Origin of the sequence: Psychrobacter sp. Ps2, from assembly GCF_022129405.1 — a bacterium.
Taxonomy (GTDB): domain Bacteria; phylum Pseudomonadota; class Gammaproteobacteria; order Pseudomonadales; family Moraxellaceae; genus Psychrobacter.
The window spans coordinates 40,070-86,822 of record NZ_JADQAM010000028.1 but is presented as its reverse complement, the minus strand read 5'-3'; the positions used below and the strand labels follow the sequence as shown (position 1 = coordinate 86,822).

Below are 46,753 nucleotides of genomic sequence, written 5' to 3'. Positions count from 1 at the left end.
ATCGTAGCGCCAATGGTAGTGTGGTTCGCCCATGTGAGAGTAGGTCATCGTCAGCTCTCTATTCTGAAATATCCCCCAACATTAGCTTGTCGGGGGATTTTCTTTGTGTCTATCTTTTATTCCTAATGATCTACGCAGAAAATCCTATTTAAAGGTGAGCAAGGAGTAACGACTGTCTGGGAGACAGTCGTCCGTAGCGCAAGACGGAAGGCTATGCCGGTAGATAGCTCTTGCTTTGCCTTAACGGTGCTCTTCTCGTTCGTCAGCTCTCTATCCTTGAAAAGCTCCTTGATACTGACGTATCAAGGGGCTTTTCTTTGTGCGCGGTTTGGTAATAAAGCTTAGTGCAAGAAAGTTTAGTGCTAGATGTTTCGGTCAAAACGCAAACCTTCCTACGAATCAGCTTGATATGATATTATTTATTCACTTCTAGAATCTACAATCTCTCATTTATTTTGGAGCACATTATGGGAGTTTCACTCTACTATACTGCTGAACGTTCTACTCTCTTGACTCAACAGGAGCAAGAGAAAGTTGCGTCAATAGTCGATGAATATAATGAAAACTTCAAGCATGCAGATGATGCAGAGACTTTCGATCTCTATGCATATGATGATAGTGAGTCAGAGGTCATATTAGCAGGAGCTACAAAGCTACCTGCTAGTATGGATGTAAAAGATCTTATGTATACCTTAGAGCATTGGCTACAATGTTTGACTGAGATTCGTCTTGCGGTAACTGATGCAGAATGGCATGTACATCTAGATGATAACGATGCTGTGTGGGTAGATGATAAGTGGCAAATGGAAAAGTAGCGCTTCATCGCTATTATTATTTATCTAAATGCTTATATCAGTTTCTATATATTCATATGATATTTACAAAAAAAGCTCTCAACTGCGTAGCAGGCTGAGAGCTTTTTTATGAGGAATTATTTTATTCTGCTTACTTTTTACTATTATCTATATAGACAATTCAAGTATTAAGATTATATTTATAATATGAATATATCCTTTATAATATGCTCAAAATGATTTGACTTCTATCATTATAGCTGCTAATTTTAAACTGTTCTTTTATTACAGGTATGTAAAAAATATATCTAAATCTTGTAGCCAATTTAATCCAGGATGAATCAAATTGTCTGCTCGTAATACCTTACTCCTATTCTCATAATTATCAAAAGGAATTGATAATGAAGTTAGCTCCTCTTTTTTCAATTGGTGCTTTAGCCGCTATTAGTCTTCTTGGCTGTTCTAACCAATCTGCTGATACGACTGATGGCTCATCAGCGACTTCTCAAGAAACTACCGTGCTACGGTTTTCGCATTTTTGGCCAGCAACCTCATCTATCAGTAAAGAAGTCTTTGAGCCTTGGGCTAAACAGATAGAAACAGATTCTGACGGCCGCCTAAAGGTTGAGCTGTATCCATCGGCGGGCCTTGCTAAAGCAGACGTTACTTACGAATCTGCTGCTAAAGGTACGATCGATATCGGTTCACAAGCGCATGGTTATACCAACGGTCGCTTTCCTTTGACTCAGATTACTGAACTTCCAGGTTTATCAAATTCAGCAACCCAAATGGGCTGTATGCTACAGACCTTATATGATGACGGTACTTTAGCAGGTGAATACGAAGACTCACATTTATTATTTATGTACGGGGCTGGACCTGGGGCGCTTCATACAACTGATAAGCTAATTCGAACACCTGAAGACATGAAAGGTATGCGTATTCGCCGTCCTTCAGCTGTTGCTGGCGATATTATTGAAAGCGCTGGTGCTTCGCCAGTAGGTTTACCTGCTAATGATATGTATACCTCGTTACAGCGCGGCGTTGTTGATGGTTTGAGTTTCCCTTGGGAAGCAGTAACAGCATTTAAAATTGATGAGATTACCAAGTATCATACCAATATTCCTTTCTATAGCTCAGCGCTTATGGTCACGATGAATAAGGACAAATATGACAACTTACCTGATGATCTAAAACAAGTTTTGGATAAAAACTCAGGGATGGCATTAGCTAATAAGGTCGGTGAAGTGTTTGATAAACATGACCAAATGGCAATTCAAGCTGCTAAAGATAAAGGTGATGAAATTATCGAAATTCCTGATCCATTAAATGATCCAGACTGGAAAGGGCCACTTGAAAGAGGAACACAAAAATATCTAAAGGATGTTAATGCTTTGGGTTTGGATGCTGATAGTGTCTATGAAAAAGCAAAAGCTGCCAGTGCTGCCTGTAAGGTCTAACCTAATTGGAGGTGTCACATGGCATTTTTAGTCAAGCTCAGCGTTTTAATCTCTAGATTATGCCAGTTTATCGGTGGGGTGAGTCTCATCATCATTGTCCTAACCACCATGCTCGACGTCGTCGCACGCTACATATTCAAACTCACCGGCGGTGAGTTTGGCTTTACCGTCAAAGGCAGTGTAGAGATCGTCTCCTACTTTATGCTATTTGCATTACTCGCTGCCTTTGCCGCGTTTGTCGAACGCTCACAAATCATCGTCGACGTCTTCACCCAGAAAATGCCACAGTCTATCAAAGGCTACCTTATGGGTATCTTTATGATGGGCTTCTTTATTATCGGCATCGTCTTCTCATGGGGGCTCTACGAGAGCGCCATTGACGCCTTAGAGTATGGCAAAGTCACCCAAGACCTTCGAATATCCATGATGCCTATCTATATGGTTAGTGCATTCTTAAGCATCCTAATCGCCATTCGCTCATTGATCGAATCCATCAACATCTTTAAGACAGGCGAATTCTTTGACGCCGAGGAGACAGGCGCATGAGTCCAGAAATTATCGGTGCGATTGGCCTAGTGGTCATGATCCTGCTTGTCGTCTTACGCGTACCTGTTGCACTTGCCATGTTAGGGGTAGGCTTAGTCGGTTTTGGTGCGGTCACCGCGCCTAGTGGTGCTCTGCAAATGCTCAAAGACATCCCAGTCGATGTCTTAGCAAAGTATGACTTTAGTGCCATTCCCTTATTTATTCTTATGGGCGTGTTTGCGACTCACTCAGGCATGGCAGGTAAACTCTTTGAAGCCACCCGAACCATATTTGGCGGGGTAAGGGGGAGTCTTGGTATTGCAGGTATTGGTTCATCCGGTATCTTTGCCTCTATCTCAGGTTCATCACTCGCCACTGCCTCTACCATGACCAAAGTGGCGTTACCGCAAATGGAGAAGTACGGCTATCAGCCAGGCTTTGCCTGCGGTATCTTAGCCGCTGGTGGTACGCTTGGTATTATGATTCCGCCCAGTATTGCTCTACTGGTCTATGCCATCTTAACCCAGCAGTCAGTAGGTGACATGTTCATCGCTGGGTTCCTACCTGGTATGCTCGGTATGGTGATGTACTCACTTACCGTCATGGTGATGGTACGCTGGAAACCGCATTTAGCAAAACGTGGTGAGAAAACGTCTTGGAAAGCCAAGCTACTGTCACTGACGGGTCTGATCCCATTTAGTTTTATCTTTATTGTGATTATCGCTGGTATCTTCTTTGGGTTATTTACCCCAACAGAAGGCGCCGCAGTAGGGGCGTTTGTCTCTTGGGCTTATGCCTTTGCTAAAGGCATGCGTTTAGATGGTTTAAAGCAGTCATTAATTGAGACACTAGCGCTCTCTGCAGTGGTGTTCTTTATGCTCTTAGGCGCTGAGGCACTAGGGTACTTTATCTCGGTATCGCGTTTGTCTTATTCGTTGGCGTCATGGATTGGTGGGTTAGCTGTCAGTCCGATGGTTGTGCTGATCTGTATCTTATTCATGTATTTCCTGTTGGGATTATTCATGGATGCGCTCGCGATGCTGGTAATCACCATTCCCGTGGTATATCCCATCATTCTAGCGTTAGGGTTTGACCCAGTCTGGTTTGGCATCATTGCGGTATTGACGGTAGAGCTTGGTTTGATTACGCCGCCAATGGGGATGAATATCTTTGTGATTAAGGCAATGGCACCGCATATTAAGCTGAGTGATATGTTCCGCGGGGTGGCACCATTCATTGTCTCTGATGTGATTCGTTTGGTTATTTTGGTGATGTTCCCTGCCATCTCGCTTGTGCTGTTGGGGTAGGTTTAACCTAAACCTTCATGTGTAACGTTATTGTATGAAGCCATATTGCTAATACAGCAGTGTGGCTTTTTTATTGGCTGATTCTTTGACTAAGAGTTAAGAGAAGGACATCTTACAAACTTACAGTCTGTGACGCTGCATGATGATAACTTTTCTTAGTGTTATAAAGGCTTATGAATGTAGTAAACTGGTTTCCATTCATTTTCCTATATAACTTTATAAGTAGAGATAGTCATGGCTGTCGATTTTAGTAATACGCTCATCGTCGCAATTTCTGCGACGGCACTTTTTGATTTGACGGAGTCAGAAAACTATTTGCTACAATTGCTAGAGCAACGACCTGCAAGTGCTATAAAAGAGTTTAGGGAGTACATGACCGAACGTGAAAATGATCCTTTGAATATTGGTGCAGGTTATCCGCTGATTAAAGCGTTACTAAACCTAAATAAATATTGTGATAATAACGATGGACGAGATTCAGACATTGAAACACCATTGGTCGAAGTTGTTATCGTGTCAAAAAGTAGTCCAGACACTGGTATTCAGGTACTTAATGCAATTCTAGAACATGACATTAATATCTCCCGTTCTGCTTTTATTTCAGGTAGCCCTGTTGCGCCTTATATCAAAGACTTTAACGTTGATCTGTTTTTGACTACCAATCGTGATGATGCTCAGCAAGTTGCGGATGCCAATATCTGTGCCTGTGCCATACTAGACGCTACGCCTGTGAATACTTATGAGCTGGATACTGAGCAGCTGCGCATTGCCTTTGACGGGGACGCGGTGCTTTTTGATGATTCAGGTGAACTGCTATACAAACAAAAAGGGCTACGAGCCTTTCATGATCGTGAAGTACAAATGCGTGATTTACCGATTGAAAAAGGTCCTTACGCTGAATTATTGATTAAATTATCAAATCTGCAAGAGCGCCTACCTGCTGATCTAAAATACTCGCCAATAAAAATTGCGCTTGTGACCGCGCGTAATGCACCAGCTGACTTGCGTGCTATTAAGACATTGCGAGAGTGGGGCGTGAATGTTGATATGGCGTTTTTTTTGGGAGGACTAGAGAAAACAGCGGTACTCAGAACATTTGCGCCGCATATCTTCTTTGATGATTCAATCAAGCATATCGATGCGGCACGTCGCTTTATTCCTACGGCCTTGGTTCCTTATCATTCGACGTCATTATTGCATGGTGATAACTATCTCACTGCGGATGAAGATGCATCACTATTATCGTTCAAACCTGCTGTACGCCCACTATTTGCTGTAAATCATTAAATAGGCATAAAAAATTTAGATAATAAGGATAGGATGGTATATGAATTGGCAGCAGTTGCTTCACTTAATTGTCGTACGAATAAAGCAGGTCATCGGACTATATGCTTTTGTACTTATACCGATGTGGGGTATGTTTTTTCTAAATGAAGTGGCCTTATTTGGACTGTGGAATATCTTTGGTATTGTACCGCGTGCTTTAGATGTGGGTAGTATGATAGGGGTATTTGCTTCATGGACCATGCATGGCAATTTGTCGCATTTGACTGGCAATACGGTGACGCTATTACAGATTTTGTTTTTGTTTGGACTGTTTGAGAAGAATGCTTATCGCACGGTAATTAAACTGGTGGTCGCCTCAGGACTGGTCACTTGGGTTATCGGGTCGCCATCTTCTATCCATATCGGCGCATCAGGGCTTTGTTTTGCAATGTTAGGTTATATGATAGGCGGAGCTATATTTGCGCGGCGTTGGGGTTATCTGATTGCTTGTATTGTTATGGGGACTGGTTATTGGCTGACCATTAAGCAAGGATTGATGCCGCAACAAGGTATCTCATTTGCGGCACATTTTGGTGGCTTGTGCGCTGGGCTATTGCTAGGAGCTAATTCAAAGCATACTTATTCAGCCGCTTCTCAACGCTATTAAAAGCAACTGGATGTCAGTATTTAATGAACCAGCATAATCATAACCGTACTAAGCGTTATAGGATCAGACGATTTCATCAGTACAGATTTTGATAAATAAAGGATCGTCTGTAGTCAGCTCTCGCCACGCAGTGGTCTGTTTAACATGTTCATTCACCGTCAGTGTGTTACCTTTTTCTGGTATCACGTAGTCTGCTCGGGCAGGTGTAGTACAATCTATTACCTGTAAAATCTTCTGCACGCTTCTGCGTCTTTCAAACAAATACAAATTAACTAAATGCATATCTGGATTGTCAGCATGCATGCTAGCATTGCCCGTATCTGCCGCAATAAAGCGCAAGACTTGTGGTTTAACATAAGACCATGGGCGAAACCATTCCGTGCTTTCTGCTGTTTTGACAACTTCTACGCCTTCTGGCAGATCTCGCACTTGTTGACCATACCAGCTGTATTCCTGGTTTATCTGGAATGCAAACATCCCAATAGCAGCAAATAAGGGAATCAGCCATTTAGGTGCACGTTTGCCTGCCAGTTTGCTGAGGTGAGTTATGATAAGTGCTAGTCCAGCCATACCAAATGCGGCAGCGATGGTAGCGATAAACTCAAAAAGCATAAAATTTTCCTTAATGCGTTAGATGTGTCTAATTGAACCTCTTAGATAAAGTAAAAATCTAAAATTTAGTTATTATAGCTATAGGATAAAAAAATCACCCACAAGCAGCTACTGCCTGTGAGTGATATATAGTAACAGAAGATATATCCTCAGTTGTGAGCTTAGTGGTCGACCGCACCGCCAGCGCCACGTGGAGAACGTACGCTCTCAACCAGCTCTTGAATATGTGCTGGTGGTGGCGCAGTAGCATAAGATACAGCGAATGCTACGATGAAGTTAAGCAATGCACCAACTGCACCAAATGATAGTGGTGAGATACCAAATAACCAGTACTCTTCAGTATCAGGGAAGTTCGCTGTACCACTGATGAAGAACCAACCTTTGAACATAAAGATATAGACAAGAACGACTATTAAACCAGTCAACATACCTGCAATAGCGCCAAGATTGTTGATGCGTTTAGAGAAAATACCCATCATTAACACAGGGAACAATGAAGAGGCAGCAATACCGAAGGCCAGTGCTACGACCTGTGCGGCAAACCCTGGCGGATTCATACCTAAGTAAGTTGCTACTACAATCGCCACACCCATAGTGATACGAGCATATTTTAGCTCTTGTTTATCAGTGATATTTGGGTTTAAGTTACGTTTGATCAAGTCATGACTGATGGCTGATGAAATTGCGAGCAGTAGGCCTGCAGCGGTTGATAGTGCTGCTGCCAAACCACCTGCAGCAATCAGACCAATAACCCATGGTGGAAGCTGTGCAATTTCTGGATTCGCTAGAACTAAGATATCAGCGTTAACATCAAGCTCGTTACCTGCCCATCCAGCGTTAGCAAAACGACCATCAAGCTCTGCATCATGTGCAATACGAGCGGTTTCTACCGCTGCAGTTGCTGCAGCAACATCGCCACCGTCAGTTTGAGCAGTATTGAGGGCGATCTGAGCAGCACCTAACCCACTATCACTGTACAACTGAATACGACCATCATTGTTTAGATCGTTATACTTGATAAGACCTGTTTCTTCCCATGTCATCATCCAGTCTGGACGTTGATCATATTCTAGAGGCGCTTCTGCAACCCCTTGTGGGTAAACGGTGTCAATTAGGTTTAGACGAGCCATAGCACCTACTGCTGGAGCAGTAAAGTATAGTAGCGAGATAAATACCAGTGTCCAACCTGCTGTCCAACGTGCATCAGCCACTTTAGGTACAGTGAAAAAACGAATGATAACGTGTGGTAGACCTGCTGTACCGATCATTAGCGTCAAGGTAAATAGCACCATGTTTAGCTTGTTAGGAACATCGGCCGTATAAGAGGCAAATCCTAAGTCAGTCACAACTTGGTTAAGCTTAGTCAAAATAGGGACACCTGACTCGACATGGTTTGAAAACAAACCAAGGCCTGGAATCGGGTTACCGGTCAACTCAAGTGAAATAAAGACAGCAGGAATAGTATAGGCAATCATCAGAACCACATACTGTGCAACCTGCGTATAGGTAATCCCTTTCATACCACCAAGTACGGCATAGAAGAAGACAACAATAGCCGCAATGATAAGACCAGTACTACTCTCAACTTCTAAGAAGCGCGAGAATGCAACACCAGCACCGGTCATCTGACCGATAACGTAAGTGGTCGATGCGGTAATCAAACAGACCACAGCAATCATAGCAGCCGTTTTTGAGTAAAAACGATCGCCGATAAAATCAGGAACCGTGAACTTACCGAACTTACGTAAATAAGGCGCTAAAAGCATCGCTAGCAGAACGTAACCGCCAGTCCAACCCATCAAATAGGTAGAAGCGCCATAACCACTAGCAGCAATAAGACCTGCCATTGAGATAAATGACGCCGCACTCATCCAGTCAGCAGCTGTTGCCATACCGTTAACGACCGGATGGACACCACCACCAGCAACATAAAATTCACTGGTTGAACCAGCACGAGCCCAAATCGCGATACCGAAATAGAGAGCGAAGGATAGACCCACAAAAATAAGATTAATTACAAATTGACTCATGGGGCTATTCCTCGTCTACGCCATATTGTTTGTCTAACTTATTCATACGCCAAGCGTAAAAGAAAATTAGGATGATAAATATACCAATGGATCCTTGCTGAGCAAACCAAAAGCCCAGATCAGTACCACCGATTTTGATACCAGCTAACAATGGACGAAACAAGATACCAAAGCCATATGAGCATAGCGCCCAAACAACCAAGCTGCCGAGAATGAGACGAATATTGGCGCGCCAATATCCAGATGGATCGTTGTGGTTTTCCATAGGACAACTCCTTTTGTCTTACCTAAAAAATATCAACCATATAAAAAGAACTGCGATTATTTCTTACCACGAAAAGTATAAAAAATAGTCAGGTACTGCTTTATATAGTGAAAACGATGATGCGTGATAGTACGTTTAATGCTCGGTAATTCTCTACTTCAAATAAAAGTAGTTAACTATTTAAGCATCGTATTGACCTAAACCATCGAATGGCAAAAATAACGTTTCTTGAGGAAGACAGAAGGGTGGACTATCCAGTGTCTTTTTAACAATCTCGTCTTCCTGACAAGAGTTTTAATCTTTTTAACACGCTAACCTGTTGTGCTTCTTGTACTGATTAATAGCTTCGATAACCATAAAACAGTCTAAACGGATATAGAATTTATATTAGCACGGTTTAATAAAGATAATTGCAAACTACTGCGCATAAATAATAAGTAAATTACTAAAAATTAGTTTGCTTAACCTTCATTGAAAAACCCGACGTTACGGAAATGGTACGGCAACCGAGTAATTTATACGATTAAATTATCACTTAATCTATTCTATATAAGATGAAACATAAGCATTATTTATTTTAAAAATAACTATATAAAGTCGATAAGTAAACGTGATGGTCGCATGTTGCTCAATATCTATATCATGCACGTGTCTTTTTGGTATCAGGTATTTTGCACAGAGGCTTATATAGTCCATGGCAATCAAAATATGATATCGATATAAAATTTAAGTAACGCGTATAAAGAATGAATAAGGAGCCCATATGAACGAAGGGATAGTAGGTTGGTTTAATAACATCGTAAATTATGGTGTCGGTATTATCTGGGGTAACAATGACTGGCTAATTGCTAGTAACCCTTGGTATGGACTACTGATGTTCTTACTAATTGGTGCAGGTCTTTACTTCACCGTCGTGACACGTTTTATTCAGTTCCGTCATTTTGGTCATATGTGGAAGTTGCTACGCGTGTCCAACCAAGGACGCAAAGATGGTGGTATCAGCTCATTTGAAGCATTGATGACGTCGTTGGCCGCGCGTGTTGGTACTGGTAACTTGGCAGGTGTGGCAATTGCAATCTATCTAGGTGGACCAGGTGCTGTATTCTGGATGTGGATGACGGCACTGGTCGGTATGTCGACTAGCTTTATCGAGTCAACCTTAGCACAGGCATATAAAGTACCGCACAACGATAATGTGTACCGCGGTGGCCCTGCTTATTACATCGAAAAAGGTCTAGGCAAGCGCTGGCTAGCCGTGTTTTTCTCATTATGTTTGTTAGTGGCCTTTGGTTTGGCATTCAATGGCGTACAGTCCAACACCATCGCTCAAGCGACCAATGAAGCCTTTGGTGTGCCAACGTGGATGACAGGTTTGGTATTGGTAGTACTGGTAGCGCCAGTGGTATTCGGTGGTTTGCGTTCAGTAGCTCGTATCGCGGGTAAAATCGTACCAGTGATGGCTATCTTGTACATCTTGCTAGCGCTATTCATTATCGTGACTAACTTCAGTCAATTCCCAGCAGCGATCGCGTTGATTGTAAAATCAGCATTTGGCTTTGAGCAGGCAGCAGGCGGTGTCATCGGTTATGGTATTGCACAGGCGATGATTAATGGTATCAAACGCGGCTTGTTCTCTAACGAAGCAGGTATGGGTTCAGCACCGAATGCTGCAGCAACGGCAAAGAGTCATCCTGATCACCCAGCAGTACAAGGTTTTATGCAGATGCTAGGTGTATTTATGGATACCCTTATCATTTGTACCGCGACGGCGTCGATCATTATCTTGTCTGGCGTGGTCGACCCTAATGTCGAGCAAGAAGGTATTCAGTTAACCCAGCTAGCCTTATCACAGTATGTGGGTGACCTAGGTGTGGTGTTCGTGGCGATTGCGATTTTCTTCTTCTCATTTACGTCTATCATCGCCAACTATAGCTACGGTGAGTCAAATCTTGAATTTATCTCTGGTGCCAAAAACGCCAAAGTGATGATTATGGTTTTCCGCTTCCTAGTGTTAGGTATGGTATTTATTGGGTCTGTTGCTAGCCTACCTGCTATATGGAACTTCGCTGACTTGTCTATGGGTCTGATGGCCTTGGTCAACTTAGTGGCAATCTTGCTGTTGTCTCCTGTAGCGCTAAGAATACTACGTGACTATGAGCGTCAGGTAAAAGAGGGTAAAACAGGCGATCAGATTAAGTTTGATCCTGATAACTTTGTAAAACTTAGAGATGAAGCCAACCGTGATGCTTGGACAGATTAAGCAGAATTGATTGGTAAAACTAGCTTGTTCTAAGCATTAAAAAACCGCCCGAATCTTATGCAGAGAAGGGCGGTTTTTATTGGAGTACAGTTTTAATGATATTAACTGTACCAGCTCAAATCAGAATTATCCTGATTTACATGTTTGGATAGTTTGGACCACCGCCACCTTCTGGTGTTACCCAAGTGATGTTCTGTGAAGGATCTTTGATATCACAGGTCTTACAATGTACACAGTTCTGCGCATTGATAACAAACTTAGCACCCTCAGCATCTTTAACCACTTCGTATACACCCGCTGGGCAGTATAAACGTGCAGGCTCAGCATACAACGGTAAGTTGATTGAAATAGGTACCGTTGGATCAGTAAGTTTTAGATGCGTTGGCTGATCTTCTGCATGGTTGGTGTTAGAGATAAATACTGATGACAATTTATCAAATACTAGCTTACCATCAGGCTTAAGATAAGTTGGTTGATAAGCATGATTAGCACGCTCCAACTGATCGTAATCTGGGATGTTGTCATGCAAAGTGAATGGCATTTTACCTTTTAGCAAGTTGTGCTCGATAAAGGTGAAAGCGCCGCCCATGAACAGACCCATACGGTGAATCGCAGGTGAAAAGTTGCGCGACTCATAGTTATCTTGATACAACCATGACTCTTTGTACATTGTACTATAAGCAACCACTTCATCATGCTGACGTTCAGCTTGTAGCGCCTCAAAGATAGCTTCGGCTGCGAGCATGCCTGACTTCATCGAGGTATGCGTACCTTTGATTTTTGCTGGGTTTAAGAAACCAGCATCATCACCTACCAACACACCACCTGGGAAGGTGAACTTCGGTAATGAGTTTAGACCACCTTTGGTCAACGCACGTGCGCCGTACGAAATGCGTTTACCGCCTTCTAGAACGTTTTTGATAACAGGGTGCGTCTTTAGGCGCTGCATTTCATCGAATGGAGACATGTAAGGGTTGTGGTAAGACAAATCAGCCACAAGACCAAAGCTTACTTGGTTGTTTTCATCAAAGTATAACCACCAGCCGCCAGTAGAGCCAGTTTCAGTCAATGGCCAGCCAAGACCATGCATGACAACACCTTGCTCATGCTTTTCAGGCTCAACTTCCCATAGCTCTTTCAGACCGATACCGTAATGCTGAGGATCAGAATCTTTATCTAGATCAAAACGGCTGATTAAGCGTTTGCCTAAATGCCCACGGCTACCCTCAGCAAAAATAGTGTATTTGGCAAGAAGCTCATAACCAGGCTCAAAGCTTGGCTTGGCTTCACCATTGGCGGCCACACCCATATCACCAGTTAATACACCTCTGACCGAACCGTCGTCGTTGTATAAGATGTCATCGGCAGGGAAGCCTGGGAACATCATAACTTCAAGCTCTTCTGCCTGTACGGCCAACCAACGAACAACGTTACCTAGCGAGACAATATAGTTGCCATCGTTGTGCATCGGACCTGGAATCAAAGAGTCAGGCACTTTAGTTGAGCGTGTAGCAGAGTTCAAATAATAGAAACGATCTTCTGTCGCTGGCACGTTAAGCGGTGCGCCTTTTTCTTTCCAGTCAGGGATTAGCTCATTTAGAGCGCGTGGCTCAATGACTGCACCAGACAACGTATGGGCACCAAACTCAGAGCCTTTTTCGACCACACAAACCATAAACTCATCATTACCAGCTTCAATAGCGAGCTGGCGCAAACGGATGGCAGCAGACAGACCTGCAGGTCCACCACCAACGATGATGACATCGAACTCCATTGATTCGCGTTCGACTTCAGGTTCCGCGGCAACTGGCGCTACGACTGGTTCTGCTTTATCTAGCGTTGCGGTCTCTGTCGCTACTGGTGCGTCAGCATTCACAGTATTACCATCGATAACTGGCGTTTGATTGTCTTGCTCTTGCATACCTACTCCTAAACTTTTAGTGGCTTATCTCAGGGCATCATTAGCTTAACAACTGAATAATAGACTTGCGGCGCTAACGTCACTCAGACATATGGCTGCCCGATAAAACTGTCTTTGCGGCATCAATTGACCCGTTATGGTTAATACTGATTTATCTAAGGATATCAACGCATAACGTAAGATGTGTCATCAATACAACACCCACTTGACCATTTCAATAAAAAATCGTTACTCATTATAAAAGAAAAGTCCTACAAACACGATACGCATTTATGAGTATCGATGCTAAGGTAATGTTAAGAAAATGAGGTTGTTATAACGATAAAGTTTCATCATACCTGAAACTAAAATTTATAGTAATAATAGATAAGCCAAACTTTGAATACTAAATAAAGGGATTAATAATGAATAACGATAATAATAGCACTGAAGACAGCCATAAGAGAATAGCGGAAGCACCGACCAGTAAGACTTCTAGCCCAGGCAGCTTAGATAATTTAGATGCACTAAGCCAGTATATTAAGTCTACGAAAGGCACTCGCGAAGGGCGTGCGATACCACCACTTGAAAAATGGCATCCTGAAGATATTGCTGATATGGATTTGACTATCAAGGCAAACGGAGAGTGGTGGCATGAAGGCGGGCAAATGACCCGTGAGTCACTGGTCAGCTTGTTTGCCACGATACTATGGAAAGAAGAAAATAATGGCATTACTGAGTACTTTTTAAAGACCCCTGTACAGAAAATCCGTATCCAAGTAGAAGATGCACCACTGCTTATCAATGATGTTGGTATTGTCCATGAAGATGATATGAGTTGGTTGGAGTTTACAACGACGACAGGAGATGTGGTTCGCTTAGACGATGAGCATTCGATTGTATTAAAGGCATATAATTCTAATAAGATCAATTCTAATGACAGCGACTTTAGTGAAAGCGACTTTAATAACAGTGATAAAGCGAATCAATTGAGTACCGCTGACGATGTTGCAGATTCTCAGGAATTAGCATCTACAGAACAGGTACGCCCATACATGATGGTCAGAAATGGCTTAACCGCACTTATCGGCCGCAATACTTTTTATCACCTGACTGAAATTGGAGTATTATCAGAAGACAATGGTAATACAATATTAACATTACAGAGTGGTGGCCAATCTTACTCATTATCGATGCCTACTGATTAGGTATTATGTTTATCTATTAATTGCTGTATGCCGATGAGTGCTATAATTTTATAATGTCGCCTGATTCTATTGGTCTGAAAAATTCCTATCGTATAAAGGTAGTCGATGAAGAGCTGAAGTAGAGTAACGTCATATATGCAACATATATAGCGCATTTAATAGGGTAATGAAATTGATGAATAATATGATAATGGCATTAGCATAAAGATGGATATCAAAAATCAGACAGTCGAAAAACTCAGACCGTGTGTCGATATATCTGTTGACCAAAGTCCCAAAGCTATTGATCTAGTAGATGTCAATAAACATGCTGGTAATACAGTTGTAAGCGATAAAAACCGTAGCGCGCCCATTGGCGTGTTTGATTCTGGTGTTGGCGGTTTGTCTGTTTATTTGCATTTAGCACAGCAGCTGCCTACTGAGCGTTATGTATATTATGCCGATACACTAAATGTGCCTTATGGCAATCGCGACAGCGAAGATATTGAAGCACTAACACTAAAAGCCGTAGAGTGGTTACATAAGCAAGGCTGTAAACTAATAGTTATTGCGTGTAACAGCGCCTCAGCATATGCGCTAGATACTGCCCGACGCTGTTATCCACATATACCTATTGTGGGTCTTGTCCCTGCATTAAAGCCTGCGGTATTGGCGAGTAAGAGTGGTCATGTAGCGGTGCTGGCAACCAAAGCGACGTTGAATGGCACCTTATTAAATGATGTTATTATCAATTTTGCTCAACCTAATAACACAGTAGTCACTAAGTATTTTGATCCGCAACTGGTGCCTTGGGTAGAAGCAGGTATGTCAGAACAAGACGAGACAGCCGAAAGATTACGTCAACAGATACGAGTATTTGCTAATGAAGGTGTTGATCAGTTAGTGTTAGGATGTACGCATTATCCGTTTTTTAAGACATTTTTATTGGATGAGATTGCACAGCAGCAGCTGTCAATACAAGTTATTGATTCTGGTCAAGCGATTGCTGAACGGGTTAGACAGCTATTGATTGCAAACAACTTGTCTGCATCATTGATGAGTGAAAAACGAGAGAATCTGTCACAAAAAACCAGTAAGAAAAATACCATTACTAGACTGCCATTAACTTTTCACGCCACTAAATATAGTGATAGACTATGCGCTTTAGTTGAGCGCTTACTCGGTACAGAAATGGCATTGCAATACTACTCTCACTAGTTATTATCAAAGCTAGTGATATCAATACGCTGTATGCAACGCTGACTCAGTTAAAATAAATTGAGTGCATCTTTTCAAGCTAAGAGTATGCTAGGCTGAGTAAGACAAGATTTTTGTGTTCTATTTCACACCCTATCCTTTTTATGTCACGACCTACGCTTAGAGGTAATTGTGCCGAATCGTCGCTATCATATTCATATTATATGCGCTGACAATGACCAGTTGTTGGTTCTAGACAGCTTAGCGATATTTTTTCAGGCGCGCGCATTTCTGACCTATGATGTTTCTAGTAAATTATCTAAAGCCTCTTTTTATGGGCGCCAGTGTATTGACTCTTGTGATTACGCAGTCATGATCGTTGGCGACAGCTACGGGACTGTGCAAAAAAACGGCGTCAGCCAGATGCATTTGAGTTATCTAAATGCCAAAGCGAAGCTTAAGCCGCTAATTGTGTTGGTCAAAAACCACTCTCCAGACGCTGTTATCAGTCGACAACTTCAAGAGTTTATTAAGTTAGTCACCAAGCAAGATAACCAGCTACATTACTATGATACGGAAGAAGATATTGAGCCATTGCTAGTACAGGCTCATTATAATGCAGTCGCCAATAATAAAATGATAGGTGGCTGGGTCAGAGCGAATGACGAAGAGAATACGACTAGTAAAAAGGTCATGTATGAGAAGCCAGTCGATATATTACCTAGTACTACCGAGGTAGAGAACAACAGTCCTGATGACGAAGACTTTATATCGGATAAGGTTAGTGAGCCAATTGAGTTAACAGAGTTTTTTGAGATTCAATATAGTGCTCAGGCTTATGAGGGTGGCAATCTAACGGACGTAACCCGATCGCTAACCCTCTCGTGGCACGAGATACTCATGACACTCATGAGAATACCGTCTACTTTTTCGAGCTATGGCTTGCAAAATGCTATTAATCGTTTGATTACCGCTAAAGCGGAAGTAGACATCAAAAAAGAGATGCCAAACGTTCATGCTGTCTCACGCTGCCAAATCTCTCAAGCTGATATCAATAATTTGCAACGTAAGCTAGTCGGTGCAAACTGGATACAACTAATGACTTATGGCACGCGGGTATCACAAGAGCTTTGGAAACTTACCTTCTACGCAAAATACCTACTGCAAAATCATACCTCAAATACAAACAAACAAGACGAGTAATTATTCGCTAGCGTACTCAATAATAGCCATCTAAAACGTTCACTTAGGCATCACGACTACGTTTTGTAATACAAAGCATACGTGCGATGCTTGTGAATCTTCTTCAGACCCGTAATAATAAAGTCAGTCAGTTAACAAGATTAACAAGATTAACAACGTTAACTATTTTAGAATGACAACTATAATATTAATAATTAGGGAGAGCGTACGATGAGCAATGCTAAAAATGACGAGTTAAAAAGAGAGATTGATGGTCTAGAAAAGTCTATGCATGATGCTGATCAGTTTCATACGTTAGAAGAGCAAGTAGCAGATATGAAACGTCGCGGTATAGATCCTAGCAAGGCCTACAAAGATTTAGACAGTAAAGCGGAAGATGAAGATTGGGGCGATGCGACTTGGAAAGAAAATGGTAAGTGGGAGCCAAAAACAGCTGCTGATCTAGATGACAAAGCTCGCGAAAATTGGAATGGCGACAATGGTCAACCTAAGCCACCACCTATTGTCTAGACAGGTATTTTGAGAAAATGAGATAAGTTCTATTAATAATTATCTATAAATAAAAAAGCCACGCTACTATTAGCGTGGCTTTTTTGATGCATTTAAATAGTATCACTTATCTTACTACTATGAGCCTTGGTCTATACGAACAAGCTTGATAGTGCCATCGGCATCAGTAACGCGGCGATAACGTGTATTGCCAGAAGTTGATGAGCTCACTGATGGTTGAGATGAGTAGCTACTAGGAGCGGTCGTTTGCTGCTGAATTAATTGTCCCATGCGATCGGCAGGTGCAGGATTCAGGGGTTTGCTGTTTGCAGGCTGGCCGTATTGAGTTTGACTCGGCGCTGCATTACCAATGATGGCGCGATAGAACTTCTGGCCTGCGCGTCCGTCAGCTGGGAAAATGCCGCGACTAGTCTGATATTGCTGGATAGCGGTACGAGTATTGTCTCCGATGATGCCATCTACACCGCCAATGTCATAACCTGCGTTTAGCAACGCTTGTTGAATGTCTTTGGCCTGCTGGCGGCTGATACCAGGATCATCTGTCGGCCACGCAGTGATAAAGTCTGTTTTGCTGCTGTCTTCGCGAGTGATTAGATCTGATAAGTGTGCGATAGCCAATGCGTAGTTTTCTGAGGCGTTATAAGAGTAGAAAGTGTCGAAATTTTTACCCACCAAGAAAGCAGGGCCTTCCATCCCAGCGGGTAATAATAAGCCTGCACTGCTCAAGTCGTACGGTAACGGACTGCCATTAGCCAACGTTAGACCTTGGTCGCGCCAGTGGCTTATCGATTTTTTGTCTTTACGATTAGAAGCGGCCCAGAACCCATCAGGTAGTTTGACTTCATAGCCCCAAGGCTCGCCAGTACGATAGCCGCGATTGTCCAAGAAGTTTGCGGTAGAAGCGAGTGCATCAGGGACGCTATTGACCAAATCACGACGTCCATCACCATCGAAATCTACGGCCAATTCTAAAAAAGTACTCGGCATAAACTGTGTCTGTCCAAAGGCACCTGCCCATGAGCCTGTCATATCGTTTGGTGCGATATCGCCATTTTGCACGATTTTTAGCGCATTGGCGTACTCACCTTGGAAATAGCTTTGACGACGATCGAAACAAGATAAGGTCGCTAAAGACTCAAATAATGGTTTTTTACCTAGCGTTTGACCAAAGTTTGATTCTACGCCCCAGACACCGAGCACGTGTTCAGCTTTTACGCCATAACGTGATTCGATTTGACGTAGGGTCGAGCCCCATTGACGCTTGGCTCGGATACCGTCCTCGACACGCTCTTTGTCTACCAATGCTGATAAGTAGTCCCAGACGTCTTTTTGAAACTCTGGTTGATAATTCAGTGACTGAATGACGCTAGGATCAGGCTGGCTTGGGCGATAGTTATTAAAGGTATAACCATCAACACCGCTAAACTTGCTAGAGTTTTTTAGATTGTCTAAGCACTGCTGAAACTCGCTATTGGATAAATCAGGTGCTGGTGGCTGCGCGGCTTGAGCAGTGGTAGCAAGGCTGATGCCGACAGCAACACTAAGCAGCGACAAAGTAGAAAAAGGAGTCAAACGCATGAAAATATCCTATAAACGTTAAAATAGTTATCGAAAGGCAAAAAATGATATTAACGTAGAGTAACCAATCTAAACAGTAAAGAAAAGCTGTCGCAGTACCAAGGTTATAAATGGTTACGATAAATTGACGCTGCCGTGAGATTACAAGAGGATTTTATAGAGCTGAAAATGCAAAGCGTTAAACAGTACTTTATCGCGAGGACTATCTTTAGGAGGTATAACCTGTTTATTCGGCTAGCACACTATCTAGCTCTTTTATAAAGCTATGAATCCGCGCCGCATTTTTGCCCAAATCGCTCTGTCCAACTCGTGACTTACTGCGGATATCAACTAAGCGCTCGCTATCGTTGTCAGTCACACGAATGATCACATCATCTTTAAAGCCAAACCAAGCAGTCGTGTCTGTTGCTTCGATGATGCCTTTGTCTGTATCAGTATTTACAAGCTCCCACCCTAAATTTTCTATGGCTTGTTTGGATGCCTTAACCAATTCAGGCTTTGACTGAGCATGGGTCAGTGTCTGCAAATCAGGATAGGCAGTACGTTGTTGTTCAGCCAATTCTGCGCCTGCGTACGCTACGGGATTTGGCGCATCTGCACGCAATGGCGCAATCGCGACAAACTCAGGCGGATGCACCAAATCGGTAGAAATATCGTGAATAGGTGGTACATTTTTGGCCGTATTCATCATGCCAAGCGGGACAGCGATTGCAGCGACAGCAAGTACGGCTGAGGCTAGTGCGCTTCCAAGACTGGCTGTATTACGTTTAAATAATATCTGTATAGCCAACAATACCAATGCTGCGATACCAGCAAATAACCCAAATTTAAACCCCGCAAATGCAGTGCCTAATTCTACAACGCCAAACTTATACAATGGGCCTGCCAGAGCAACTAACAGAATAGCAATTACACTCATTAGACCGACTATCATTTTCATTCATTTTCTCCGTTGCGATTTAGCAGCTTGTTAAAGGTTATATGAGTTTTTATTTATTGCTCAATAGCCAAACCTGTTCTGTGACGGTGATATCAGGTGCAGAACCTATAGAAGAAGGCACGCTTGCTAGCTCACCGATTTGGTAGTGAGCGCTATAATACTGCTCTAATTGTTCGCCATTAATAGAGAAGGGTGGTCCATTCTTTTTACGCTGATCGTAATTTAGCGTGAGTAAAAGCTGCGGTGTTATTTTATTGTTAGCACCATCAACTTTACTGGTATCGCTACTAAGTTTCCGCACTTGCTCACTATATTTCACACGCATATCGGCTGGCAGGGCGATTAATGCCGCTTTATCATATACTGCATCAATATAGCCAATATCTTTAGCGGTCAGTGCAAAGATATCAGCAACCCATAAAGTGATGATCTGTCCCGACAACTGGCCTTGATAGTATTTAATCGCTGGATTGTCTGCCTGTTGATAGACAGTAGGTTGGATGTTTTGCTCAGCAAAAAATTCTTGTACGGCTGTTTCGACTAACTCAACGCCCGCCACATCATAGCCTTGCGTCGCCAGCCAAACCATATCAATAGATTTACCACATAACGGAACGAAGACACGGCTACCAGTAGTTAGATTGAGGTGGTCGAAATATTTAATCAATAATGGATTGACCATAGATTGATTGAATCCAATGCGACCTTCTTGCCAACGTTTTTGCCAAAACTCAGGGTTCATGCTGTAATCCTCTATCTGCAAGTTTTTATATGAATATTTAGCTTTAGTAATATTGATTGGTCATATCAAAGACATAAATAGTAAAAAGCCAAACACCTATAGCATAAGTGTTTGGCTAGTATCTAACATTAGGCTAAGAAGCTTTTTCAATAAATAATTTTTTATTGGACTTAACTAACCATATATTTGCTAAATTCTTTGCGCAGTTTGGCAAGCTTTGGTGGTATGGCAAAGTTGCAGTAAGCTTGTCCTGGGTTTCTGTTGAAGAAATCTTGATGTGAGTCTTCTGCTTGATAGAACTCAACGGCAGGATGTACTTCCGTCACCACATTGACACCCATATTGCGTAATTTGTTAATAGTACGGTCAACGGTCGGTTTTTGACTGTCTTCAGTGTAAAAGACCACGCTGCGATACTGACTACCGATGTCATTGCCTTGACGATCCATCGTGGTGGGATCATGCGTGGCAAAGAAGACATCGAGGATTACTTCTAACGGGACGATAGACTCGTCAAATTCTACTTTGATGACTTCGACATGACCAGTTGTACCACTACAGACAGCTTCATAATTGGCAGAGACAGCATCGCCACCCATGTAGCCTGAGACGACAGATTGCACACCTTTTACCGATAAAAATACAGACTCGGTGCACCAGAAGCAGCCGCCACCTAATACGATCGTTTGCATAATTTTTTCCTATTATTATAAATATGGGTCAAGCGCTATATTTGGTAGTGATGCTCTCGTTTTTCAATGCTTCTTTCAAACGCTTCATTACCCCTGGCAGTATTTATTCAGCTTAGCAGGCAAGCCAGAGGCGATAAGTAACAAACAGTAATGTTATAATGGGCTTTTGCTATCTTACTCCTTTATCAACTGATAATGACAAGCAAAATTCACCAAGTAATTCTTAATTTCAGTTCTATTCTAAAAAACGAGTCGCCCCATGAGCCAATCCCAGCCTACTATCAAACATGACACCTTATTTGATAAACCGTTTACCACGCCACTGGATAAGGCCGCACGCTTTTCATTTGATGAGCAAGTGGTGGCTTGTTTTCCTGACATGATTCGCCGCAGTGTACCCGGTTATGGACAGGTACTAGCGATGCTACCCATATTTGCCCGTCGTCATTGTAAGTATCGCCAGCAGAGCGATAGTGGTCAACGCGTTAGTCGTGTTTATGACTTGGGCTGTTCATTGGGTGCCGCCAGTATGACGCTAGCGGGTGAGTTCGACCCACAAGACTTACAGATTAAAGCAATTGATATTTCGCCCGCGATGACGACCGAGGCGACCACGCTACTGAGTGAGAATTATCCTGAGCACGATATCGAAGTGATCACAGCAGATATCCGCGATATTGAGCTTGAGCCGTGCGATATGGTGATTTTGAACTTGACGTTACAATTTTTGCCAGCTGCCGATAGGGTCGCGGTATTAGAGAAGATTTATGCGGCATTAAGTGAAGGCGGCATATTGATACTGACTGAAAAAACCCATGCGTTTGATGAGCAGTATGATGCGTGGTTGGTAGAGCGTTATTACGACTTTAAACGTGCCAATGGCTACACCGAGATGGAAATCAGTGGCAAGCGTAATGCGTTAGAAAATGTCCTCATTACTGACACGTTAGATGAGCATCATGCACGGTTAGATCAGGTTGGTTTTGCGCGTCATCTGACGTGGTTTCAGTTTTTGAATTTTGTCTCTATTGTGGCGTTTAAATAGGATTTACTTTGGGAGCGAACAAGGTGTTCATATGATTCCGTCTATAGTTGAACAAAATATTCATCAAGTGTTAATAAAAAAAATGAGCGTACAATCATTTGAGCAATGGTTATATGAAGATGATGTATTAGAGTCTAGCAACCCTGATTTGTATCTTGAACTGATTTCATTTAATTATAGTTCTGAAGATAATTTTTATTACCGTTTTTATGATAGTTTTGCGCAATACGTCCATTTTTATAAATTTGAAGCTGATCGCATAAAAGGGTACTTAAACTCAATTATTGATAGAGATGGAAATTGTAGTAATGCGATTTGGGTGATGTATGAGTTATATTGTAAGGGTTATGGTTTTCTCGGCAAGCTAGGAATTATATACGGGTTCTGCCTAGTAGACTACGAAACTTCGGAATCTAACCATAATATAGATACTATCTTAGATAAGTTGTATCCCGAGATTATTGATGATGCTAAAAATGTACGGAACTGGTTAGAAGAAGGCAAAGTTGTTTTCAAAAGTCAGGACAATGGTTATGGTGTTTTTGAATACGACGATCTTCGTAGTGAAACGGAAATTCTGCAAGGAAATGCGTAGTTCACGAATTTCAAAGAGTTTACATATTAAAACTTATCTTTCTTTATTTTAACCCTTTTAATTTTATTCATTTGAATATTAATCAATACGGTAACCTGCTTTTATGCTCAACGACACTATCATCAACGCAGAACGCGAATTATATTTAACCCTGCTAGAGCTGGCACAGCAGCAGCCGAGCGCTTATGAATGGCTCAAGCAATTACCAACATGGCTAGGTGACATAAAAGACAAAGCCAACTATGCGCACGCGCCTGCCTACCAAGCGTCAGTCGCTCGTTTGCCAAACTTAGCTGTCAATAACGTCGATCTAAACAGCGATACATTGACGATTGAGGCAGATCTAAATGAGTCTCAGCGCAAACAAACAACAGCACTATTAAAGCAGTTGATGCCGTGGCGTAAAGGCCCATTTCAGATTGGCGGTCAAATCGGCGATGATGAGTCAGGTATTAAGATTGATACCGAGTGGCATAGTGATTGGAAATGGAAACGCGTTGCGCCGCATTTAAGTCGATTAGACGGTCGCCGCGTATTGGATGTGGGCGGTGGCTCTGGTTATCACGGCTGGCGCATGGCAGGGGCTGGCGCAGATACGGTTATTATTATTGATCCGTCATGCTTGTTTTATCATCAGTTTATGGCGATTCGTCATTTCGTTGGTGCCGCAGATGCTAGTGATACAGGCAGCTATCGGACGCATTATATTCCTGTACCGCTTGAAGCCTTACCTGAGCACAGTCAGCTGTTTGATACCGTATTTAGCATGGGCGTACTTTATCATCGTCAGTCACCGTTTGAGCATTTACAACAGCTTAAAGGACAGTTAGTCAAAGGTGGTGAGCTGGTACTTGAGACGCTGGTCATTGAAGGTGATGCCAATACTGTACTGGTACCGCACGATCGCTATGCGCAGATGAATAACGTCTATTTCTTGCCATCGGTGGCGGCATTAATTGGTTGGCTAGAGAAAGCAGGGTTTTCAGATGTGCGCTGCGTCGATGTAGCAGTCACCTCGACTAAGGAACAACGACAAACCGAATGGATGACCTATCATTCGTTAGCAGACTTCTTAGATCCTAATGACTCTACTAAGACCGTCGAAGGATATCCTGCTCCCATGCGCGCGACTTTGATTGCCAAAAAGTAGCATTGATGGTGGTAGCTAACATAAGGAAAGTACTATGAAGACATTGAAGACATCAAAGACTTTGATTGTGGCTACCATCAGCTTGCTATCGCTACCTGCTATGGCAGGTTATGGAACTGTATCCGAAGGCTGGGGCTTTTTACAAGACGACTGGCAAGTGGTTTGTGATAATACGCGGACTTGTCGAGCGGCTGGATACGCCAGTGAAACATTAATAGATGAGCCTGCCTCAATATTGTTCACAGCGTTGCCAAGAGTAGCTCTGCCAAAATCGCAAATTCAGCTTATCTCAGAAGTGCCGCTAGATGATCTTAAGCCTGCTCAGCTTTGGCTGAATAATAAAAACTATGGTGTATTGCAACCCAATAAAGAAAATAGTCTACTATATGACTTATCAGCCAAGCAGACACAGGCCCTGCTTGATCATGCTCGTATCGCGACCAAGATAGAGATTAGAGCAGGCGACAATCAATGGCAGATCAGCGATAAAGGCATGTCAGCAGTACTGCTAAAACTAGACGATGTGCAGGGCCGAGTAGGGACATCGATGGCATTGATTAGCAAAAACCAGCGCAATCAACAAACGCCAAAAGCGGCATTGCCAATTCCCACCATCAATAAAGCATTTGCGTATTCCGCAAAGGATAGCAATGCACTAGCCCCATCAAAACTCAAATACTTTCAGCAAAATATAAATAAATGGGTCGATATTGACTCCAAGCAGCTCATCGGATCTGGAAATACAATGGGCGACTGTGAGCTGGTCAATCCAAAAACTGAAACATATCAGCGGATGTCAGAGTATGGTTCTACTATGCTTGGCTGGGACTTTATACCAGTAGATAAAGCGCATACGTTAGCCACGCATCTCTGCTGGTCAGGCCCTTACAACTCAAGCACGGGTTATTGGCTCATTAATAACGATAAGCCGAGCAATCCTATGCTCATTACGACAGCAGGGAATGATTATTTTGATGGTGAGATTTCCGCCACTCACAAAGACCGAGGCATTGGTGATTGCTGGAGCCGTACTGCATGGATATGGAATGGTAAAACGTTCGTTAAGAGCGCAGAGGCGAGCACAGGTTTGTGTCGCGGTTTTGCTGGTGGGGCATGGGATCTACCCACCTATGTGAGTAAAGTCATAGACAGTAATGGTAAGGCTCAATAAGAAATATTTGGGGCTTAATGACGAAAAATGGCTGATTATATCAGCCATTTTTTGAAAGCGACTTCCATGACTATCTTAAGGATAAAACCAACAGAACCTGCGCCTAGTGCTAAGAATATCCAAAAAGTACCAGCGCGCCCAGCTTCAGACGTTTTAGAGATATCCCACATAATAAAAAACAAGAAAGCGATGAATATCGGCAACAAGACGTACAGTCCCCAACTGGTGACAGTACTGGCGGCAATGGCAAACATGGCGTAATCCTATAATAGAGTAGTAACGCGTCTTCTATATTTTAGAAGAGCCGTACAAACCAATATTATAACGTGGAAGTAGTCAGGTATAAACGACTGCCCAGTATTGAGCAACAGTAACGCTACAATTCACGTTATGAGTTATTTATCAGTTTTGCATCATTGATATTAGTCAGCCCAAATCCTGATAACGGTAAGATTTTAGTGCTAATTTTGGCGCAAATGGTGCAATAAAGCGCAAAGATTGTTATATTTACAGGTTACTTATCTTTTTACATTATTCTATCCCTGCAATGTCGGTCGCTATTATAATAAGCAGTTATCGATTGCTCGCATTCGCACCGTTTTTGTTGTTTATTTAATTGAGTTCAAATTCCTATGTCACAAGCCCAAATTGATACGCTTGCATCCCTGTTTAACGATGCAATTCAAACCCTACAAGCAGATGGTACGCTACCAAGCGATTGGCAAAACAACAGTCAAATCACCCGTACAAAAGATTTAAGTCACGGTGATTTTGCCAGTAATATCGCGCTAACGGCAGCGAAAGCAGCTAAAGCCAATCCGCGTCAACTTGCTGAAAAAATCGTCAGTGCATTGCCTGACAATCAAGATATTCGCCAAGTAGAAATCGCAGGACCAGGGTTTATCAACGTATTCTTAAACTCGGAAGCTAAGTTTTCTGTATTGGACGATATCTTCACATTGCAAGATCGCTTTGGCTTGAGTAATCAGTTTGACGGTCAAAAAGTTCAAGTTGAATTCGTTTCTGCCAATCCAACGTCAAGTCTGCACGTTGGTCACGGTCGCGGTGCTGCATTTGGCATGAGCGTTGCTAACCTGCTAGAAGCTATCGGCTATGACGTCACGCGTGAATATTATGTCAATGATGCTGGTCGTCAAATGGACATCTTGGCCACCAGTACATATTTACGTTATCTACAGCTAAATGGTGAAGAGATAACTTTCCCAGTTAACGCCTATCAAGGTGATTATGTCAGTGACATCGCCCAGACGCTAAAAACACAGCATGGCGATAGCTACGTACATAGCTTTGCAAACGTTGCCAAAGATGTGCCAGAAGATGCTCAGTTTGAGATTAATGCTGACGGCGAAAAGACCTTAGTTTCAGGTGATAAAGAAGCGCATATTGATGGCTTGATTGCCAATAGTAAGTCTTTGCTAGGTGACAGCTATGCGTTATTTTTAAACGCAGCCTTGAGCAGTATTTTGGCGGATATCAAAGACGACTTAAACGACTTTGGCGTGAGCTACGAGTGCTGGTTTAGCGAAAGATCTATCGATAGCGAGATTGAGCCTGTTCTACAGATACTAGATGACAAAGGCTACCTATACGAAAAAGATGGCAACATCTGGTTTAAATCGACCGATTTTGGCGATGAGAAAGACCGTGTGGTACGCCGTGCCAATGGTCAATCGACGTATTTTGCCTCTGACATCGCTTATCATAAAAACAAGTTTGATCGCGGCTTTGATAAAGTCATTAACGTTTGGGGCGCAGACCACCATGGTTATGTCCCACGCGTAAAAGCTGCTCTACTAGCCCTTGGTATAAATGCCGAACGCCTTGACGTGGTGCTTGTACAGTTTGTCGCGTTATGGCGCGGTAGTGAAAAGGTACAAATGTCATCGCGTTCTGGTCAGTTTGTGACCTTGCGTGAGCTACGTGCAGAAGTCGGTAACGATGCTGCACGATTCTACTATGTTGCGCGTAAGCCTGAAGTGCATGTTGATTTTGACTTAGAACTTGCCAAATCACAAAGCAAAGACAATCAAGTGTATTATATCCAGTATGCTCATGCGCGTGTTTGCCGCGTGTTAGAAAAACTGGCAACCTACGATTTGACCGTAGATGATGCCGTTGGTTTGGCACATCAAGATTTGCTAAGTGCACCAAATGAAGACGAACTGATTAAACTGTTAGCAGGATATCCAGCAACGTTACTTCGCGCAGCGACTGGTTACGAGCCACATGTCTTGACCAACTACCTAAAAGAGCTCGCGGCATTGTTCCATGGTTGGTATGACACCAACCGTATCTTGCCGATGAGCTTGACTTCAGGTGAAACGCCAAGTCAGGATGAGCTAGACTTAATGCAAGCACGTTTGCGTCTGTCCAAAGCCGTTAGACAGGTACTGGCAAATGGGCTTAGCCTGCTAGGCTTGTCTGCACCGTCTAGCATGTAGTGCTTTTCTAATATGTGACATGAGTATAGACAGCTGATAGCATTAATTCGATGATGATAGTTAAATCCAGTAGGGAGAACGAGATCCATGCTAGCCAAAAAACCTAAAGGCGCGACAGAAAAGCGCAAATCAAGTAGCGTATCAGGCTTATTGTGGATGTTTGTTGGGGCCGTATTGACCCTTATGATCGGGGTGTTTATCTACCTCTCACCATTATTTAATTTCAGCCCCGCTGATGGTAGCGCTGAGAACGACCCTGATCGCCAAGTACAGCCACGTGTGGATACTGATACCGACAATGGCGATTATGAGTTCTACGATATTTTACCTAATCAAGAGATGGCAACCATCCCTGATGAAGATATCGCTGATATTGATAATGATCAAATAGGTGATATCGGTGCGTTTGAACCAGACGTCGTTGTGACTCAACCAGAGAGCGATGCAGGCAGTACAGAAACGGGCAGCTTCGGTGGTTCGGAAAATGCGACTGTCGAACCTGCTGGTAGTAATAATGCTGGGTCGAGTGAGGATATCGTTGTCGTTGAAGAAGATGCAACCTATGATGGTACGCCGCCTGCTACTAGCAACGCTACAACCCGTAACAACAATGCAGCAGCAGGTACGGCAAGCATCCAAGCTGCCAAACCTGCGGCGACCTACATCTTGCAGATCAATAGCTTTAGTGATGCAGATGAAGCAGATCGTCGCCGTGCACAAGTACTGATGGCGGGTGTCGATGCTCGCGTGGTCAAAAACACGACGGGTAATGGCTTGCCAATTTATCAAGTCATCTCGCGTCCTTTGAATAACCGTCAAGCAGTAACGACGGCACAGCAGCGCCTACAGAATAATGGTATAGACTCTATTATTGTTGAGCAGCGTCGCTAGATGATGCAGTTTGCAGTTATTGTATTTATTAAAAAAAGCGTCGTAATGACGCTTTTTTTATCTCTTTATTTTATCAAAAGCTTTCTAGCTGTTTTATCCTATTAAACGTCCATTAAGAGTATGGTTATGACCGTATCTAACTCAGTAACACCGCAAGCAGGCATTATTAAAGCGTTCTTTCAAAAATACTTTATCGATGCTTTTACTGGTATGGCTCTCGGGCTATTTGTCACGTTGATCGCAGGTCTAATTATCTCGCAAATCGGTGGCTGGTTAGATTTGCCAGCATTGGTCGCGGTCGGGAAACTTGCCTCGATATTAATGGGTGCTGGTATTGGCGTAGGTATCGCTTACTATCTCAAAGCACCAACGCTAGTGATGCTTAGCTGCCTCGTAGCGGGTATGCTTGGTGCCCATTCCGAAGCACTAATGGCAGGCACGCTCTTTACGCCGCAAGTGGGTGGGCCTGCAACCTTTGTAGCACTGCCAGGCAATCCAATCGGTGCTTATCTGACTTCTGTATTTGCTTATCGTGCTGGCAGTTGGGTCGCTGGTAAGACGAAGCTTGATATTTTATTGGTGCCATTGGTTGTATGCGGTATTGCTCTCTTAGTTTGCGCACTGCTTAATCCGCCTATCGTAGCAGGGGTCGCAGCTATCGGTCAGGGTATTCATGCCGCTACTGAATTACAGCCACTTCTAATGGGTATCGTCATCGCCGTAGTGGTTGGTATTTTATTGACCCTACCAACGTCGAGTGCAGCCATTTGTATTGCTATTGGGCTTGGTGGCTTGGCGGGCGGGGCAGCAGTGGTGGGTTGTGCAGCGCATATGATTGGTTTTGCTGTTGCAAGTTTTAAAGACAATGGCGTTAGTGGCGTTATCTCTCAAGGCTTGGGTACCAGTATGCTGCAAATCCCTAATGTGCTCAGAAAACCTATCGTTCTGCTACCTGCTGTCATTGCTAGCGCTATTGTTGGGCCGATCGCGACCGTTGGTTTTGGATTAGCTTGTACCGCGACAGGTGCGGGTATGGGTACTGCTGGTTTGGTCGGTGTATTTGGGGTTATTGAGGCATCACAAGAAATCATGAGCACCGGTCAATTATGGACAGCGATTATTCTATTGATGTTTATATTGCCTGCGGTGATTGCAGGGTTGGTGGCTTATATCATGCGCCGTATGGGCTGGTTAGTCGCTGGCGATATGAAGCTGCCTTAATGCTTGGAGCATTGAGTTAAAATATCATTAACAGTCTCAAAACTCAGTCTTATCCTTAATCAGCAATAACAACGCTTAAAAAGCCCAGCTACGACTATAGCTGGGCTTTTTATATATAAATTCATCAATTTCTCATGATATAGGGAATGTTGATAACATACTATTTAACGGTCTTTAACTTCTTATGACGACGTGGTTTTAGTTTGCGGGACAGTTGATGGAAGTCGTTCAGCACTTGGCTATAGTGCGATGGAAATACACGTTGAATGGCATCAATCATCTTTGCATCGTTACCAATTAAGCAGCGCTGCTGGTTGGTCGCTGCTGCCTGTAGGATAATCCAAGCCGCTTCATTGGCATCAAATTTTAAGAATTTATTAAAACTTCTGATGGCTTTGGGCCCAGTACTCATGCCAATATCATGGATACTCTCATTACCGCGCGCGCTATTGGCGATATTGGTTTTGATCCCGCCCGGATGGATACAAGTCGCTGATACCCCGCAGTTCTGGATGTTTAGCTCTTGGCGTAAGCTCTCTGTGAAGCCGCGTACGGCAAATTTGCTAGAGTTGTAGGCCGACTGTGATGGCTGAGCGGTCAAACCAAACAGACTTGAGATATTAATAATATGTCCATGCTCGCCAAATTGGCTCTTTTTAACGCTGTTTTTGATTAACGGTAAAAACGCCTTAGTACCGTAAACCACGCCCCAAAAATTAATGTTCATTACCCATTCAAGCTCACTAATACTACTGCCTTCGACGGTAGAGTAGAGCGCAACACCTGCATTGTTAAAGATAAAATTTACTTTGCCATAATCGCTCATCACACTATCAGCCCATGCTTCCACGGCTTTATTGTCTGACACATCGAGTACCGTCATAGTGACGTTGACATCATAATTGGCAAGTAATTGTTTGGTCGCTGCTAGCTGTTCAGGATTGATGTCCGATAGTGCAACATGACAGCCCATTTTTGCTAAATGAATGGCTAGCTCACGGCCCATACCAGAGCCTGCGCCTGTGATAGCCGCGACATGGTTTCGGTAGTAGGATGCAACGTCCGAGTCATCCAATGAAGTATGGTTAGAAGAAAACGGTAGATGTTGGCGCAATGAAGTCGCCATGGCGGTCACATGGTTGAGCATAATAAACAGTCCTTTGTCTTATTAATCATATGGGTTGTACGGGCTATATCTTGCGGTATATAGAAATAAAGTATAAAGGTCAAAACAGTTTATCTACATTAGCATGGTTTACACTGATGTCTGCTAGCGATTGATAAACGCTGCTGTCATTTCGGAGCAGGTGTAATGAAAGTCGCCAATTTTCAGTATGCAAGTTATATAGTATCAAGTTATCTAACGGGCAAGCTATCTAACAGACAAACTGGTTAAATAATAGACTACTAAAAAGCGCCTGAGCTAATTTAGCCAGACGCTTTTTAGTAGTCCGTTAATGATAACGGACTATTTATATCAGTTATAAATTAAGCAATTTTAGGTACTTTACCTTCATTGATAACGTCCGCATCAACCATTACAGTTTTAGCATTTTCCATAGAAGGTAGCTCATACATAGTCTCAAGTAGGGCGTTCTCTACGATAGAACGTAAACCACGAGCACCTGTCTTACGTTCCATTGCTTTTTTGGCGATGGCATCTAGGGCTTCTTGAGTAAAGTTAATCTCAGCACCTTCCATGTCAAACAAGTACTTGTACTGTTTTACCAGTGCGTTCTTAGGTTCTGTCAGGATTTGTACTAGGGCCGCTTCATCTAGCTCTTGCAGTGCCGCAAGTACTGGCAGACGACCGATTAGCTCAGGAATCAGACCAAACTTGATCAAATCTTCTGGCTCGACTTCTTGTAGCAAGTCTGAGCTACGACGGCTGTCGTCTTTTGAGCTGACATCAGCGTTAAAGCCAATACCGCCTTTTTCAGTACGCTGCTGAATGACTTTATCAAGTCCAGCAAATGCACCGCCAACGATGATTAAGATGTTGCTGGTATCCACTTGGATCAGCTCTTGCTGCGGGTGCTTACGACCACCGTGCGGCGGAATCGCAGCCACAGTACCTTCGATTAGCTTTAGCAACGCTTGCTGTACGCCTTCACCTGATACATCACGGGTAATAGATGGATTGTCGCCTTTTTTACTGATTTTGTCGATTTCATCAATATAGATGATACCTTGCTCAGCTTTGGCCACATCATAGTCAGAAGCTTGAAGTAGCTTTTGTACGATGTTTTCAACATCTTCACCAACATAACCAGCTTCAGTTAAGGTAGTGGCATCAGCCATCGCAAAAGGCACATCTAGCAGACGAGCCAAGGTTTGCGCAAGCAATGTCTTACCAGAACCAGTCGGACCGATTAGCAAGATATTACTCTTAGCCAATTCTACCATTGCATCGTCAGCGCCGATCTTGGCTTTTTTGCTGTCGTTGGCTAGTGTTTGGCTAACTTTTAGGCGTTTGTAATGGTTATAGACGGCAACAGCCAATGCTTTCTTGGCAGCGTCCTGACCGATGACATATTCATCAAGCTTGGCACGCAGCTCTTTTGGCGTTGGTAGTTTTTTATTGACCCAAGAAGTGTCTACTTCGCTATCATCATCACTGTGCTCTGCGCTGTCTGCGATTAAGTCAGTACATAGCTCGATACATTCATTACAGATGTTGGCATCGTCAGCAGCAATCAGTTGCTGTACATCGCTTTTGGCTTTACCGCAAAACGAACACTGCGGGGTATTATCTTCTGCCATAAAAGGCGCTCCTAAAATTTAAAACTGGTTAGTTTATTTGTAGTATATCGATTATCGTATTCATTCAATGGTCATACCTTCTAATGGTCAGGTATGACATTGATAACGGTTTACTGTACGGCAAATAAACTATAAAAGGTCTTATGATTGCACTCTCAATGAAGAGGCATCACGTTAATGCTTAGATTACAAAGATTCAGGACGACGCTCTAATACTTCGTCAACCAAACCATACTCTTTGGCTTCTTGTGCATCTAACCAATAATCACGCTCAACGTCTTTTTCGATTTTCTCTACTGGCTGACCAGTGCGCTCAGCTAAGATACTATTTAGACGTGCACGAGTTTTAAGAATTTCACGAGCGTTAATTTCGATATCAGTTGCTTGACCCTGCGCGCCGCCTGAAGGCTGGTGAATCATGACACGAGCATTAGCAAGTGAGTAGCGCTTGCCTTTTTGACCAGCGGCCAATAGGAATGAACCCATGCTGTAAGCACCGCCCATACAGATAGTAGATACTTCAGGTTTGATGAAGTTCATGGTATCAAAAATAGCCAAGCCAGCGCTTACTGAGCCGCCTGGTGAGTTGATATACAAATGGATATCTTTGTCAGGGTTTTCAGCTTCTAAGAATAGTAACTGGGCAACGATAAGGTTAGCCATGTTGTCTTCGACCTGACCGGTCAAAAAGATAACGCGCTCACGTAATAGACGTGAAAAAATATCAAACGAGCGTTCACCGCGTGAGGATTGTTCAACCACCATAGGTACTAAAGCCGCTTGTGTGGTCTGTACTTCTTTGTGCGCACTCATTAGCATATCAAAATGCGGGTTGGCAGTGATGCGATCATAATCTGTCATAGAAAAGTCCTATCGATAAATGTATAAAATAAAAATGGATTGAATGATTTTATTGTCTAGTAGTTTTTGACTAATGGGTTGTTTATAAGGGGGCTGCGCTCACTATTCAAGCCTATAAAACGGGTTTGTGCATAAAATAGCTGAAAAAGTGACCCTCCGATATGTCTAGGACTCATTGCTTATATTAAAACTTATACTAAAAATACGTCTAGAAATAGATAAATACTATCTTATCTATTATCAAGTCGTACAGATATTGATAGTATCTGTATCGACAGCATCTGTATCGACAGCATCTGTATCGATACAAATAGCGTAAATCATGTTTGACCTGACTTTTTAACATAGAATACCTGATTAATAGCCCTATAATCCACCTATCTTACTGACTCAGCCTGCAAATAGTTATGCGTTTAGTATTTTTGCTTATCTAATGTCCTCAGAGGGTATTGCGCTAACAATAACGCTAAAAAATGCACTGTTATGGACAAAATGTACTGTTTTGGTGCAAATATCTGCTAATTTTATAAATAGATAAGGCTCAAAAAACGTTTAGAAAATAGCTGGAAATATACGGTTATTTTTATCATGTAAGTTAAATAAAAAAAAGCACAGACAAATCAAAGTTTTGAGTCGGTAAGGTTGTCTATTTGATTATCTGCTATCAAGAGTTGGCACAGTGCTTGTATCAATAAAAACATTGACGCTTTGATTTATCATGGTGCGCTAGGCACGATAAATGGTGTAGGCTGTATTTCTTCGCTGTTATTCTGACATTACTGTAGTTAATGAACTGTAATTAACGATTGGCAATAGAGTTTTTAACGGATAGTAAATGAGAGTTGTCACATAAAATACTGAAACATATTTAATTGGTAAATGAGTATACAAAATGAGTTGGGCCTCTTCTTTAGCATTAAGCTTTAACACTGTTAGCAGTACAAGTACGGCCAAAGAGGGTACGGCTGATAACTCAAAAACGCGGCTTTATCATCGTAAGCATACGGGTGCCTTGATGGTACAGCGTGCTCTGTATCCTGAGCCAAGCGTACAGCAGGGTATTTGTCACATACTGATGTTGTACCCGCCAGCCGGTATCGCAGGCGGTGATACGCTGACCATAGACCTAAACTTAGATAGTGGCAGCCACGCTGTTATCACCACACCAGGGGCAGGTAAGTGGTACGGCAAGGACAGTGTTAGTCAAAAACATAAAGCTCCGTTGAGCGACAACGATACTCACCAAAGTATGGGTCAAAATGAAATAGCTGCCTATGCGAGCCAACACGTACAAGCCAACCTCGCAGCAGATACCCGTCTAGAATGGCTGCCGCAAGAGAGTATCATTTATAACGAAGCCAATATGCATGCAGTGAGCCGCTTCGATTTGACAGATTCCTCTAGTCTACTGACATGGGAGATTAGCGTATTTGGGCGGCAAGCTTACGACGAGCAGTTTTTGCAAGGGCGTTATCATACTGGATTGAATATCTACCGAGATGGCAAGGTTGTCGTTGCTGAGCGAGTGGCGCAGGCAGCACAAAATCGCTGGTTTACCTCAAATTTAGGATTAGCAAACCAGCATATTTATGGATCGTTTTGGGCAGTACCAAGCTTAAGCGATGTCCATGACAATCTTGCACTCTCCGCGTCACAAACCACGCAATCGACCGAAACAGCCCAAGCAACTATCAAGCAGTCATTAACCCGCTATCTAGACAATACCGTAGCAGCATTACGACAAGTAATTGCTCAAGCACAACTGCCTGTCTACTGCACTCATAATTGCCAAGCGATCAATATCCGCTACATTGGCTCAGATGTACGAGGTTGTTTTGAAGCGTTTTATCAGCTAAGAGAAGTCTTGCGAGATCATTGGTGGCAACTTGAGCCTTGTCGTCCACGTATTTGGGACACCTAATACGGCCACTTTTAATAATGAAACTAAGATATATTGCGACTATTTTTAATCGATATTTAATGCTTTGAAAACCTCTAATCTGCTATAAATATAATGATAAGTACAACAAGGAATTGTCATGCACCTGACCCCAACAGAAAAAGACAAACTCATGCTATTTACCGCTGGTATGGTGGCTGAGCGCCGCAAAAATCGCGGTGTTAAGCTTAACTATCCCGAAGCCATCGCTTATATCAGTATGTTGCTGATGGAAGGCGCACGAGATGGTAAAAGAGTTGCCGAGCTGATGAGTGAAGGTGCTACGTATTTGTCTGCTGATGATGTCATGGAAGGTGTCGCAGAGATGGTAGATGAAGTACAAATCGAGGCGACTTTTCCTGATGGCACCAAACTGGTCACGGTACATAATCCCATCGTGTAACGCTGTATACCATTGTTATAGCACTGACATGCTCACTATAAAATAAGGCGGCTACCATGCAAGCAGGCGAATACCATATCCAAGATGGCGATATTATCTTAAACCAAGGGCGACAGGTACAGACCATCAGTGTGAGTAATACTGGTGATAGACCTATCCAAATCGGCTCGCATTATCACTTTTATGAAGTCAATGATGCCTTGAGTTTTGACAGAGAGCAAACTCGGGGGTTTCGCCTAAATATTATCTCTGGCACCGCCGTACGTTTTGAGCCTGGCCAATCACGGGAAGTCGAATTGGTAGCATACGCTGGCAAGCAAGACGTCTATGGTTTTGCTGGGCGCGTCATGGGCGCAGCTCATCCAGACAAAGCATCAGAGAGCACTACTGATAAGAAGGTAACCGCTACTTCGAAGAAGCGAGTCAGTCGTCGTATTTATGCTGAGCATTTTGGTCCTACCACAGGCGATAAAGTCCGTCTTGCCGATACTGAGCTTTGGCTACAGGTTGAGGCGGATTTAACCAGTCATAAAGATACAGCTGTTGATCAAGCAGATACGTCGCAAAGTGGTGAGAGTAGTAAGCCTATTGAAATCAAAGGTGAAGAAGTCAAATTTGGTGGTGGTAAAGTCATCCGTGATGGCATGGGACAAGGACAGTTACTAGGCGCGGAAGTTGCCGATACGGTTATTACCAATGCATTGGTCGTTGACTATACAGGCATCTATAAAGCGGATATTGGTATCAAAGATGGTCGTATCAGTGCCATTGGCAAAGCGGGCAATCCTGATATCCAGCCCGCTATTGATATTCCTATTGGCGGAGCTACCGAAATCATCTCTGGCGAAGGCAAAATCCTGACAGCAGGTGGCGTCGATAGTCATATTCATTTTATCGCGCCCCAGCAGTGTGAGACGGCGCTTATGTCAGGGGTAACGACGATGCTGGGCGGCGGCACAGGGCCAGCTCAAGGTACGCTCGCTACTACTTGTACACCAGGGGCGTATCATATTGCCTCAATGCTAAAGTCTACTGATAGTATCCCTATGAATATTGGACTACTGGGTAAAGGCAATGTGAGTGTACCAGAACCCATTGCTGAACAAATCGAAGCAGGTGCCGTGGGGCTGAAGCTACATGAAGATTGGGGTACAACACCGCAAGCTATTGATAACTGCTTGAGTGTCGCTGACGACTATGATGTGCAGGTGGCCATTCATACCGATACTTTAAATGAAAGTGGCTATCTAGAGAGTACACTTGCTGCTTTTAAAAACCGCTGTATCCATACTTTTCATACTGAAGGGGCAGGTGGTGGCCATGCGCCCGATATTCTAAAGGCTATTGGCGAGTCGCATGTTTTGCCATCATCTACCAATCCCACTCGACCATATACCGTCAATACCATTGATGAGCATCTCGATATGCTGATGGTTTGTCATCACCTAAGTCCTGCTATTGCTGAAGATGTGGCCTTTGCTGAGAGCCGTATTCGTCAAGAAACCATCGCCGCAGAAGATATCTTGCATGATTTGGGTGCTATCTCGATGATGAGTAGTGATTCACAAGCGATGGGGCGGGTGGGTGAAGTGGTCATCCGTACATGGCAAACCGCGCACAAAATGAAAGTTCAACGTGGCCATCTAGCGCCAGATGCAACGGCGAACATTGAAGATGAGCAACAGTACATTACTTTGACAGACTATGATCAAAGCACGGACAACGATAACTTCCGTATCAAACGTTATATTGCAAAATATACGATAAATCCTGCGATTACTCATGGTATTAGCGATATGGTCGGCTCAATCGAAGTGGGGAAATGGGCAGATATGGTGCTATGGTCGCCCAAGTTTTTTGGGGTAAAACCTGAGTGCATTATAAAGGGCGGACTCATCGCTGCGGTACCGATGGGCGATATCAATGCCTCTATTCCCACCCCTCAGCCTGTACAATATCGTCCTATGTTTGCTACTTATCCAAAATCAGTCGCCCAAACTAGCATTACTTTTATGTCGCAAGCGGCGATCGACAAACAAGTGGACAAGCAGCTTGGGCTGACCAAAGTCATTCAGCCAGTACACGGCATCCGTAAAATTCGTAAAAGCGATATGCGCTTTAACAGCTACTGTCCAGATATGGATATCAATCCTGAGACCTATGAAGTAAGTGCGGATGGTAAGACACTCACCTGTGAGCCAGCTGATGTATTACCCATGGCACAGCGTTACTTTTTATTTTAGAGCTTATGATGCACTTTTATAGGAGCTCTAGGACAGTGAGCCATAAACCATTTATACCAATAGTCAGTTGGTTTTTTGAGTGATATCGTATCTTTATTCCCAACACTTTTATCATCAATACTATTGACCAATAGTTTGAGCAACAACGGCCAGAGAAGAATAATGAAAATATTTAATACCCGTCTAAGTACGCCTAGCGATGTCCAAAAAGCACAATTGGCAGAACAGCATCAAGCCGACGATTACCTGCTATTAGACTTTGATACTCGTCAGCATTCTCGCTTTAGAGCCATTACTGTCTCAGGCGAGGCAGTTGGTGTTGACCTACCTCGTACAGGCGTCTTGAAAGGCGATGATGTCCTTATCAATGAATCAGGGGAGTTAATGCAAGTCATCGCCAAGCCGCAAGCGGTGACTAAGGTGACTGCTGATAATGACTTTCTACTAATGAAAGGCGCTTATCATTTGGGCAATCGTCATGTGCCATTGATGTTTGACCACAGTTTTGATCAGGGTAATGCAAGCTATGCGCTATATTTTGAAAACGATCATGTACTTGCACAAATGCTAGAAAATCTCGGTCTACATATCGAGTCTACCTCAGTGCCATTTGAGCCTGAGACGGGCGCTTATCAAACGGGCCAAGGGCATGCGCATGGCCACGCTCACTCCCATGCACATTCGCATAGTGACCCTCATAGTCATCAGGAAAGTCATAGCCACGGACATAGCCATAGTCATCATGATGCGCTTGTAGGTCGTTCGAATGATGGTTGATACCAGTGCTCAGCCTGCTCAATCTGCCCAACTTGGACAGCTACTGATGCTGGCATCGAGCAATTTGCCGATTGGTAGCTATACCTATTCGCAAGGTGTGGAGTCAGCGATTGAGTCAGGGGTTGTCTCTGATGAAGCCAGTACGCTTACATTTATGCAGGACTATCTAGCGCTTGCAGTCATTGGCTATGAGTTGCCTATATTGGGTCTGATCATGTGTGCACTAAGCCAAGGTCGTGAAGCGATAGCGGCAAATCTAGCACACGACTATCACGCTGGCCTCGAGAGTAAAGAGTTTGTTCTGGAGTCGCAGCAGTTGGCACAGGCGATGGTGTCGTGGCTCAACGAAGTATTGAGTCTTGGCATACCGGCCGAAATACCTGAAGATGGATTTTTGCCGCTATTTGCACATATTGCTCAGCATTGGCAGCTGCCACTAGCGCAGTCAATGACTACTTATGGATTTGCTCAATTAGAGAACATGGTGCTCGCTGCTGTTAAGACAGTGCCGTTAGGACAGATGGCGGGTCAGCGTATTCTTTGGCAATTGCAAAGCGATCTGGGTGCTCAGGTCGATGCTCTAAGTGACGATGTACAACAGGCTTTTGATACTTTAATTACATCGACAAACACGTCCAATACTTTAGGTAATAGTGAAGAGTCGGACTGTCAGCAGCTATGCCAAGACCTCTATGAATCGCTTAATATCTCGAATAATTTACCCAATTTGGCTATTCTCTCAAGTATGCACGAAGAGCAATACAGTCGGTTGTTCCGCTCATAACTGTACCTTTATTTCTATTTATACTTATTAATATACAAACCGTTTTAGGAAATTAATATGTCTCTAACTCCGCTCAAATCAAAAAACTCTCACGATGCATCAGACGTACAGACTAATAGCGACAGCCAGAAACCGTCTTCTGCCTTATCGTGCTTACGCCTTGGTATTGGCGGGCCAGTTGGTAGTGGTAAAACTGCTTTGACATTAAGGCTATGCCAAAACCTGCGTGATACGGTCAATATGGCAGTGGTGACCAATGATATCTATACCAAAGAAGATTCAGAGTTTTTGACCCGCAATGATGCCATGCCTGCTGAGCGTATCCGCGGTGTAGAGACGGGCGGCTGTCCACATACGGCTATCCGCGAAGATGCTTCTATTAATCTGACTGCGATTGCTGAGCTACAAGCGACTTTTGAAGGGTTAGAGTTGATTATCATTGAGTCAGGTGGCGACAATCTAGCCGCGACGTTTAGCCCAGAGCTGTCTGATTTGACCTTGTATGTCATTGATGTCTCTGCAGGCGATAAGATACCTCGTAAAGGTGGCCCTGGCATTACCAAGTCTGATTTGTTGATTATCAATAAGACTGACCTTGCACCAATGGTTGGTGCGTCGCTTGAAGTGATGGAACGCGATGCCAAAAAAATGCGTGGCGACAAACCTTTTGTCTTTAGCAATATGAAAACAGGCGATGGGCTAAATGAGATTATCGCCTTTATTAAAGAACATGGCATGCTTGCCTAAAGAGCAGATGAGCTTTTACCATTAAAATATAAAGAATAAGGAAAAACAGCATGACACAGTGTACAAAAGGTCTTCACATCGAAAACTCTCGCTTTTCACAAGTGCTCTCAGCTCGTCATATCGTGTCTGGTTCGGCTGTGATGATGACATCACTAATGCTACCGTCATTGGCGCAGGCGCATTCAGGTCATATTCACTCGACTACCGCGCAAGCGCCGTCATTTTTGGGTACGTTGCAAGCAGGACTGATGCATCCAGTAACTGGCCTTGATCATTTATTTCTGGCAGTAGGCATGGGCATGTTGTTTTATGGTCTACAAAAGCAGCGCTTAGGCATGATGTCGTTGACGGCAGGGTTGTCATTAGGCGCGATATTGGGTACGGCAGGTGTCCTGATAGGCGGTATTACATTTGCTGCATCATCTGGGTTGATTGAAGTGGCGATATCACTGTCGGTGGTCGTATTGGCTATGGTCTTAATGAGCCAAAAAAGTAGACAAGAAACATTCTCTGCGCAGACTCATACAGCACGCACACCAAGTATTCAGCAGCTATCACTATTTGGCTTTGGTAATTTGGCAGTGTTTCATGGCATGGCACACGCAATGGAAGTACCAGCAAATGTCGGTATGAGCGGTCAGCTAGGTTTTTATGCAGGGATGATGGTCACGATGCTAGCGCTATATGCAGTTGGTACGCTGGTTAGTCAGCAGTTGCAGCAACGCTTTAATGATAGCTTGTGGTTACAGCGCGGGCTAGTGCTGCTAGGATTGAGCGCCGTATTTGCACCTGTTTTGGTGTAAGGCGCGCTTTATAGTACGAGTACGATGTTTATAGATTCGATGTTTGTAAAGTTGATAGTTGTGACTGATTTTATCTAGTTAACGAACGCCATAAAAAATGCGCCCCCGATCAAAAGGTCGGGGGCGCATTTTAGTTTTGATAACTGACTACAGCATATCTAAAAAGACAGCTTGTCGTATCAATTACATTGCTTGCTGCTGTTGTTGCTGAGCCGCTAGCAAGTCTTGGTAGCTAACTTCTTTGTCAGTTACTTTACCTTGAGCGATCAAGTAATCTACTACTTGGTCTTCTAGTACAACAGACTCAATGTTAGCGCGCTGCTGCTTGTCATTGGTGTAGTACTCGATGACCTCGCTTGGATCTTCGTAGTTTTCAGCGGCTTCTTTGATGAAGGTTTCAACACGCTCTTGATCTACTTCTAAGCCTTTAGTATCGATAACACGGGCAACGATGATGCCAAGACGGGCAGCACGTAGCGCTTGCTCTTCAAATAGCTCATTTGGCAGCATGTCTTTATCGAAACTATCAGCATTTGCGCCGAACTGCTGAGAGAAACGTTGCATCATCATGTTGCGTTGACGCTCGATTTCTTGCTCTAGCATCGCGTTTGGTACGTCAAACTCGTTCTTTTCTAGCAATGCGTCAAAAGTTGCTTGCTTAACTTGACTACGCGCAGCGTTTTTGATTTCGCGTTCCATGTTTTTGCGTACGTCTTCTTTCAACTTCTCAACGCCGCCTTCTTTTACGCCGAATAGCTCTAGGAACGCATCATCAATTTCAGGTAGCTTAGACTTTTCAACCAATTTTACGTTGATTTTGAACTGAGCTTCTTTACCAGCTAGGTTCTCAGCTTGGTAATCTTCTGGGAAAGTCACGTCGATAGTTTTTTCTTCGCCAGCTTTCATACCTTTGATACCAGCTTCAAAACCTGGAATCATCTGGTTGCTACCGATAACTAGTTTAAAGTCTTCAGCAGAGCCGCCTTCGAATTTTTCACCGTCGATAGAGCCTTCAAAGTCAAAAGTCACTTGGTTGTCTTTCGCAGCCATGCCCTTTTTCTCAACGAATTCTTCACGTTGCTTTTGTAGGTTTTCGATCATAGTGTCAACGTCTTCTTCACTCACTTGTGCAGTGTGACGCTCAACTTCGATCTCATCAATACCTTGTACGTCAACTTCTGGGAAGATTTCAACAGTGGCTTGATATACCAAGAAATCGTCTTCAAGTTTTACGTCGTCGATGTTAGGCATGCCAACAGCACGGATGTCTTCAGATTTGATTGCTTCAAACACAGTATCACGGATCACATCGTTGATAACTTCTTGTTGAATGCCAGCACCGTACTGAGAGCGGATGTGTGACATAGGGACGTTACCTTTACGGAAACCGTCAATCTTGGCAGTTTTCGCAACTTGGCGAATACGGCCTTCAACTTTGTTTTGAATTTTTTCAACGGGCACTTTAACCGTTAGCTGGGTTTCTTTATTAGATAGCTTGTTGGTTGTGACTTGTAAATCTGTAGCCATGTTAATTACACCTTTAGGATTAAGTAGTACGTTTGATTAATGAAATAGTACTTAGGGTTAAATTGTAATAGACAGACCGCGCCTCAAATTACGGGCATGTACGACGGGCTGCCGTTGAAATAAATAGGGGATAGCAATAGCGCACAACGTCAAATTCAGTGCCAGTAGCAATCGCCGCTGATACCAAAAGGTGAACCTGCTGAGGTTGTCCATGCTATCAAATATCGATAATAAACCGTTAATGCACCGCATAATAACGCTTTTTGGTGAATTATACAGCCAAATAACGGATTTCAACAAAATTTTAAAAGTAGAACAGTATAATCTATCTGTTTATTAAAGTAAAAATTATCTCTTTGATGGCATGTTTCCTTATGTTGTTTGCTCTTGTATGGCTTAATTTTATATAAAAAATCAGTCATATTCGTATTCAATAAATGAGATAACAGATAAGAAACAGCGATAAGGTTGCAAGCGCAATATGAGTATCAAGTGCGCTTATGGATAGAATAGCTATAAAGTACTTATAAAGGTAGCTGCGCCAATAGCTGCTGGATTGCCTGACCACGATGACTGATGCTGTTTTTATCAGCCGCGCTCAGACTAGCCGCACTGGCTTGCAAATCAGGTAACCAAAACAGTGGATCATAGCCAAAACCGCCGTCACCATGCGCTGTCTCTGAAATCTCGCCATGCCATAATCCTTGGGCGACAATCGGTAACGGATCATCAGCATGACGCACCATTGCCAGTACGCAAACGAACATACCTTTGATCGGAGTATCTGGATTTGCTGCGCGGATAGGCTGCAAGTCAGCGATGAGCTTGGCGTTATTTTTACTATCGTTACCGTGCTCACCAGCATAGCGAGCAGAGTAGATACCTGGCGCATTACCTAGTACAGGCACGCACAGTCCTGAGTCATCAGCAATCGCAGGCAGTTCACTGATACGGCTCGCATGACGGGCTTTGATAATGGCGTTTTCTACAAAGCTTAGACCATCCTCGATGGCGTCTTCGATATCAAGCTGACCTTGCGGGACAATCGTCACGTCCAAGTTCGCTTCGGCAAATAGCCGTTTAAACTCAGCCAATTTGCCTTTGTTGTTACTGGCCAGTACCCATCGGTTGGCTGTTGTCGGGTGGGTAGCAGTTAACGAGTTAACAGTGGTGCTCATAGAGTCAGTCCGTTATATGAAAATGATGAAAAACTATTATTCGAGTAGGCTTTATTTATCTTTTGTAGCGCTAATCGGTAAATTGTTTGTCGATTGAAGTAGTTATACTAACAATGATAACGCATGAGTTTAGAGTGAATGCGGTTACCGCGTAATAAATAACCAATCGCTATACAGATTGTACGGGCTATAACATTTGGTAACTGATATTATTGGTCACTATTGCTATAATAGGAGACAAGCTACAGTGAATTATATCTTATGGCTTGTGAATATTAAGTTAATAAAAGTCTATAAAGTCAGAGACTTGGCTTTTTGACGAAGAATAATAGCAATAAGTAACCGCTAGGTTAATTTTGGATTCATAATGATACGTGATATTGTATTGAGCAGTACCGTGTATCAAGCAATAAAGTTCATTTCAAACAATAAACTCAGCCAATTTAGTCCGCTATTTTATAGTGTTTTTTGCGGTGTAAAAATAGCGTAAAATTCAGTTTCTATAAGCAAGTTTTTATAAACTAACGGCTAAACAGCAAGGATAAAATAATTATGTCAAACATTACTTTACCAGACCTACCATATGCAAAAGACGCACTAGAGCCACATATCAGTGCCGAAACGCTAGAGTATCATCATGACAAGCACCATGCTGCTTATGTAAACAAGCTAAAAGACATGTTGCCAGGTTCTGGTCTAGAAGACAAAACATTGCCAGAAATTATTGTAGCGACTGCTAAAGATGACAGTAAGCAAGGTATGTTCAATCAAGCAGCTCAAGTATGGAACCACACGTTTTATTGGAACTGCATGACGCCAACGAACGGCGGCGGCGAACCTACTGGCGATCTAAAAGCAAAAATCGAAGAAGATTTCGGTAGCTACGACAAGTTCCGTGAAGAGTTCAAAAATGCAGCGTTGACTCAGTTTGGTTCAGGTTGGGCATGGCTAGTTGCTGATAAAGTCGGTGGCAAATTGTCAATCGCCAAAACTGCTAACGCTGACACCCCACTTGCACATGACCAAGTAGCGGTATTGACTTGTGATGTATGGGAACACGCGTACTATGTAGATTACCGTAACCGTCGTCCTGACTATGTTGATACGTTCCTAGACAAGCTAGTGAACTGGGACTACGCAAACGCAAAATATAAAGGTCAAGATGCTGGCGTTGAAGAGTAATCTTTAACGACCAAGTATTTGATTAAAAAAGAGGACACCGCGAGGTGTCCTTTTTTTATGTGCTAGCTTTCTATATAACTTTCTATTTCGATATCTGATCAAAACATATTTTTGATAGAGTAGTGCTATTAGGCGATACCGCCGTTTGCGCCGATATTTTGTCCAGTAACCCAAGCTGCTTCTTCACTGACCAAAAATGCCACCACACGAGCGATATCGACTGGCTCACCGATACGATTAAACGGTGACATGCTAGCAAGTCTCTCCACCGTGTCATCCGATTTACCTTGATGAAATAGCTCAGTGTCAGTAGGGCCGGGAGATACTGCATTGACCGTGATATTGCGTTCGCCAACTTCTTTGGCAAATATACGGGTTAGCTGATCGACCGCGCCTTTGGTCGCACAGTAAGTGCCGTAACTAGGTAGCAGCATACGAGTGGTCGTACTTGAGAGGTTTACGACACGACCACCGTCATTGAGTTTAGTCGCAGCTTCACGCAATGTATTGAACGTGCCTTTTACATTGATAGCAAATATACGGTCAAAGTCTTCATCGGTGGTCTCGGCAATGGGTTTATTAATCATTATGCCTGCGCTATTGACCAAAATATCTGGCTTACCAAAAGCGCTGATAGTGGCATCAAACATTGCTTCGACTTGTTTGGTATCACTAACATCGGCTTGCACGGCAATGGCTTCACCGCCTGCGGATTTAATCTGACTTACGATATCATTGGCTGCTGAGTCATCATTTGCATAATTAATGACGGTTTTAGCACCTGCTGCTGCAAGCAATATGGCTATCTGGGCGCCGATACCTTTTGATGAACCGGTTACAATCGCGACTTTATTATTTAGTGTTGTCATCGATACTTTCTCCAATATTGTAAGTGAATATCAGCATGCTTATAGGGCGTTTTGACTGATGTCTCTTGATTAGTAGGATATAAGTTACCAGTGTGCCAAACCAATAAATAGGACGATTCAGTATGCTTGTTTTTAGATAAATTTATCTATTGTGTCTATGCGGATGTAAAGTGCGTAAATAAGGATATTTGTTGAAAAGTAGTCTTTATTTGCTAAAGGTTTAGATGAAGGGGAAAGGTGTTATAAGGTAGTTTCTTAAGTCTGATAAAATGTCTACTTTTGCTTATTTCTGCGTTCAATAAGTACTTCATTTTGTAATGTAATTAGAGCTACTCATTAACTTTACATTATTATTTCTTTTCATTCTAAATATTACCGTTCATTCAATTTAAAGATTTGTTATTAACAATATATTATACAAATCAAACACAATGCTGTAATATAGTTTACATACATATGTCGAGTTCAGCTTTCTAAGCTGAAAGATAATTTAATATTCATTGGAGCAGCAAAGTGTCTTTAGTATATCTATCAAAAATAAGTGTTCTTACCGTTCTAGCAGTAGGCATTGTTGCATGCAGCAGCACTGGTAATGGTTCTTCAAATTTATCTACAAACGTAAATCCACCAATAGAACAGACTGAAGCTGAGAAGGCTGCTGCTGAAAAGGCTGCTGCTGAAAAGGCTGCTGCTGAAAAAGCTGCTGCTGAGAAAGCCGCTGCTGAGAAAGCCGCTGCTGCAAAAGCCGCTGCTGAAAAAGCTGCCGCTGAAAAAGCTGCTGCTGAAAAAGCCGCTGCTGAGAAAGCCGCTGCTGCAAAAGCCGCTGCTGAGAAAGCCGCTGCTGAGAAAGCCGCTGCTGCAAAAGCCGCTGCTGCAAAAGCCGCTGCTGAAAAAGCTGCCGCTGAAAAAGCTGCTGCTGAGAAAGCCGCTGCTGAAAAAGCTGCTGCTGAAAAAGCCGCTGCTGAGAAAGCCGCTGCTGCAAAAGCCGCTGCTGAGAAAGCCGCTGC

General features: G+C 43.1%; 42 protein-coding genes. 27 read left to right on the top strand and 15 right to left on the bottom strand.

What is annotated here, in order from left to right:
- Positions 1 to 467: 467 nt before the first annotated feature.
- From I3254_RS01770 to I3254_RS01745, 6 genes are all read left to right on the top strand, one after another.
- Positions 468 to 815, top strand: coding sequence for a hypothetical protein (locus I3254_RS01770; RefSeq protein WP_238050721.1), 348 nt, complete (start codon positions 468 to 470; stop codon positions 813 to 815).
- A gap of 380 nt (positions 816 to 1,195) precedes the next feature.
- Positions 1,196 to 2,254 (top strand): TRAP transporter substrate-binding protein, encoded by a 1,059-nt coding sequence (locus I3254_RS01765; protein WP_102093490.1) that lies wholly within the window; start codon positions 1,196 to 1,198, stop codon positions 2,252 to 2,254.
- An 18-nt stretch (positions 2,255 to 2,272) separates the two neighbouring features.
- Positions 2,273 to 2,800, top strand: coding sequence for a TRAP transporter small permease subunit (locus I3254_RS01760; RefSeq protein ID WP_238050715.1), 528 nt, complete (start codon positions 2,273 to 2,275; stop codon positions 2,798 to 2,800).
- Complete coding sequence (locus tag I3254_RS01755; RefSeq protein WP_238050714.1) at positions 2,797 to 4,086, top strand: TRAP transporter large permease; 1,290 nt, start codon at positions 2,797 to 2,799, stop codon at positions 4,084 to 4,086. Before I3254_RS01760 ends, I3254_RS01755 begins: the two co-directional genes overlap by 4 nt.
- Before the next feature lie 234 nt (positions 4,087 to 4,320).
- The gene (locus I3254_RS01750; RefSeq protein ID WP_238050712.1) at positions 4,321 to 5,373 is read left to right on the top strand and encodes a 5'-nucleotidase; all 1,053 of its coding nucleotides are present in this window, start codon (positions 4,321 to 4,323) and stop codon (positions 5,371 to 5,373) included.
- Between the two features lie 40 nt (positions 5,374 to 5,413).
- On the top strand, positions 5,414 to 6,019 hold the full coding sequence (locus I3254_RS01745; protein WP_179799513.1) for a rhomboid family intramembrane serine protease: 606 nt from the start codon (positions 5,414 to 5,416) through the stop codon (positions 6,017 to 6,019).
- A 63-nt stretch (positions 6,020 to 6,082) separates the two neighbouring features.
- On the opposite strand, the gene I3254_RS01740 is transcribed toward I3254_RS01745, so the two are convergent.
- The 3 genes from I3254_RS01740 to I3254_RS01730 form a co-directional block, all read right to left on the bottom strand.
- Positions 6,083 to 6,631 (bottom strand): hypothetical protein, encoded by a 549-nt coding sequence (locus I3254_RS01740; protein WP_238050710.1) that lies wholly within the window; start codon positions 6,629 to 6,631, stop codon positions 6,083 to 6,085.
- Between the two features lie 161 nt (positions 6,632 to 6,792).
- A complete protein-coding gene (locus I3254_RS01735; RefSeq protein WP_101205297.1) occupies positions 6,793 to 8,661 on the bottom strand; it encodes a sodium:solute symporter family protein in 1,869 nt (622 codons plus the stop codon).
- Positions 8,662 to 8,665: 4 nt separating this feature from the next.
- The gene (locus I3254_RS01730; RefSeq protein ID WP_101205298.1) at positions 8,666 to 8,926 is read right to left on the bottom strand and encodes a DUF4212 domain-containing protein; all 261 of its coding nucleotides are present in this window, start codon (positions 8,924 to 8,926) and stop codon (positions 8,666 to 8,668) included.
- Positions 8,927 to 9,689: 763 nt separating this feature from the next.
- Here I3254_RS01730 and I3254_RS01725 point away from each other — a divergent pair.
- Entirely contained in the window at positions 9,690 to 11,186 is a 1,497-nt protein-coding gene (locus I3254_RS01725) for an alanine/glycine:cation symporter family protein (RefSeq protein WP_102093499.1), read from the top strand.
- Positions 11,187 to 11,322: 136 nt separating this feature from the next.
- Here I3254_RS01725 and I3254_RS01720 read toward each other — a convergent pair whose 3' ends face one another.
- Entirely contained in the window at positions 11,323 to 12,960 is a 1,638-nt protein-coding gene (locus I3254_RS01720) for an electron transfer flavoprotein-ubiquinone oxidoreductase (protein WP_102093511.1), read from the bottom strand.
- A gap of 551 nt (positions 12,961 to 13,511) precedes the next feature.
- On the opposite strand from I3254_RS01720, the gene I3254_RS01715 reads away from it, so the two are divergent.
- The 4 genes from I3254_RS01715 to I3254_RS01700 all read left to right on the top strand — a co-directional run bounded on the left by I3254_RS01715 (position 13,512) and on the right by I3254_RS01700 (position 17,183).
- Entirely contained in the window at positions 13,512 to 14,294 is a 783-nt protein-coding gene (locus I3254_RS01715; protein WP_238050708.1) for a DUF1285 domain-containing protein, read from the top strand.
- 207 nt (positions 14,295 to 14,501) lie between these two features.
- Positions 14,502 to 15,491: a glutamate racemase gene (gene murI / locus I3254_RS01710; RefSeq protein ID WP_238050707.1), complete on the top strand. Its 990-nt coding sequence runs from the start codon at positions 14,502 to 14,504 to the stop codon at positions 15,489 to 15,491.
- Positions 15,492 to 15,662: 171 nt separating this feature from the next.
- Positions 15,663 to 16,673, top strand: coding sequence for a DUF4062 domain-containing protein (locus tag I3254_RS01705; RefSeq protein WP_238050705.1), 1,011 nt, complete (start codon positions 15,663 to 15,665; stop codon positions 16,671 to 16,673).
- Positions 16,674 to 16,883: 210 nt separating this feature from the next.
- The gene (locus I3254_RS01700; protein WP_057761845.1) at positions 16,884 to 17,183 is read left to right on the top strand and encodes a hypothetical protein; all 300 of its coding nucleotides are present in this window, start codon (positions 16,884 to 16,886) and stop codon (positions 17,181 to 17,183) included.
- A gap of 117 nt (positions 17,184 to 17,300) precedes the next feature.
- Here the strand turns inward: I3254_RS01700 and I3254_RS01695 are convergent, their stop codons facing one another.
- The 4 genes from I3254_RS01695 to msrA form a co-directional block, all read right to left on the bottom strand.
- A complete protein-coding gene (locus I3254_RS01695; RefSeq protein ID WP_238050703.1) occupies positions 17,301 to 18,761 on the bottom strand; it encodes a lytic murein transglycosylase in 1,461 nt (486 codons plus the stop codon).
- Positions 18,762 to 18,987: 226 nt separating this feature from the next.
- Complete coding sequence (locus tag I3254_RS01690) at positions 18,988 to 19,701, bottom strand: DUF1499 domain-containing protein (protein ID WP_238050701.1); 714 nt, start codon at positions 19,699 to 19,701, stop codon at positions 18,988 to 18,990.
- A 49-nt stretch (positions 19,702 to 19,750) separates the two neighbouring features.
- On the bottom strand, positions 19,751 to 20,443 hold the full coding sequence (tmpT, locus tag I3254_RS01685) for a thiopurine S-methyltransferase (protein ID WP_238050699.1): 693 nt from the start codon (positions 20,441 to 20,443) through the stop codon (positions 19,751 to 19,753).
- A gap of 170 nt (positions 20,444 to 20,613) precedes the next feature.
- Positions 20,614 to 21,135: a peptide-methionine (S)-S-oxide reductase MsrA gene (msrA, locus tag I3254_RS01680; protein WP_238050697.1), complete on the bottom strand. Its 522-nt coding sequence runs from the start codon at positions 21,133 to 21,135 to the stop codon at positions 20,614 to 20,616.
- 259 nt (positions 21,136 to 21,394) lie between these two features.
- Here msrA and cmoA point away from each other — a divergent pair, with 259 nt between their 5' ends.
- The 4 genes from cmoA (at position 21,395) to I3254_RS01660 (ending at position 25,096) form a co-directional block, all read left to right on the top strand.
- Positions 21,395 to 22,180, top strand: a complete 786-nt coding sequence (gene cmoA, locus I3254_RS01675) for a carboxy-S-adenosyl-L-methionine synthase CmoA (RefSeq protein WP_102091757.1) — start codon at positions 21,395 to 21,397, stop codon at positions 22,178 to 22,180.
- Positions 22,181 to 22,211: 31 nt separating this feature from the next.
- Positions 22,212 to 22,775: a hypothetical protein gene (locus tag I3254_RS01670; RefSeq protein WP_102091756.1), complete on the top strand. Its 564-nt coding sequence runs from the start codon at positions 22,212 to 22,214 to the stop codon at positions 22,773 to 22,775.
- Positions 22,776 to 22,878: 103 nt separating this feature from the next.
- Positions 22,879 to 23,925, top strand: a complete 1,047-nt coding sequence (gene cmoB, locus I3254_RS01665; protein WP_238050694.1) for a tRNA 5-methoxyuridine(34)/uridine 5-oxyacetic acid(34) synthase CmoB — start codon at positions 22,879 to 22,881, stop codon at positions 23,923 to 23,925.
- Positions 23,926 to 23,959: 34 nt separating this feature from the next.
- On the top strand, positions 23,960 to 25,096 hold the full coding sequence (locus I3254_RS01660) for a DUF1176 domain-containing protein (RefSeq protein ID WP_238050692.1): 1,137 nt from the start codon (positions 23,960 to 23,962) through the stop codon (positions 25,094 to 25,096).
- Positions 25,097 to 25,131: 35 nt separating this feature from the next.
- Here the strand turns inward: I3254_RS01660 and I3254_RS01655 are convergent, their stop codons facing one another.
- Complete coding sequence (locus tag I3254_RS01655; RefSeq protein WP_101205310.1) at positions 25,132 to 25,350, bottom strand: DUF2788 domain-containing protein; 219 nt, start codon at positions 25,348 to 25,350, stop codon at positions 25,132 to 25,134.
- A 378-nt stretch (positions 25,351 to 25,728) separates the two neighbouring features.
- Between I3254_RS01655 and argS the strand changes: the two genes are divergently transcribed.
- The 3 genes from argS (at position 25,729) to I3254_RS01640 (ending at position 29,670) form a co-directional block, all read left to right on the top strand.
- Positions 25,729 to 27,558, top strand: a complete 1,830-nt coding sequence (gene argS / locus I3254_RS01650; protein ID WP_238050690.1) for an arginine--tRNA ligase — start codon at positions 25,729 to 25,731, stop codon at positions 27,556 to 27,558.
- A gap of 87 nt (positions 27,559 to 27,645) precedes the next feature.
- A complete protein-coding gene (locus I3254_RS01645; protein WP_238050688.1) occupies positions 27,646 to 28,449 on the top strand; it encodes an SPOR domain-containing protein in 804 nt (267 codons plus the stop codon).
- Between the two features lie 126 nt (positions 28,450 to 28,575).
- Positions 28,576 to 29,670, top strand: a complete 1,095-nt coding sequence (locus I3254_RS01640) for a PTS sugar transporter subunit IIC (RefSeq protein WP_238050686.1) — start codon at positions 28,576 to 28,578, stop codon at positions 29,668 to 29,670.
- Positions 29,671 to 29,830: 160 nt separating this feature from the next.
- Here the strand turns inward: I3254_RS01640 and I3254_RS01635 are convergent, their stop codons facing one another.
- From I3254_RS01635 to clpP, 3 genes are all read right to left on the bottom strand, one after another.
- On the bottom strand, positions 29,831 to 30,817 hold the full coding sequence (locus tag I3254_RS01635) for an SDR family NAD(P)-dependent oxidoreductase (protein WP_269117484.1): 987 nt from the start codon (positions 30,815 to 30,817) through the stop codon (positions 29,831 to 29,833).
- A 341-nt stretch (positions 30,818 to 31,158) separates the two neighbouring features.
- The gene (gene clpX / locus I3254_RS01630) at positions 31,159 to 32,433 is read right to left on the bottom strand and encodes an ATP-dependent protease ATP-binding subunit ClpX (protein ID WP_238050684.1); all 1,275 of its coding nucleotides are present in this window, start codon (positions 32,431 to 32,433) and stop codon (positions 31,159 to 31,161) included.
- 186 nt (positions 32,434 to 32,619) lie between these two features.
- Entirely contained in the window at positions 32,620 to 33,246 is a 627-nt protein-coding gene (gene clpP, locus I3254_RS01625) for an ATP-dependent Clp endopeptidase proteolytic subunit ClpP (protein WP_197411852.1), read from the bottom strand.
- A gap of 940 nt (positions 33,247 to 34,186) precedes the next feature.
- Between clpP and I3254_RS01620 the strand changes: the two genes are divergently transcribed.
- From I3254_RS01620 to I3254_RS01590, 7 genes are all read left to right on the top strand, one after another.
- On the top strand, positions 34,187 to 35,215 hold the full coding sequence (locus I3254_RS01620) for an urease accessory protein UreD (protein ID WP_238050681.1): 1,029 nt from the start codon (positions 34,187 to 34,189) through the stop codon (positions 35,213 to 35,215).
- A 118-nt stretch (positions 35,216 to 35,333) separates the two neighbouring features.
- Positions 35,334 to 35,636: an urease subunit gamma gene (gene ureA, locus I3254_RS01615; RefSeq protein ID WP_057761815.1), complete on the top strand. Its 303-nt coding sequence runs from the start codon at positions 35,334 to 35,336 to the stop codon at positions 35,634 to 35,636.
- A gap of 56 nt (positions 35,637 to 35,692) precedes the next feature.
- Positions 35,693 to 37,879 carry an urease subunit alpha gene (gene ureC / locus I3254_RS01610; protein ID WP_238050679.1) on the top strand — a complete coding sequence of 729 codons (2,187 nt, stop codon included), beginning with the start codon at positions 35,693 to 35,695 and terminating at the stop codon, positions 37,877 to 37,879.
- 162 nt (positions 37,880 to 38,041) lie between these two features.
- On the top strand, positions 38,042 to 38,656 hold the full coding sequence (gene ureE, locus I3254_RS01605) for an urease accessory protein UreE (protein ID WP_238050677.1): 615 nt from the start codon (positions 38,042 to 38,044) through the stop codon (positions 38,654 to 38,656).
- Complete coding sequence (locus I3254_RS01600; RefSeq protein ID WP_238050675.1) at positions 38,646 to 39,440, top strand: urease accessory UreF family protein; 795 nt, start codon at positions 38,646 to 38,648, stop codon at positions 39,438 to 39,440. Before ureE ends, I3254_RS01600 begins: the two co-directional genes overlap by 11 nt.
- Before the next feature lie 57 nt (positions 39,441 to 39,497).
- Positions 39,498 to 40,187 carry an urease accessory protein UreG gene (ureG, locus tag I3254_RS01595; protein ID WP_238050673.1) on the top strand — a complete coding sequence of 230 codons (690 nt, stop codon included), beginning with the start codon at positions 39,498 to 39,500 and terminating at the stop codon, positions 40,185 to 40,187.
- A gap of 50 nt (positions 40,188 to 40,237) precedes the next feature.
- Positions 40,238 to 40,990 (top strand): HupE/UreJ family protein, encoded by a 753-nt coding sequence (locus I3254_RS01590; protein ID WP_238050671.1) that lies wholly within the window; start codon positions 40,238 to 40,240, stop codon positions 40,988 to 40,990.
- 183 nt (positions 40,991 to 41,173) lie between these two features.
- On the opposite strand, the gene tig is transcribed toward I3254_RS01590, so the two are convergent.
- Together tig and rdgB are read right to left on the bottom strand one after the other, a co-directional pair.
- Positions 41,174 to 42,517 carry a trigger factor gene (gene tig, locus I3254_RS01585; RefSeq protein ID WP_238050669.1) on the bottom strand — a complete coding sequence of 448 codons (1,344 nt, stop codon included), beginning with the start codon at positions 42,515 to 42,517 and terminating at the stop codon, positions 41,174 to 41,176.
- A 524-nt stretch (positions 42,518 to 43,041) separates the two neighbouring features.
- Positions 43,042 to 43,695 carry an RdgB/HAM1 family non-canonical purine NTP pyrophosphatase gene (gene rdgB / locus I3254_RS01580; RefSeq protein ID WP_238050667.1) on the bottom strand — a complete coding sequence of 218 codons (654 nt, stop codon included), beginning with the start codon at positions 43,693 to 43,695 and terminating at the stop codon, positions 43,042 to 43,044.
- A gap of 552 nt (positions 43,696 to 44,247) precedes the next feature.
- Here rdgB and I3254_RS01575 point away from each other — a divergent pair.
- Complete coding sequence (locus I3254_RS01575) at positions 44,248 to 44,877, top strand: superoxide dismutase (RefSeq protein ID WP_101205324.1); 630 nt, start codon at positions 44,248 to 44,250, stop codon at positions 44,875 to 44,877.
- Between the two features lie 128 nt (positions 44,878 to 45,005).
- On the opposite strand, the gene I3254_RS01570 is transcribed toward I3254_RS01575, so the two are convergent.
- The gene (locus I3254_RS01570; protein ID WP_238050665.1) at positions 45,006 to 45,746 is read right to left on the bottom strand and encodes an SDR family oxidoreductase; all 741 of its coding nucleotides are present in this window, start codon (positions 45,744 to 45,746) and stop codon (positions 45,006 to 45,008) included.
- Between the two features lie 513 nt (positions 45,747 to 46,259).
- Between I3254_RS01570 and I3254_RS14355 the strand changes: the two genes are divergently transcribed.
- The coding region (locus I3254_RS14355; RefSeq protein ID WP_238050663.1) for a histone H1-like repetitive region-containing protein at positions 46,260 to 46,753 on the top strand (494 nt) is incomplete at its 3' end.

Coding starts and splice junctions, on each gene's coding strand:
- tmpT (WP_238050699.1), bottom strand. CDS start 20,443: ATGAACCCTGAGTTTTGGCAAAAACGTTGGCAAGAAGGTCGCATTGGA.
- I3254_RS01660 (WP_238050692.1), top strand. CDS start 23,960: ATGAAGACATTGAAGACATCAAAGACTTTGATTGTGGCTACCATCAGC.
- I3254_RS01670 (WP_102091756.1), top strand. CDS start 22,212: ATGATTCCGTCTATAGTTGAACAAAATATTCATCAAGTGTTAATAAAA.
- I3254_RS01620 (WP_238050681.1), top strand. CDS start 34,187: ATGAGTTGGGCCTCTTCTTTAGCATTAAGCTTTAACACTGTTAGCAGT.
- ureE (WP_238050677.1), top strand. CDS start 38,042: ATGAAAATATTTAATACCCGTCTAAGTACGCCTAGCGATGTCCAAAAA.
- I3254_RS01760 (WP_238050715.1), top strand. CDS start 2,273: ATGGCATTTTTAGTCAAGCTCAGCGTTTTAATCTCTAGATTATGCCAG.
- msrA (WP_238050697.1), bottom strand. CDS start 21,135: ATGCAAACGATCGTATTAGGTGGCGGCTGCTTCTGGTGCACCGAGTCT.
- I3254_RS01590 (WP_238050671.1), top strand. CDS start 40,238: ATGACACAGTGTACAAAAGGTCTTCACATCGAAAACTCTCGCTTTTCA.
- I3254_RS01770 (WP_238050721.1), top strand. CDS start 468: ATGGGAGTTTCACTCTACTATACTGCTGAACGTTCTACTCTCTTGACT.
- I3254_RS01720 (WP_102093511.1), bottom strand. CDS start 12,960: ATGGAGTTCGATGTCATCATCGTTGGTGGTGGACCTGCAGGTCTGTCT.
- I3254_RS01690 (WP_238050701.1), bottom strand. CDS start 19,701: ATGAAAATGATAGTCGGTCTAATGAGTGTAATTGCTATTCTGTTAGTT.
- I3254_RS01600 (WP_238050675.1), top strand. CDS start 38,646: ATGATGGTTGATACCAGTGCTCAGCCTGCTCAATCTGCCCAACTTGGA.
- I3254_RS01715 (WP_238050708.1), top strand. CDS start 13,512: ATGAATAACGATAATAATAGCACTGAAGACAGCCATAAGAGAATAGCG.
- I3254_RS01755 (WP_238050714.1), top strand. CDS start 2,797: ATGAGTCCAGAAATTATCGGTGCGATTGGCCTAGTGGTCATGATCCTG.
- I3254_RS01745 (WP_179799513.1), top strand. CDS start 5,414: ATGAATTGGCAGCAGTTGCTTCACTTAATTGTCGTACGAATAAAGCAG.
- ureC (WP_238050679.1), top strand. CDS start 35,693: ATGCAAGCAGGCGAATACCATATCCAAGATGGCGATATTATCTTAAAC.
- murI (WP_238050707.1), top strand. CDS start 14,502: ATGGATATCAAAAATCAGACAGTCGAAAAACTCAGACCGTGTGTCGAT.
- I3254_RS01655 (WP_101205310.1), bottom strand. CDS start 25,350: ATGTTTGCCATTGCCGCCAGTACTGTCACCAGTTGGGGACTGTACGTC.
- I3254_RS01700 (WP_057761845.1), top strand. CDS start 16,884: ATGAGCAATGCTAAAAATGACGAGTTAAAAAGAGAGATTGATGGTCTA.
- I3254_RS01575 (WP_101205324.1), top strand. CDS start 44,248: ATGTCAAACATTACTTTACCAGACCTACCATATGCAAAAGACGCACTA.
- clpP (WP_197411852.1), bottom strand. CDS start 33,246: ATGAGTGCGCACAAAGAAGTACAGACCACACAAGCGGCTTTAGTACCT.
- I3254_RS01635 (WP_269117484.1), bottom strand. CDS start 30,817: ATGCTCAACCATGTGACCGCCATGGCGACTTCATTGCGCCAACATCTA.
- I3254_RS01750 (WP_238050712.1), top strand. CDS start 4,321: ATGGCTGTCGATTTTAGTAATACGCTCATCGTCGCAATTTCTGCGACG.
- rdgB (WP_238050667.1), bottom strand. CDS start 43,695: ATGAGCACCACTGTTAACTCGTTAACTGCTACCCACCCGACAACAGCC.
- I3254_RS01725 (WP_102093499.1), top strand. CDS start 9,690: ATGAACGAAGGGATAGTAGGTTGGTTTAATAACATCGTAAATTATGGT.
- ureA (WP_057761815.1), top strand. CDS start 35,334: ATGCACCTGACCCCAACAGAAAAAGACAAACTCATGCTATTTACCGCT.
- argS (WP_238050690.1), top strand. CDS start 25,729: ATGTCACAAGCCCAAATTGATACGCTTGCATCCCTGTTTAACGATGCA.
- cmoB (WP_238050694.1), top strand. CDS start 22,879: ATGCTCAACGACACTATCATCAACGCAGAACGCGAATTATATTTAACC.
- I3254_RS01765 (WP_102093490.1), top strand. CDS start 1,196: ATGAAGTTAGCTCCTCTTTTTTCAATTGGTGCTTTAGCCGCTATTAGT.
- cmoA (WP_102091757.1), top strand. CDS start 21,395: ATGAGCCAATCCCAGCCTACTATCAAACATGACACCTTATTTGATAAA.
- I3254_RS01640 (WP_238050686.1), top strand. CDS start 28,576: ATGACCGTATCTAACTCAGTAACACCGCAAGCAGGCATTATTAAAGCG.
- ureG (WP_238050673.1), top strand. CDS start 39,498: ATGTCTCTAACTCCGCTCAAATCAAAAAACTCTCACGATGCATCAGAC.
- clpX (WP_238050684.1), bottom strand. CDS start 32,433: ATGGCAGAAGATAATACCCCGCAGTGTTCGTTTTGCGGTAAAGCCAAA.
- I3254_RS01735 (WP_101205297.1), bottom strand. CDS start 8,661: ATGAGTCAATTTGTAATTAATCTTATTTTTGTGGGTCTATCCTTCGCT.
- I3254_RS01645 (WP_238050688.1), top strand. CDS start 27,646: ATGCTAGCCAAAAAACCTAAAGGCGCGACAGAAAAGCGCAAATCAAGT.
- tig (WP_238050669.1), bottom strand. CDS start 42,517: ATGGCTACAGATTTACAAGTCACAACCAACAAGCTATCTAATAAAGAA.
- I3254_RS01740 (WP_238050710.1), bottom strand. CDS start 6,631: ATGCTTTTTGAGTTTATCGCTACCATCGCTGCCGCATTTGGTATGGCT.
- I3254_RS01695 (WP_238050703.1), bottom strand. CDS start 18,761: ATGCGTTTGACTCCTTTTTCTACTTTGTCGCTGCTTAGTGTTGCTGTC.
- I3254_RS01730 (WP_101205298.1), bottom strand. CDS start 8,926: ATGGAAAACCACAACGATCCATCTGGATATTGGCGCGCCAATATTCGT.
- I3254_RS01570 (WP_238050665.1), bottom strand. CDS start 45,746: ATGACAACACTAAATAATAAAGTCGCGATTGTAACCGGTTCATCAAAA.